We start from the raw sequence: 56,079 nt of genomic DNA, 5'->3' as shown, positions 1-56,079 counted from the left end.
CCAGGGCCAGGCAGACGATCAGGGCGACCATGCCCGCCAGACCGTTGTAGCCGTCGATGATGTTGAAGGCATGGGGCAAGCCAGCCACCGCCAGCACCACAATGGCGATCCCCAGCCAGGGGGCCGCTGCCAGCACGGCATCCAGCCAGGGCCAGCCCATGCGGGGCAGGGTCAGGTCCAGCAGCACAACGGCCAGGACACCCGATGCACCGGTAAGTATCAAGCGGTAGCGGACAGAGAGGCGCTGGGTCATGTCCTCCGCAATCCCGCCCACCGCAGCGGGCAGCAGCACCGCCAGCCATCCCCACACCCAGGCTCCCAGCCTCAACGAACCAGGATCGCCCCACTGCAGTGACTGCAGCACCCCCAGGCTCCACCCCAAAACGATACCCAGGAGCAACGCAGCCCCGCCCAGGCGAGGGACATCCCCAAAATGAAAGCGCTGCGGCATGCCGTTGCCGTACGCGGAAGCGTGGCTGCGCATCCATCGCACGATGTACCCTGCAGCCAACGCTGCGACGATGAATGCCACCACAGATAACCAGATCATGAGCGGCCGATCGTACCCGGACTCGGCGCAAATGCCTGTGAGAAACCGCTAGCCAAAGCTACGCACGACCACCGATTGACTCCTGTTGCGTGAAATAGTTGGGATTTTGGCGGTGGGAATAGCTCAGATCCAGTTGGACGCCTGACCCCCATGATGGTCTTCGAGCGGATCATGCCGCGTCTCGTCCGCACAATATCTGCGCCTTACCGGACCAGGGTACGGTAAATGCGCATGACCTTGGCGACATACTGCTGTGTTTCCGGATAGGGAGGTATCTGCCGTCCGTGCTTGATTACAGCGCCTTCGCCCGCGTTGTAGGCCGCCAAAGCCAGTTCCTTGTCGCCATCAAACATGCGCAGCAAATCCGCCAGGTAGCGGCTTCCGATCTGCGCATTCACCTTGGGCTCCATGGCGGCATGACCTCCCTCTGATGCAGGTCGCGCAGAGACGCCGTAACGCTCGGCAGTGGCAGGCATCACCTGCATCAGGCCTAGAGCCCCTTTGCGGGATACCGCCTTCTCGTTGAAGGCCGACTCCGCCGCAGCCACGGCAATCACTAAAGCCGGATCCAGAGACTGCGACAGGGCTGCGGCCTCCAGGTGCGGCTTGGCTGCATCAAAACCAGGAAACTGCAGAGCCGATGGCTCGCGCTCTTTGCCAACCCTATCCGTCTTGATCGATGGAATACGGCTGAGCCAAGTCACCCCCCGCGAGGCAGGCGGCGGGGAACCATTTCCCATATGCACCACGCCGTCACCGTCCACAAACTCCCAGACTGCGTCGGCCCAGGCTACGGATGGGAAAACAACCCATAACGAAGCAAGCAGCATGGCCGCGCGCGCCAAACCTACCGCCTCTCGCGACATGCCGCATGCCCTCTTTTTCCATTCCGTGTACTCATCTGTATCCGATTCACTCTGCTCAGCGCCAGATGCCCTTGACCATGGACCAAACGCGCCGAAGCCCTGTAACAGACGGCGCAGGCTGCGGCCAGGCATCACCACGCCGCGCACGGATCAGCCTCGCCGGCATACCCGCCGCCACCATCCCTGCGGGTACATCCTGCCGGACCAGCGCGCCGGCAGCCACCACGGCACCACGACCGATGGTCACACCTTCCAGAACAATGGCGCCCGCCCCTATCCAAGCCCCATCTTCGATCGTGATCTTGGCGCGGGTAATGCGGTTGCGAGCGATGATCACATCCCCTTCGTCGATGGCATGGCCCGCAGACAGGAGCTTGGCGTGGGGCCCGATCAGCACATCTTCACCAATCTCCAGTCCGCCCTCGCCAGATAGGTAGCCCCCTACATTCACGATAGTGCGCGCACCAATGCGGATTCCTACACAGGGGTCCGCCACCACATCGCCCAACACCAATCGCGTCTGCGCATACAGACTGACCCCGTCAGCCAGGCTCAACACATCGGCACGCTGACCAAAGCGCATCACAGACACGGACGGGTCAATCCTGCAGTTGGCACCAAGGACATCGATCCCCGCATGCGACACCGTGAAATCGGGAACCCCTAGCAGCATGTTGCCCTCACCATGGCCATCCCATCCATTCAGGCACCACCCATGAGCCGGCGCCAGCGTCGAGACCAGCCCCCCCCCGGAGGAGGGGGCGCTGCCAACTTGGCGGCCAGTTCAGTCTCAATCGCCGCCTTTTCGGCCCGCACCATATCCATCTCTGCGCGCAACTCCCTGACCTCGAACTGCAGCTTACCGATGATGTCCTTGGCCTCCGAAAAGGCCTTCTGGTGCTCCAGCAGCGACGCACGCTCGCGCTGGTGCACCACGGTAAGGGCCTGAAGATCATCACGCAGCTTGTCGGCGGCACCACGGGCCTCGATCAGCTCCCAGGCAGCGGCATCCACCGAAGGTGTCACCACCACCATCCACTGGTAGACATCAAAATCCTGCCACCCTGCCAACAGCGCCTGGCGCTGGTCGCCGGACAGCGCACTCCAATACCAGGCAAATTCGCTGCACTCGACTGGCACACGGTTGGCCTCCCAAACCCTGGGCGACCAGCCGCAGTCCAGCAACACCTTTTCAATACTGCGCTTGGTGAAAAACCGTACATGGGTTCGGTCAAGTTGGCCCTTGTCCGAGTAGTCGAAGATGCCATTGCGCATCGCTGCCACCACGCCGGCATAGGCGATGTTGGGCACGGAGATCACCAGTTGCCCCATGGGCGCGACAAACTCGCTCAGACGGAGCAGCACCTCTTCGGGCTTCCTGAGGTGCTCCAGCACGTCACATGCCAGCACCGCGTCAAAACGGCGGCCGGCGATCGCTTCCAGCCAATCGGTGCCGTCCAGGTTCCCCGAGATGACTTCGACCCCCAACGCCTTGAGCACCTCCAGGGCCTCGGGGTCATTTTCCACCACCGTCACCCGGTGGCCGCGCTCCAGCAGGACCCGGGTCATGGCACCAGGACCCGGCCCCAGTTCCAGCACCGAACCGCCCCCTGGCGGAACCCTGCGCAGCAACCGCGCTGCCCACTCATCACCATCCGGCTCGAATGCGTAGTCGTAGCGCTCAATCTTGGTCATGCTTGTCCCCCGGCTTTGGTTCTGGTTTTAATTCTGGCGCCTGTTGCTGCCACATCTGATCCCACAATCCCCACTGCCACCAGGCCCAGGGCCTGGTCCGGACATCTTGCTCCAAACGCTGGACAACGGTATCAATGGCCTGTTTGGGGTTGTCTGGCAGAGGCTCGACCTGCACCTCCAGACGGCCTGGGCTGCTTGCACGAGTCACAGCATGCAACAACGGGGCACCTGTCGACTGGGCCAGGCGCTCAATGCCCGTGGGCAGACTCAACACCCCTCCCAAGAACGGATGGCCCCGCAGGCGGCCAAATTCTGGCCGCCACGCATCAGCCAGGATCACCCAACCCTGGCCTGCTCTAAGACCTTCATGTACCGGACGCAAACCGTCGCTAGTGGTATGCCATGTACCGCCGGTCACGGCGGTATAGCCCTGGATCTTGCGCAGCAGAAAGCGGCGCTGCGCCGCCTGCAGTTCGGGGTTGTCGAGCACAGGCATCGTCAGCACGTTGGTGGCGATGCCCGCTCGCGCGAGCGCTACCGGTGCGCTCAGAAGCCGGTCATAGTGGTTAAGCACCAAAATGAAACCCTTGCCCTGCCGGGCCAAGCTCCTCGCATGTTCAACCCCTTGCAGGTCGATGGCGGGCCCGCCCCTGCAGCCCAGTCGGTGGAACGCCATGGCATCCACCATCTCCTGTGCCAGCATCGCCAAATGGGCCTTTGCCCATTGCGTGTGCTCGCCCTCCGCGGCCCCCGGGAACACTCGGGCAAACAGACCTTCCAACCAGCGCAGCAAAGGCTCGCGCTCGGCGGCAGATTCGCGACCTATCCGCCCGGCAAGCCGCCAAGGCAATGTCGTGGGCACGCGGGCCATGGAGGGGAAGAGCAGGTCCAGAGACCAGGCACGCGTCATTCCACCAGCACCCACTCGTGCTCCAGCCAGGCCACGCCAAACTCCCGGTGTTTCTGGTTCAGCACGGTAAAGGGCTGGATCAGCTCCGCCATGTCCAGAACCTGAATGCCTGAATCGTCCAGCACATACACACTCCACAGGTATTCGCCCGACAGCAACGGAAAGCGCGGAAAACGCATTCGGATGCGGTGGGTGCCAACGCCCTGCAGCGGCTTGCCTTCTGCACGGAACTGCGTGCTGGTGCCGAACACGTTGTCCTTGTCCGGCCGGACGATCGCAAACAGCACATGGAATGGCGCCTCAGCGTAGGACTCGATCACGAGCTCCACCGACAAATCCTGGAAGGAGTCAACCTGCGCAGGATTGATCCCATCCCCCGTTTCGATGGTCAGCCCCCCGATTTTTACGAGGGGGGCCCCCGAAGACGTGGCCGCAGCAGGGGCTGCATCTTTCTTTTCTGCTGCCTCGTTCGACTCGACACGCAGATGCGCATACCGGCGCCGCTCATGGGACTCGTAGGCCGTGACCACATCTTCGGTCGCCCCGATGGCCTGGATCCGCCCGCCATGGACCCACGCGGCCCGCTGGCACAGGCTGCGCACCTGGTAGAGATTGTGGGAGCAAAACAGCACCGTCGCACCCCGTTCGCGCAGCTCCAGGATGCGGTTCAGGCTCTTCTTCTGAAAATGCAGATCCCCCACGGAGAGCGCCTCATCGACAATCAGCACATCCGGGTCGATGGCGGTTGCGGCGGCAAACGCCAGCCGCATAAACATGCCGGAAGAGTAAGTCTTCACCGGCCGCTCCAGGGTCTCTGGCGTCAACTCCGAAAACGCCGTGGCCCGCACGATGAAGTCTTCCATCGCCACGCCCTCCAGGCCATGCAGGGCAGCCATGAAGCGGATGTTGTCGTATCCCGACTCCTCGGGGTGAAAACCCGCACCCAACTCCAGCAGCGCGGCCACGCGCCCCTCCTGAGTCACCTGCCCACGCGTCGGCCGGATGGTGCCTGCAGCGATCTTCAGCAAGGTGCTCTTGCCCGCGCCGTTCTCACCGATCAGGCCGAACGTTTCGCCCGCCTGGACTTCAAAATCCACACCCGTCAGTGCCACATGCACCCGGTGGCGCTGGCTGCGCGTTATCCATTCCCACAGGCGGTCCTGGGGACGGGCGTAGACCATGTAGGTCTTTTCGATGCCCTCAAAGCGAATGGTCATGATTTACAGTGCCTCGCCCAACGCAGACTTCATTGAGCGGAAGAACCACCACCCGCCACCGCCAAGCAGCACCACCCACACCGCCAGGGCCACAGGGGTTCCAGGCGGCACAGGCATATGCAGCACCGCGCCTTGCACCATGAGCACCAGACAGGCCAGCGGATTGAACAAGAACCAGCGGTGGAACTGTTCCGGCACCTGGGACAGCGGGTACACGATGGGTGTCAGATAAAACCACAGCTGCAAGCCAAAGGCCACCATGGAGCCCACATCGCGCCACAGAAAATGAGCCATGCTAAGCAACAGCGTAAGGCCATAGGTCAGTGCAATCTGAGCCACAACCAACACGGGCAACCAAGCCAGCGAGGCATAGGGCCCCACTCCCTGCCCCACCGACAGCACCAGAAGCAAGCCATAGCCAATACCGAGCACCAACAGACTACCGCCCACCGACACGGCAGGCAGAATTTCGGCGGGCATGGGCTGCTTGCGCAGAAAATCCTCATAGGCGGCCAGGCACCCAACCCCCCGCCCAATGGCATCGGTGAAAGGCAGCCACACCGCCAGACCGGCGAGCAAATGCAGCAGGTAGCCATTGTTCACATCCAGCCCGGGCACCCGCACGGCCAGCACCAGGCCAAACAGAACATAAAAGATCGCCAGGGAAGCTAGCGGCTGGACGAACGCCCAGGCAAAGCCCAGCACCGACCCGGCGTAGCGGGTCTTGAATTCGCGCACCATCCAGTAGCGCCACAAAACCCACAACTGGCGCGCATTCCTGGGGGCGGCCGAAGACACGGCTGTCACCGATGATTCCGGGCGCGTCATGGCACCGTCCGCAACCACTGCACTGACATGGCCACGCCTTCCTCAAAAGCCATCGCTGGCGTCCACAGTAGCTCCTCCTGGGCGCGCTGAATGTCCAGCACGTTGACCGGGGGGTCGAACGGACGTGCCGGAAAAACCCGCCGCTCCACAGCCTTGCCCAGCAAGCGCTCCAGTGTGTGAATGATGTCGTTGACACTGTGGCCTGTACCACCGCCAACGTTGAACGTCCTCGTCGGCCCTTCATGGCGCGCTGCGCTCACAAAAGCCCGCCCCACATCGGCAGCGTAGACGAAATCCCGCACCACAGAGCCGTCGCCCCATACGTCCACCGAATGGCCATGCAATGCGCGATGCGCAAACACCGCAATCACCCCCTGCACACCGTGGGGCTGCTGCCACTCGCCATACGGATTGCTCAATCGCAGAATGCGGCTAGGCAGGCCATGCTGAGCCTCTTCTATACGCAAATGATGTTCAATCGCCAGCTTGGTGGCTCCATAGGCGCCCATCGGCATGGTCGGATGCGTTTCGCTCAGCGGAACAAACTGTGGTCGCCCGTACACGGCTCCGCCCGACGAGGCAAACAACAGCCTGGGGCGAGCCCCCTTCTGGCGCAGCGCCTGCAACAGGCGCAAGGTGCCCACCAGGTTGGTCTGCGCGTCCTGCACCGGGTCTTCACTCGCCGTGGCGGGCACTGTGGACGAAGCCAGGTGAACAATCACATCCGCACCGCCCACCCTGTCCCACCACGAGGCCAAGTCAAAACAATCCGCTTGCACCTCACCCGCCAGCCAGGGGGCGCTCCCCGGTTGCGGCAGCATCCGGTCCACCGACCACACCGCCATGCCCTCGGCCGCCATGGAGCGTCCAATGTGGCGCCCCAGGAAGCCTGCCCCCCCAAGAATGGCACACCGCATCAGGACTCGCCTCGCGGCTTCTGTGCACGGGCGCGCTGCAAGCCCACCTCGAAATCACGGGCCACGGCATCCCAGGTCTGGCTTCGGGCAAACGCTTCTGCACGCTGGCTCATGGCGTGGCGCCGCGCATCGTCCTCCAGCAAGGCACACACAGCGTCTGCCAGTTTTTCGGGCGACGACTCCGCCAGCATCACCACATCATCGTTGAGCAGCCACTCCACGTTGGCCCCCCTGTTGGACACCACGGCACAGCCGCTGGACATCAGCTCCAGAGGAAGCAGCGATGCATTGGTGAGCGACAACACCAGCGCGGCATCGCACTGGCTATACAGGTCAGGCAGATCGTCCAGCGCCAACGTGCCGCAATTCAGGTGCGGAAACGGAATGTGGTAGCCCGCCGTGTCCCAGCCCGCCAGCACAAACTGCACATCGGGCAAACGCTCCCAGACGGCATTCAGCACCAGCAGGCCCAGTTCAAACGCACGCCGGGGCGTAGGAGGGCGGGCATAGAAGAACACCCGGCGAATTTCCGGCTCGCGCCGGGGCAGGCGGCGGTAGCGCTCCAGCTCCACGCCAAAACCCACCGGGTGGGTGGTCATGCCGTATTCCTGCGCCAGCTTGTGCGCCAGCCAGCCACCGGCCGTGATGCCGAAGAATCCGAAATGGTAGGTGTTCTCGGCCAGCACCGACTCCGACCCCACCGGGTAGAAATGGGGCTCGTAGTCCTGCACAAAATACAGTTTGTGCCGGGCGCCCGTGAACGCCCGCACCGCATAGGCCGTGTCCCAGCCCGTGGCCAGGGCAAACTCGCAGGGGGGCAACTGGTCTAGCCCCAGCAGCACCTGAGCCTGCAACGGAAAGAAATGCTCGCGGATTTCGTCGCGCGCCTCGTCTGCATTCTGGTGCATGACGGGCTTGCCGATCACGATGGTGGACGTGTAGCCCATCTGCTCCAGGTGCCAGATCGTTCGGAAGATATTGAGGTGCCCGCCCGAGCCCAGGTTGAAGTCAGGAATGAACCACAGAAGGGTTCCCGCCCTGGCCTCGCCCGGCAAGGCATGCAGCACATAGGGCAGCGCAAAGTCGTAATGCCGAAAGACATCGACATACCGGCCAGGCCCCTGGCGCAGGCGGCGCACCACGGCACGCAGGGCGGGGAGCACCCCCTCCTTGCGGACCATCTCTTTGACACGCCAGATTTTCTTCTTAAGGTTCAATGCCATGGTCAGGCCGCCCCTGCGCGCTGCAATTGCTCATCGCGGGAAACCGAGCGCAACAGCCAGGCGGGCAGGCGATCGTGGCGCGTCCCCAGGTATTGCCCCACCACACGCGCAAGCTCGATGCAGGCCATGTACCCAGCATTCTTGAACAGGCGCCAGCCCCGCAACCCACCCGTGCGCAGCCACGCCAGATCCCGCTTGGCCAGGTGCACGGCCGACTTCAGGGCCCGGGGCAGGCTGTCCTGAATGCGGTATCCAAAATAGAGATTGAACGAGCGTGCCTCGTCAAAATTGCGCTGCAAGGTTTCCCACACGCCGAAATCATGCGAGTGGTACACCACCGCATCGGGAACAAAGGCCTTGGCATGGCCCGCCTCAATGGCGCGCAAAGCCCATGTCTGATCTTCGGAAAAGGCCACTTCTGGCAAGGGCAGTTGCTCCCACACCGAACGGCGGATACATGAGTTGTTGCTGGAAAAGAAATGCAGCCACTGCCGATAACCGGGGTCGGCTGCAAAACGGGCGCGGTCTTCCAGGCGCACCACCGACAGCTTGTCGCCAAAACCGGCAAAGTGCTGGTTCAGCTCGCAGTGCGTGACATGCCGGGCATGGGGATGGGCCCGGTGCGGCCCAAAGGCCCCTGCTACCGCAGGATCAGAATCACAGCCCTGCACCATGTTGACCAGCCACTGCGGGCTGGCTGGTCGGGCATCTTGCGTGATGAACACCAGGAACTGCCCCGATGCCATCGACGCCAGCAGATTACGCGTGCGACCATGGCCAAACTCTGCAGCGGGAATGGTCTCGACACGCACACCATGGCGGCGTGCCAAGTCCACGGAGCCATCCGATGAACCGGAGTCCACCACAATCACTTCGAAGGGCCAAGGCGTCTGCTGGGCCAGCACCGCCTCCAACACATCGCCCAGCAGGGCCCCACCATTTTTGACTGGTATTAATACAGACGCTCGAATATCAGCCATGCGATGCAACAGCAAGTCCTTGAGAAGGCGAACCCATGAGTCTAACAAATCCACCTACAGGGACCCGCCCAACGCATCCAGGGGACTATTGCTGCGGCTTCGCGTCAGCCTTTTCGTCGGACTTGGCATCTGCCTTGTCAGCGGCGTTGCCTCCCGCCACGCTGTTGGCACGGGCCATGAATTCACGGATGGCTATGCGGTCAATCTCCACTCCATAGCGCTTGAACAAATCCGCGCGCATCTGGGTCTGCGCCTCCTGACGGCAGTGGCTCACGGCACGGTTGGCGGCAAACGACTTGGCCTCGTCCCACGACAGCTGGCGCGCCTCGCGCTTTTGCAGCACCGAGAACAGATAGACAAATTCGCCATCTTGCACCGGCCCCAGCAATTCGCCCGCCTTCACAGTCTTTAAGGCACGCATGAGAGTGTGGTCGCCATCCAATGTCAACCAGCCCAGGTCACCCTGCGCATCCAACGAATACTCCCCCTGTGCGCGCATGGCTACCAGGGCAAATTTCCGCTGCCCCTGGATCACGGCACGGGCCTGATCCTGCAGCCAGGCCATGGCTGAGCTATCCCCGATTTGCGTGGAGGCTGGCAGGATGATGCGTTCTACCCGCGCTTGAGTGGGCAATACAAAAGCCTGGGGATGAGCATCGTAGTATTGGCGCGACTCCTGCTCGTTGGCAGGCGCCTCGCAAGCAGGCGCTTGTTTTTTGTAGACCGCCAAACCATAGATGTCGTCAAAACGCAGGGGGGGGGTGCCCTCCTCCACCTTGCGGGGAAATTGCAGACGCTCCCCTTCCAGCACCAGCACGCGGGTCATGGCCATTTCCTGCACCGTGCCCTCCACCCCCCAGGCATTGCGCGCGATCTGCCGAAGGTCCATACGGCGATCCAAATAGTCCGACAGATCCTGCTCACTCACCACCTCGCCATTGGCCAAGCGGGCCAAAGGCTTGGCCGGCTGGGCCCAAGCCGAAGCCAGCGTCATACACAATACAGCAGCCGCTACATGCTTGATTTTCTTCAGCATCATCTCTTTTCGTCCTCTTTATGGCATTTGGGGTTGCGCCTGTTCCCACAGGGGCCCATAGATAATTTCAACGCCCATTTTTTTGGGCAAGGCGGCAGAGTTGTAAACCACCAAGTCTTGTACACCGTCGGCATCGGCATCCACCAGCTGCAACCCGGTGGCAAAACCATCCACCGGCAACCAGCGCGTCTCCAGCACAGTGCCATCGGCGCCGAGACGCTGCAGGTACAGGCGAGAATCTGCGGCCCAGATCACCAGATCGTCGGTCAACGGCAACACACTCACCGTACCCAACAGAGGCGCAGCGATCCATTGAAGTTCCCCGCTGTCCATGTTGAAGCGCAGGTTACGGCCGCCCGTTTCCAAAGCCACATACAACCAGCGGCCAGAAGGCGATGGCCGGGTTTGACGCGGAACGATTTGTGCATCCACAGGCACCGTCAACAGGGTGCGCGCAGCCCCCAGCAAGTTGTCCTCCGGCACAAAAACAACACGTTTTTCATCCAAGCAGGCCGCCACCACCCCCCCTCCGGGAACACCTGGGGCACGCTGCACACGCACCGGATGCCAAGGGGCCTCGCACCACTTGGCACGCTGTACGCGCGTGGCCTCGGGCTGGTCTGGCACATACTCTACCCAAGCCACCTCCTTGCCACTGTAAGGAGTGGCCAAAAGGCGAAAGCGCCCCTCGGATGCCTGCACTAGCACCACATCGCGCGGCGAAAGCCCCACAGGAATCTGGCGGATTAACTGCAAGCGCCCCTGCACCACACGAAACACGTCAAGGGAAAAACTGCCCTCCACCGCCGCCACCACCAAGTCATCAGTGAGCCAAATCGCACCGTCGGGGTGGTAGGCCACCGGCTGCCTGTCCAGCAGGCGCGCCTGCCGCCCCTGCACCTCGTAGAGCACCACTGTGCTCTTTTCATGCTCCACCGTCACCAACCGGCAACCCGCAGCGCCACAGCGCAGCTGCCCACCCCATGCCATGGGTACATCGATCCCAGTGCGCGCAACCTGCTTCTGCACGGAAGACCCACTATTGACAGAAACAGCACTAGGCCGCCCCTGGGGCGACACAGGCGGGGACTGACACGCAGCCAGCAGCACAACAGCGACGGCGACCACCGCCACCTGAAAAGGGCGCCCAAATGTCATTTCAGAATTCCTATTTTTGACACACCAAAACAAATAGCGCCCAAAGGCGCTATTTGTTTTAGGGGTGGCATTAAGCCACCCTTTATTATGCGTAAAGACGCGGACAAGCCGCATCTTCAGGCATTAACGGTGTGCGCCCAGCAGGGTTTGCACAGCGCCAAAGGCGGGAGCAACGATCGTGGAGTAAGCAACCACGTCACCACCGATGGTCGCCAGAGGGCCTTCAGCAGCTGGAGGAGCCACAGGGGCGCCAGCTGGCAGAACCGATGGGTTCCACTCAATGAAACCGTCCGTGAACGCAGCAGGGCGGCCAGCGATGGTTTCAGGATCGAACCACGACAGTTCGCTTTCAGCCAGGATGAAGTTCACGGATTGGCGGTTTTGCGCGTTGTCATAGATGTTGACAGTGTGCGTACCGATTTGGTTACCCGTGGACCACACCGTGATACGCGTGTCATTACCGCTGTTCAGCACGCCGTCGATGAAGTAACGCAGAGACATTTGGGTCGTGGCAGCACGGCCAAAGGGCTCAACCAGAACTGGAGCAGTACCAGCAACCGAAGCGGCGCCAGAAACGCGCTGCAGGCTCAGGTGACCCATCGTGGTCAGGTTGGTGCCAGCAGCCAGCGCCAGAGGGCCGTCGATCACGGGCGTGTAAGCAACGCTCTTGCCAGCGACGTCCACATAGAATGCGTTACCGGCGATTTGCGCGGTAGCAGCACCAGCAGCAGCCAGAGTTTGGGTTGCGCCCACGCAAACGTTTGCAGCAGTAGCGCCAGCAGCAGGAAGACCCACTGCGAACACCATATAGCCGCGCTTACCTTCCATGCCAACGCCGGAAGCTGCAGCCCAGTTGAAACCGGTGTACTGCTTAGCAGTCATACCGAAGCAACCATCCACGCCGTGGTTGGAGTTCTGGTCAAACCAAGTCCAGAACACTGGGATCGTACCGGTGGATTGGTTGATGATACCGACAGCGGTCGTGTTGGCAGCACCGTTGTGGATCACGTTAGGAACCACGAAACCGTTGGAGAACGAACCGACGGTATAAGCCTGAGCCACACCAGCCGTCAGCGCAGCTGCCGCAACGGCTGCCAGAGCAAATTTTTTCATCTTAAATGTCCTTAGAAAAAAGAAGGAAGCTTCCCACCCTTGCGGGCTGTGCAACCCATCCGTCAAACCGTTTGGGCTGCGAGTATCTTAGCCCGTGAACACAGGGTTTTCAATCCTTGCATCACTTTCATTTTTTTCACCCTTGTTTTGTTGCAGCAACACAACGAAGCGCATCAAGGCTTGCAGCCCTCACAGAATGCTCTTGCGGTCTGCGTGGTACCACAGCCCATCCAGCCGCACCCACTCATCCTTCAAGACCGCCTCTTGGTTCATCATGCGTAGCAGGGGCACCGAGTAATTGACCTTGACATTCACCACGGCGCGATCTCCCTCCAGAGAGAGGATATCCTGCACTTGCACGGCTTCATAAAGAATGCCCTCGCGCTTCAAGTAGGCCTGCAAGGTCCACCCCGGCTTTTTGGACAGCTCCTCATACTTCCAGGAAGTGACCGCATCGTTGTCTTGCACCGACTTCCAGAACTCCTGGGCACGTTGCAACAAGACCTCGCGGTCTTTGGCGGGCGAGGGGCTGCTAGCAGCACACCCGGTCAACCCAACGGCCAGTGCAGCCATAACAGGCAAAGCCAGGCGACCCAGCATACGACGACGTTGAAACATAGGCAATTTCATGCATATTCTCCTAGAAAATGGGGTGTGGCTGAGCATCCACTAACTAACAAGCTATATCTTTTGCTCAGCGCGGAAGCTGGGGTTGTTCGGATTGTGCGGCGGGCACTTCTGCTTCATTACGCGGCATCGACGGGGCCGACTGCAAAGACATGGCGCGCATGCGCTGGCGCAGTTCGGCGCTGGCGCTGCGCAGTGCGTCGTCGTCTTCCAGCGCGCGCGGGGTCAGCAACACCAACAACTCGGTGCGGTTGTTGTTGTTGGTGGTGTTACCAAACAAGGCGCCAACCACCGGGAGGCTGGAGAGAAGGGGCACACCGCTGCGGCCGGTGGTGTCGTTTTCACGGATCAAGCCCCCCAGCACAATGGGTTCGCCGGAGCGCACGGCCACCCGGGTCTGGATCTGGCGCGTGAGGAACGCACGCTGGCCTGTGGCAGAGTCTGCCTCCCCCACGTCTGTGACCTGTTGCGAGATGTCCATGGTGATCAACCCCCCCGCATTGACCGAGGGCGTCACGGAAAGCATCACGCCTGTGTCTTTATAGGTGATGGACTCGGTCACCAGGTTGCCCGTGGTGACCGAGGTGGAGCTTTTGATCGGCTGCTGCTGCCCCACCTGGATGGTGGCATTGTGGTTGTTCAGCACCAGCACCGAGGGGCTGGACAGCAGGCGCACCTGGGATTTTTCAGCCAGCGCATTGAGCGTGGCACGCACAACACCCGCCTTGTTGAGGATGGTGTACGAGAACCCTGGCTGCCGGGGGGCAATAACACCCGAGTCCCGCATGTTCAGCAGGGCCTGCCCTTCGCGGCCACCCGAGATGCTGTTTTGCACAAACCATTCCACGCCATATTGAAGGTTGCCCGTGAGGCTGACCTCCACGATGCTCGCTTCAATCAGCACCTGCGCGGGCGCCTTGTCCAGCTCGCGCAGCGCCTGCTCAATGCGGCGGTACTCGGTGCGCGGGGCGCGGATGAGCAGGGCGTTGCGCTTTTCGTCGGCCACCACACGCACGTTGCCGTCCAGTTGGCTGGTGGACGTGAGCGAGGTGTTGTTGGGCGAGGTCTTGTTGTTTCCCATGGCCTGAAAGCCGCCCCCCCCTGCAGAACCCGTGCCGGTGCCCGTACCTGCGCCCGTGCCGGTTCCACCCAAGGGGCTCGTACCACCCATGCTGCCGGAGTTGAGCCCAGCGCTACCAGTGCCTGCACCCTGGGTGAACTGCGTCGGCGCAGAGCCACCCGCCACCCCACCACCCGACTTTGCCTGCGCAGACTGCCCGCCAAACAGGCCATTGAGCATTTCCGCCAGCTGCAGTGCGGAGCCATTCTGGACGGGGTAGACAAACAGGCTGGCTTCCAGCGTGTCGGTCGGTCGGTCCAGGCGCCGGACCCAGGTTTCGACCTGGGTCAACAGGTGCGCACGGGGCGTGACCACAACCAAGGCGTTGAGCCGCTCCACCGGAAACACCCGGATGAGCCCGCCCAGGGGGCTGGCCACCTGCGCGGAGGCGCCTGCAGCACCGCCCCCTGGAGCCGCACCAGCGGCACCCGGGGCGGCACCGGCCGGCGCGGCAGGGCTGGCACCGCCATAGGGGTCTGCCGACTTGTCGGTACCCAGCATGGCCTGCAGAGCGTCGCGCACCACATTGACGTTGGCATTCTCTAGAACAAACACGCCCAGCGACATACCGGAGAGGAAGTCCACATCAAAGGCGTCCACCATCTCCAGCCATCCGCCCAACTGGGCCTTGCTGCCCTGCAGCACCAGCAGGTTGCGCATGCTGTCCACATAGACAATCGCCTCCCTGGGGGCGATAGGCGCCAGTATCTTGGCCATTTCGGCCGCTGCAATATGGTTCAACGGAACGATGACCGTGCCCGAGCCCGACAGATCCTTGAAGTTGGAGGCCCCCACCACCGGGCGCGCGCCCAGGGTGACCGTGCGTTTGGTAACGTGGTACACGCCCGCGTTGTCGCGAACGATGGCCAGATCGTGCGGCAAGAGCACTGCGTCCAGCACATCGAGCACCTGGCTGCGCAGCAGCGGCTGGCGCGTGTGCAGGCTCACCACGGTGTCGCCACCTGCGTCGATGGTGTAGTTGAGCTTGAGCAGATCTCCCAACAAAGCGGTAGCAAGGTTGCCCACCGTGACATTCTCGAAGTTAAGGGCAACCTTGTCGCCCTGGGCCAGCACGGGATCCACGCGCGGCGCGATACTGCGCTTGAAGAGGTTGTCGTCCCCGGGGAACATCCGGGAGCCTCCGGCAGGCCGTTTGATTTCAGGAGTCTTGGCTGCTTCCGAAGTGGAGGCAGGCAAGCTGCCGGCCACCGTCGGTGCAACAGACAGAGCGGGCGCTGGCGCCTGGACCTCCTCCTTAGTGGCAGGCGCTGCCGTGCTGCCGACGACAGAAGCAGGCACGGCGGCAGACACAGGCGGGGATACAGGACTTGCAGCGGGCCCACCCTGCGTGCTGGCACAGCCAGAGGCCAACAAAGCTAGCAAAAGAATGGAAGGCCGAATGTTCATAGGGGATAACTCCACAATATTGGGGTGCACTACGGTGGCTTAGCACCTGCTGTTACTGGTTTGCAGCAGGATTGCGCGCACGGTCGCCGATGGGGCCAGCGATAGGGCTGGTTTTTGCAGGCGCCGCAGCGGGACTTCCCGCCTCCAGCGGCCGCTCTACCTGCCCCTCGTCTGCTGAGGCAAAAACGGCCTTGCGGCCATCAAACGACACGATGCGCCAGGGCTGGGTTGCTGCTGTGATCTTGAGGGTGCTGCCATCGGCGCGCTGCAAAATAGCCACACGCTCCCCTCCCGACTCCAGCACGGCCGTTAGCCGCGACTGCGTCAGCTCACGCGCCACGCTACCTTTTTTGTCGTCCACATCCAGGGGTCGGCGGGAAACCCATAACACGGGGCGCTCCAACGCCTGCCTGGCGCGCATCGGCACGGACTGCGGCATGGGCTCCACCTTGGGCAGGTCGGGCCGACGCTCCTTGGGAGGGACCCAGCGGTCTTTTTCGGCCTGCCACCAATAGGCGCTTGCAGCCAGCGCTGCAGCGGCTAGCAAAGGGGCCAGATACCATGGCTTGATCATCATGGGGTGACCTTTTCTGGCGCCAGGGGCGCCTCCAGCTGCAAGGCCAGGCGCGCAGCCTGCGGGCCAGCGCCCGCGCTGGCGCCTTCGCGCGTGATGCTGGCCGTACGCACCCAGAACGGCGGGCGGTGCATTTGCAGGCTCTCCATGAAGCCCACCAGCTTGGACCAGTCGCCCGTGACTGTGGCCGTGAGGCGTATGCGCGCCAGCTTCCCTTCCGCCCCCGGCTCCAGGGCCGCCTGGGAAGACACCAGAGTGCTGCCAGAGGCTACGATCATCTGGCGCAGCTTCTGTTGAACCTCGTTCTGCGCAGCTTCGCCACCAGGATGCAGCCACGGAGCCACCGTACCGTTGGCAGTGCCCAGCAGGGTTTCGATGTCGGCGCCCGCATTCACCACACCCTCAAGCCGCTCGCTGCGGGGCTCCAGTTGTTGCAATGCGTTGTCATAGCGGGCCCAGAGGGCCTGGTACACCAGCGCAGCACATACCAGCCCTCCAAAGAACAGCAGCAGCACAACAACTACCGCGCGGCGCAACCAAGGATTCATCAGTTTCATGGCTTTGCTCCTTCGCCGCGCCAGCGCATTTCGAAGGTGAAGCGCTCCTTGTTCGACGCGCCTTCACGCACGCTGGCCCCCGTGGCCCGGACATCGGCCAGCGCGGGGTGGCGCCCCAGCTGCGCGATTAGTTCTGGAGCGTTGGAAGTCAATCCCGTGATGCGGATCTCTGAGCCGTTTATTTCGATGCGGTCCAGCCAGGTATCGCCTGGCAAGGCGGCCGACAGGCCGTCAACTACGCTGGCCAGAGGCAGATCGGTGCCAGCATTCTTGCGCAACTCCTCGGCCACGTCGGCCTGGCGGCGCAGCTCATCCATCTTCTGGCGCAGGGGCGCTGCCTTGGGCACCAGCATGTTGACATGCTCGACCGCCCTCACCACAGCCTGGCGCTGCAATACCAAAGGCATCAGCGCAGGCAGGGACAGCGCCACCAACGTCAGCAAGAGCAGCACCACGGCAGCACCATCCACCCACCGCTGGCGATTGCTCTGCTTCTGCCAGGCCTGGTTACGCACAGGAAAAGCTCGACCTTCCCGCAACAGAAAAACAGGCGCATCTGCGGGTAGCCCATGCTGGGTCAGCAGTTGGTCGCGCACGCTGCGCCGACACATTCCCCATTGGATGGACCAGCCTCCGCTGGCCTCCGGCTCGGCTTTCCAGGCTGAAATGATCTGATCCGGCGGCAGGGGGGACACGCGCCACAGCGCCTCTTCCACCGCACCGCCCAAAGCTTTGCGCGGCATGGAGGGGAGCTGCACCGCCCCCCACAGGCATTCCATTTCTGGCACCAACAGGCTCACGGCCTTGCGGCTGCCAACCCGCTTGCGCAAACGCCCCCCAGTCACAGACCAGCGCCCCCCATCGGAGGCCACGGCGACGCTGGCACTGGCGGGCCAGGCGCCATGCTCCACCAACACCCGCCTGAGGTCACCAATGCCCCATGCGAACCGGTCAAGCGCGGTTTGCACACGAAGAGATAGCTGCCCCCGACCTGTCATGGCTTGAATTCCTGTTCCGGCTTGTTGAAGCGGCGTGTAGGCTCTACCGAGCGGGTTGTCCATGGCGTCAATGCGTCTGGGCGCTCGCTGGGGTCGATCCAAACCTCGCGCTGCCACCAACGGTCGCCTTCTGCCTGGGTGAAAGCTCGCACACGTACAGTCTGCCCACCTGACGACCGAGCAGGCGTGAAGAACTCGGCGGCGGCTCCTGAAAGAAGCACACCCGCCCTCATTTCCGGTGGGGATTTATGAATGCGCGCCCCAAGACCCTGCTGACCCGTCAGGGCGTCGATCAGTGCGGGGGGAGCGGAGTCGATTTCGATGCGTTGCTGCCCGTTGATGCCCAAATGGGGCGCGATTATCTCATAGAGCCCTGCGGTCATTCCGAGCACCGATTTCAGGTCGGAAAGATCTTCCAGCGCCGAGTTCCGGGGCATGGAAGGCCAGCCAGCAGCACGGTACTGGGCAGCCTCAGCCCCTCCCACCCCACCGGGGGTATCGTCGGGATCAATGTAGTCCTTCACTCGAGAGGCGAGGATAGCTGCCTCGCCAGACGAGAGCCCTCCCGCCCTCTGGAAAAGAGCCTGGAGCAGCGCCTCGCTGGCGACGTTGACGTCCACCAGACCTCCTGATGGCGTGATTTCCACCCAAACATCGCTTTGCCCCAACGACAGCCGCTGGACCCGATACTGGCTGTCCTTGCCTCTGCCAAGCAGCAGACGCTGGGCAGTCAGCTGTATTGCGGCGTCCAGAACAGACTCCACACGCAGGCGCTCTATATCTAGTGCTGTCCGCTGGGTTTGTTGCCGCACCCCCTGCGCGCCCGCAAGCACCACCAGCGACAGTGCCGCCACCAGCCAGAGCACCATGATGAGCGCCGCGCCCCGAACATTGTGTACACGCGAGGCCATCACCGGGCCCTCGCCAGGGGGAATACCAGGGATGGCCATGCGCCACGTTCGTCGGCGATCTCGACACGAACCCTTGCAGGATAACCCGCTCTGGACGCGTCCCATTGCTGCGTCCATTCGCCGGAGCGTCCATCCTGGTAGTACCACTGCAAGGTCCGCACATCCCGCAGCAGGGTCTCACGCAAGGCCTTACTCCAGTCCAGCGCCATGAGCGCGCCATCGTAGGGAACAGCCTCAACAGAAAGGTCTATACGGCCGTTCTCATGGCGCAGAGGGTTCATGCGAAACACATAGAGTCCGCCCGCATCGCCGCGCTCGGGCAAAGGGGCGACCCAAATGACCCCCGCAGCGTTGCCACTGAAGAAATTGACAAACGTATTCCCGTCACGCCGACTGAGCAAGCGCAATGCATCGAATTTTCGCCCCAGCCACTGGCTGACCACCAGCATCCGCTCCGAGCGCTCCATCACGCGCTGATTGCGCTCTTCAGAGCGACCAATCACACCAAAGCCTGCAAACATCAGCGCAACCACCGCCGCCGTGACGGCCAGGGCAATCAGCAGTTCCAGCAAAGTAAAACCGCGCGATCGATTTTGGAGAAGGCGGTTCATGGCGTTGACCGGTATGGTTTCCAGGTGGTCCAAGTCATGACCGTAGGGCCCTCCTTGCCACGCGTGACGTAGACGGTGACCTTGGCCGCACGCAAGGGCTCTCCAGGCACAGGTCGCCCGTCTTGCTCCCGCAAGGGAATCTGCTCCGCATGCATCTCGACATGCCAGTGCCACTCCCCCGAAGCACCACTTAGCTGCCGCTCTGCATCTTCTGCAAACGTGCTACTGGCCAGCGCCGAGCGGGCTACCAGCGCCGCTTCGATCCGAGATTCAACATCCATCACGCCCTTAGAGCTTTGCCCCACCGTACGGTAGAGACTGGCAAGGGCAATGGCAGCAATGGACATGGCGACAAGCGCCTCCAACAAGCTGAAACCTTGCTGGCGTGGCCCCCGGAGGGCCTGCCTGTGCCCGCCGCCAGCACGGAGGCCAAGGCACTGCCACAGACGGCAAATCACCGTCATGACGGCGCCACGGCAGCAGCTTGCTCTACCGTGCCCAGCAGCCAGTTCACCCGAAAGGCCAAGCCTTGCCCCCCCCGCAACACCGCTAACCGCCCTCCCCGGGCACCGCCATCGGGATTGAATACAAAGAGCGGGATGCCTGACCCAGACGCTACCCCAGTACTGCCGCGTTCCAGGGCATCCCACTGGACCTGCAACGCAGAGGGGATATCCAGGTACAGACGATCATCCACAAGGAGCTTGCGGACTTCAGGCTGATAGGTGACAACCACGGATCGCCCCTCCCGCACGCTGAGTGCCCTTGCCTGCTGGAGTTGATTGGCAATATCACGCACGGTCTGGTGGTAGCGGGATCGCTCCATGAATGACTGCCCACCGACGCCGACCACCGACACCGCGATGGCAGCCACCACCAGCACCACCAGCAGTTCCAGCAAGGTGAACCCCCGGCTTGCCTGACTTGCGCAACGTGCGCGCAAACGCATCATCATGCAATGTGGATCACTGGGCGGGCATCCTGCACTACGGGCAATTCTTAGTTATAGACGTCGGCGTTCTCGCCGTCGCCACCGGGCTTGCCGTCAGCCCCCAGGGAAAACACGTCCGGGCCGCCGTGGCGGCCGGGGTTCTTGTACAGGTAGGCGGCACCCCATGGGTCGGTTGGCAGGCCCTTCTTGAGATAGGGCGCCGTCCAGCCCTGCGCGGTGGCGGGCTTCTCCACCAAAGCGCGCAGGCCTTCGGCGTCATTGGGGTAGCGGCCCACGTCCAGCTTGAAGAGGTCCAGGCTCTGTTCAATTTCGTTGATCTGAATCTTGGCAGTCTTGGACTTAGCACCGCTCAGTTGGTTAAGCACCTGGGGGCCGACCAGACCCGCAAGCAGCGTCAGGATCACCAGCACCACCAGCAACTCGATCAGGGTAAAACCCCGGGAATGGCGGGGCTGCGCAATTTTTTGCATATTGGAGATATTCACGATATTCATGAGTATTTGTAAAAATCAAAACAAAATCTAAATGGTGTCATTGATAGACAAAACACCACCCAGGATGGCAATAATAATAAATGCAACCAATGCACCGAGCACAATAATAATCAGTGGTTCCATGGCGGCCAGAACACGCCCCATGGTGCGTCGGCCCTCGTCCTCATAACGATCCGCCAAACCCAGCAAGGTTGCATCAAGCTGCCCGGTTTCTTCCGCCACCCGAATCAACTGTGGCGTGCTGGACTTGCCCAGATAGGGCGAGACAAAACCCGCGGAGAGCCGCTTGCCCGCCTTCACCAGACTCACCAGCGGTTCGATGTCCTTGCGCAGAGCGGTGTTGGTCAGCGTGTCCACCGCAATGCGCAAGGCGTCCACCATGGGCACACCGCGCTGCAGCAGGATGCCGAAAGTCCTGAAGTAGACCGCAAACTGCAGGTTGCGAAGCACCTTGCCAAAAAGCGGAACATCGAGCAGCAGGCTGTCGAGCCGCAAGCGGCCACCTGCGGTCGCGGCCCACCGCGATCCCAGAAACAACAGCGCGGTCACACCCAGCAGAATGGCCATCCAGTGCCCACGGATCGCGTCACTCATGTTCACCACAAGCCGCGTCGAATAGGGCAGCTTGTCGCCCATGGAGTCGAAAATCTCGCGGAACTGGGGCACAACAAACGCCAGCAGGAGCACCACCGACAGCACAGCAACCACCAGCAGGATGATGGGGTAGGTCATGGACGAGATGACATAGTTGCGCAGCTTGTCGTCCGCCTCCAGCTGCACGGTCAGCTCCTTCAGCACCACGTGCAGCGAGCCGGAGGTTTCCCCTGCACGGATCAGCACCAGATACTGGCGCCCCAGGTCTGCCTCGAACGGCAGCAGCGACTGGTAGAGGGATTTACCCCCGCGCACACTTTCTTCCACCTTGGCGATGAAGATTTTCAGGCGATCGGTTTCGGCCGTTTCCTTGAGCATGGCCAGAGCCTTGTCCAGCGGCATGTTCGCCTGCTTCAAGTGCGCCATCTCACGGCTGAACAACAGGATGTCTGCCCGCTTGAGCCGCGCACCACGGCCTTGTGGCGCGTCAGGAGAAAGCGCCCGGGCCGTGTCGTCAATGCGCACGGGCGTCACCCCCTGCCCGATCAGGCGCAGTCTCGCGGTTTCTTCATTGGGCGCGCGGATGGAGCCTTGGCAGGGCTTGCCATCAGGCATCACGCCCTCGTATTGGAAATCAATCATTTTGACGAGCGACGCGCAAAACTTCCTCTGCGGTCGTCAGACCCTTGAAGACCTTGGTGGCGCCATCCTGCAACAAGTTCCCACCGGCATAAGCGCCGTCGTCGCTGCCGAGCGACGAGCCCCGCTCCAGCACGACCTTCTTGACGTCTTCTGTCAGTACCAGCAGTTCATGGATAGCCACCCGTCCCCGGTAGCCCGTGCCACGGCAGGCTGGGCACCCGACCGCCCGGTACAGGGTCTGCCCCTCTGGCGCCTGCATGCCCAGGGACGCTGCCGCTGCATCAGCCTGCTCCTGCGGCAGAGGCACCTTGCATTGCTCGCACAGCTTGCGCACAAGGCGCTGGGCCAGCACGCCCACCACGGAAGCCGTGATGAGGTAGGGCTCGACACCCATGTTGATCAGCCGGACGATAGCACCGAGGGCGCTGTTGGTGTGCAGGGTCGAAAGGACCAGGTGGCCCGTCAGGGCGGCCTGCACGGCGATCTCGGCGGTTTCGCCATCACGCATTTCGCCGATCATGATGACGTCCGGGTCCTGGCGCAGGAAAGAGCGCAGGACTTTGGCGAAGGTCAGCCCGATCTGGGGTTGCACCTGCACCTGGTTGAGCCATTGCAGGCGGTATTCCACCGGGTCTTCCACGGTGAGTATCTTGAGGTTCTCGCCCTCCAGCTCCTGCATCGACGCGTACAGGGTGGTGGACTTGCCCGACCCCGTCGGCCCTGTCACCAGGAAAATGCCATGCGGAACGCTGAGCATCTGCCGCATGGTTTTGAGCGTGGGGGGCGTGAAGTTCAGGCTCTCCAGAGAGAGCAGGTCGAAATTCTTCTCCAGCAAGCGCATGACCACCGACTCGCCGAACATGGTGGGAATGGTGGACACCCGTGCATCCATCTCCTTGCCATGCACCCGCAGCTTGGTGCGGCCATCCTGCGGCATGCGCCGCTCGGCAATGTCCAGCTGCGACAGGATTTTGATGCGCGAAACAACCGCCGGTGCGTCCTTGTTGTCGATTTCGTCGATGGGGAAAATTTCCCCGTCCACCCGGATGCGCACCACGGACTTTTCTTCGTAGGTCTCGATGTGGATGTCCGAGGCCTGCGCGGCCACGGCCTGCGCCAGGATCTGGCTCACCCGCTGAATAATCGGCGCCTCGGAGGCCATGTCGCGCAGGTGCTCGATGAATTCCGATGCCTCGGGCTGGTCGCCACTGGCCTCGTCATCCTGGGACGCGTCCTGCAGGTACCACTCGCTCAATTGGCTGGAGATTTCAGACTCCAGCCCGAAGCAAATCCGGGGCACCTGTCCAAACACCAGCCGCAGAGCGTCACGAAGTTGCGCACTCCCGGGGTCCACCGATGCAAAGTCGGGCAGTGGCTTATCGGCATCCGCGTCGTCGGTATCGCCAAGCGGCAGCAGGTTGTTTGCCAAAAGGAAGCTGGTGTTCAGCCGCGCAGTTTGTGGTTTCTCTTTGGGGAACGCATCCTGGCGCACCAAAGGCAATCCAGCCTGGCGCGAGAGTGCGGCATACACATCCACTTCGGAAACCAGGCCCAGGCTGATCAGTAGCCGGCCCAGCCGCCCGCCCATGGAGCGCTGCACTTCCAGAGCCCTTTCGAGGTCATTGCGAGAGAGCTTCTGTTCGGCCAGCAGCATTTCCCCCAGCTTGGGCGTAGCGGCATCAACACTTTCCAACTCGATTACTTCAGCCGAAGATTTCATTACCTACGCCTTTGCACATTTCCGGACCAGACACTCGGGAATTATCAAAATTCACCCTGCAGGGGAATCATTGAAGCCACAGCAAACAGCGGCTCAGTCGATCCAGCTCGGGGCCGACATAATAGTGGCGGTAGCCAGCAAGCCGCAGCCACAAAGGCTGGCTTCTCCAAGACAGGTATTCTGACACGTAGGCCCCATCGGCCTTCTGCTCGCGCAGGCGTTGCTGCAGCGCCTGCGCCTGCAGATATGTGGCATGCCCCAATGCCTTCACCCTGCGGACCACACCAGGGGCATCGGTGCACATGCGCAGCAGCCGCGTTTTCAACCCCCGGTCCTTGGCCCCCACCTGGTTGGCACCGTGCTGCCGGTAAAGAATCAAAGGAGCATCGATGAATGATCTGCGCCCACTGCCACTGACCAGGGCACACCACCAGTCGTGCATGATGGTCTCTGGCGGGAGCGGCAAGGCCATGCGCAGCAGCGCCCGGTTGACCATCATGGTGCAGCCTGTCACCTGGTTCACGCTCAGGAGAGACAGCGGAGAGCAGTTCTCGGGGGGCATCTTCTGGTAGCGAGCGAAAGACCGAGAAAGCACCGACAGCCCTTCATCTACCACCACCAGGTCCGAATGGACCAAGCAAGGAATACCCCGCCCGTCTTCGCCCTCGATCCGCTGCATCTCCCCAAGGGTGGTGGCGATCTTCTCCGGAAGCCAGACGTCGTCCTGGTCCGAAAACACCGCCCATTGCGCCAGACCGTCGTTCAGGCTCGCCACCATGAGATTCTCAAAGTTGCGGACCACCCCTTTCCCGGCGGAGGGGTTCGGCACCAGGATCAACCGTTCGCCCAAACGGGCCCGGTACTGGTGCAGGATCTCCATGGTGGTGTCCGAAGAACCATCATCACTGACCAGGATGCGGAAATTCTGGTGCGTCTGGCTCAGGATGGACTCCAATTGCGCCACGAGGTACTTCGCCCCGTTGAAGGTGGCCAGCAATACATCCACCAATCCAGCGTTGACAGGGGTCTCTCCATCACACCGCTCCCCTGCAACCAGCCCACCTGCGTTGGGGGTGCTCACGGCTTGGCCGCTCCGACTGGATCGAGGGGCCTGCACTCGGCGCGCATCAGCACTTCATAGGCATCGGTGATGCCGTCCCAGGTGTAGTGCTCCGAAACGATGGCGCGCGCATGTTGCGCACGCCGGGCCTGCAGGCCAGCCCCTTGGCCTGCGACCCGGCCCAGGCAGCGCGCCAGTTGCTCAGGGGTGTTGAAATACTCCGCAGCATCGCGCGCGACCTCCCGGTTGTAGGGGTTGTCATGCGCGATGACCCAGTTTCCACAGGCCAAGGCTTCCAGCAATGAGGGGTTGGTCCCCCCCACCGAGTGGCCGTGCAGGTAGCAGGCTGCATGCACGCGCAGGCTCTGGAGCTGGGCGGCATCGTAGATGCCCCCCACAAACCGCACCCGCTCACTGGCCAGCGCCTTCAGTTGCTGTTGGTAGGGCGTGCCGCCTGACACATCACCCACCACCACCAGGGGCCACTCGCCCCCATGCAGCAGATGCCCTTGGACGATCTCCAGAATATGGTTCTCGGGCTCCGGTCGGGCTACCACCAGCATGTAGCGGTGCGCTTGCAGGCCCCAGTTGGCAAGCACCGAGGGGTCGGCCGCTTCGGCCGGAACCAGCTCAGCACCGTACGCAACAAAACTGGTCGGAGCGCCCGACGGGTAGTTCTGGCGGAACCTCTGGGCGATGGCCTCGGCGTCTGCAATCAGGCGCGTGGCCACCTTGGTGGACACCCACTCCATAAAGCGCAGGTAGGTGCGGGCGCCCCAGCCCCACTTGCTGCGTGCCCATTCCAGCCCATCGACGTTGATCCAGACCGGCACCCCGAACACCCGGGGCCACCAGCAGGCCCATGCGGCACCGTAGCCCAGCATGTAGACCAGGTCGTAGCCACGGCGCGCATCCCACAGGCAGGCACAGTCATAGGCCAGCACCGATGCCGCCCCCCAGCGGGGCCGACGCCGCGAGCGGACCCGCACCCCCTGGTAGACGGTATCGGCGACCGGCTGATCGCCGCACTCCGCATAGACCGTGACCTGGTGCCCGCGCGATGCCAGGCGGGTTGCCAGCTGCTCCGCAAACGTCTCAAACCCGCCATAGCTTGCGGGTATGCCCCGCGCGCCCAGAATGGCGATCCGAAGCGTGGCGGGAGCCCCATCGGCGCCGCATGCCTTCGTCGCCCGCACCGCAGAAGCGCTCAAAGGTCTGCCTCGGCCAGCCAGCGTCCCACCTGGTCCTTCGCCGACAGCTGGATGGCCGCCTCCACAGAGGGCCAGGCAATGGCCAGCTGCGGGTCGTCCCAGCGGATGCAGCGCTCGTGCTCGGGGCTGTAGTAATCCGTGGTCTTGTAGAGGAAATCAGCCGACTCGGAAAGCACCAGAAAGCCGTGGGCCAGGCCTGGCGGCACCCAGAGCTGGCGGTGGTTGTCTTCCGTCAGCAGCGCCCCCACCCATTGACCAAAGGTGGGTGAGCCCTTGCGGATGTCCACCGCCACATCGAACACCGCCCCACGCACCACGCGCACCAGCTTGCCCTGTGCCCGGGGTGGAAGCTGGTAATGCAGGCCACGCAAAACGCCCTGGCTGCTGCGGCTGTGGTTGTCCTGCACGAACGCATGGTTCGTGCCCGTGGCTTCATTGAAGGCTTGCTGGTTGAAGCTCTCGTAGAAAAAACCTCGGCTGTCCCCAAACACCTTGGGTTCGATCAGCACGACGTCGGGGATGGATTGCCGGATAGCTTGCATGGCGGATCAATAGACTTTGTCGTTCAGCAGGCGCTGCAGGTACTGGCCATAGCCGTTCTTGGACAGGGGTTGCGCCAGGCGTGCCAGCTGCTCGCTGTCGATCCAGCCGGACCGCCAGGAAATTTCCTCGGGGCAAGCGATCTTGAGCCCCTGGCGATGCTCCAGCGTGGCAATGAACTGGCCCGCTTCGAGCAGGCTTTCATGCGTGCCGGTGTCCAGCCAGGCATAGCCGCGCCCCATGATCTCGACATTCAGCTGCCCCTGCTCCAGGTACAGCCGGTTCAGATCGGTGATCTCCAGCTCTCCGCGTGGCGAAGGCTTGAGGTCCTTGGCCATCTGAACCACCTGGCCGTCGTAGAAATACAGGCCCGTGACCGCATAGCTGCTCTTGGGCTGTTTGGGTTTCTCTTCCAGCGACAGCACCTTGCCCTGGTCATCAAACTCGGCGACGCCATAGCGCTCAGGGTCTTGCACATGGTAGGCAAACACGCTGGCACCGTCCGTGCGTTGCCGGGCATTGCCCAGCAGCTCGTGAAAGTCGTGGCCATAGAAGATGTTATCGCCCAGCACCAGCGCGCTAGGCGCGCCTGCCAGAAAGTCCTCGCCGATCACAAACGCCTGCGCCAGGCCATCGGGGCTGGGTTGCACCGCGTATTGCAGGTTCAGCCCCCACTGGCTGCCATCGCCCAGCAGTTGCGCAAAACGTGGCGTGTCCTGCGGGGTGCTGATGATGAGGATGTCGCGGATGCCACCGAGCATCAACGTGCTCAGCGGGTAATAGATCATGGGCTTGTCGTACACCGGCAGCAGCTGCTTGCTGATGGCCAGGGTGGCCGGGTGCAGCCGGGTGCCGGAGCCTCCGGCCAGGATGATGCCTTTGCGTTGCGTCATGTGAGGGTGCCGTTCAGAGAATTTCAGCCAGCATGCGCGCCACACCGGCCTGCCAATGCGGCATCTGCAGGCCAAAGGTGGCCTGCAGCTTGGCCGTGTTCAGGCGCGAGTTGAGCGGGCGGGCTGCCGGGGTCGGGAAAGCACTGGTGGGCACAGGCGCCACCTCATTTGCTATTATTTTAATAGCTGAATTTTCAATACTGGCGCGCGACAGCACGTATTTTGCATACGCATTCCAGGTCGTTTCACCTGCGGCGACGCAGTGGTACAGGCCCGCGTGCTCGGGGTGCTGCTGCAGGTGCTGGATGGCGTGGGCCGTCACATCGGCCAGCAGGTCGGCACCGGTGGGTGCGCCCCACTGGTCGTCGATCACCGTCAGGCGCTCGCGCTCCTGCGCCAGGCGCAGCATGGTCTTGGCAAAGTTGCCGCCGCGTGCGGCGTACACCCAGCTGGTGCGCAGGATCAGGTGTTTGGCGCCAGACTGGGCGATCAGCTGCTCGCCTTCGAGCTTGGTGCGTCCATACACACTCAGCGGGGCGGGCGTGTCGGTCTCCACCCAGGGTCGGCTGCCGCTGCCATCAAAGACGTAGTCGGTGCTGTAGTGCACCAGCCAGGCGCCCAGCTTGGCTGCCTCCTGCGCGATGGCGCCGGGGGTGGTGGCGTTCAGCGTGCGGGCGAAGTCGGCCTCGCTCTCGGCCTTGTCCACGGCGGTGTGGGCTGCGGCATTGACGATGACGTCGGGGCGCAGGGCGCGCACCGTCTCGGCCACACCGGCGGGGTTGGCAAAGTCACCACAGTGCTCGGTGCTGTCGTGGTCCAGCGCGGTGACGGTGCCCAGCACCGACAGGCTGCGCTGCAGCTCCCAGCCGACCTGGCCACCCTTGCCGAAGAGCAGGATGTTCATGCGCTGGCGCCCGCGACGGCGGCGGGCTGCGGCTGTTCGTACTGGGTCTCCACCCAGTCGCGGTACGCACCGGTCTGCACGTTGGCCACCCAGTCGGCATGCTCCAGGTACCACTGCACGGTCTTGCGGATGCCGGTGTCGAAGGTCTCGGCGGGCTTCCAGCCCAGCTCGCGCTCGATCTTGCGGGCGTCGATCGCGTAGCGGCGGTCGTGGCCGGGGCGGTCCTTCACGTAGGTGATCTGGGTGCGGTAGCTCTGGCCGTCGGCGCGGGGGCGCAGCTCGTCGAGCAGGCTGCAGACCATGTTCACGATCTCGATGTTGGGCTTCTCGTTCCAGCCACCCACGTTGTAGGTCTCGCCAGGGGCACCTGCCTCCAGCACGCGGCGGATGGCGCTGCAGTGGTCCTTCACGTACAGCCAGTCGCGCACCTGCATGCCATCGCCATACACCGGCAGGTTCTTGCCCGCCAGGGCGTTCACGATCATCAGCGGGATCAGCTTTTCGGGGAAGTGATAGGGCCCGTAGTTGTTGCTGCAGTTGGTGGTGAGCACCGGCAGGCCGTAGGTGTGGTGCCAGGCGCGCACCAGGTGGTCGCTGGCGGCCTTGCTGGCGCTGTAGGGGCTGTTGGGCTCGAAGCCACGCGTCTCAGCGAAGGCCGGGTCGGTCGGTGCGAGCGAGCCGTACACCTCGTCGGTGGACACGTGCAGGAAGCGGAAGGCGGCACGGTCGCCCTCGGGCAGGGCGCCCCAGTAGGCACGCACGGCTTCCAGCAGGCGGAACGAGCCGACGATGTTGGTCTGGATGAAGTCCTCGGGCCCGTGGATGGAGCGGTCCACATGCGACTCGGCCGCAAAGTTGACCACGGCGCGGGGCTTGCACTCGGCCAGCAGGCGGGCCACCAGCGCGGTGTCACCGATATCACCCTGCACAAAGATGTGGCGCGCGTCACCCTGCACACTGTCCAGGTTGTGCAGGTTGCCCGCGTAGGTGAGCTTGTCGAGGTTGACCACGGGCTCGCTGGAGGCAGCGAGCCAGTCAAGAACGAAGTTGGCGCCAATGAAACCTGCGCCGCCGGTAACCAGAATCATAGGGAGGGCTGTGTGAAATGCCAGCTCGGCAGAACCCACGATTATCCCACCCTGCCCGGCCCCCCGGTAACAGAGTTCAACGCGGGGGTTTCTGCGCGGGCCGGATGGTCATCAAAAGTGAATACCACGCATCATCTGCTGCAGCGCCACCGCCTCGGCCGAGAGCTGCGGTTTGGCGTCCTTACCACCGCCCTTGGCGGCCGTGGAATCCGGGAACATGCGAAAGCTGGTGTTCATGGTGATCTGCGCCACGCGCGGCACCAGCGCATGCAGCAGCTGCCCGGTGATGCCCAGGCGCGTGGCAATGCGCACGGGCTTGAAGATGCAGGCCTGGGCGATCATGTCCGCCGCCTCCTCGGGGCTCAGGGTGGGCACGTTGTTGTAGATCTTAGTGGGCGCAATCATGGGCGTGCGCACCAGCGGCATGTTGATGGTGGTGAAGGTGATGCCCTGGTCGGCAAACTCGCTCGATGCGCAGCGCGTCCAGGCATCCAGCGCCGCCTTGCTGGCCACGTAGGCCGAAAAACGCGGCGCGTTGGTCAGCACGCCGATGGAGCTGATGTTCACCACATGGCCCTTGCGCTTTTCCACCATGCCGGGCAGGAAGCCCATGGTCACGCGCAGGCAGCCGAAGTAGTTCAGCTGCATGGTGCGCTCGTAGTCGTGGAAACGGTCGTAGCTCGACTCGATGGCGCGGCGGATGGAGCGGCCCGCGTTGTTGATGAGGAAGTCCACACCGCCATGGTTGTCGATGAGCAGCTGCACGAAGCGGTCGCAATCGGCCATGTCGGCGATGTCGGCCGAATAGGCGATGAACTGGTAACCCTTGGCCTTGGCTTCGGCACAGGCCTCATCGAGCTTGTCCTGGTCGCGGCCGCAGATGATGGTGGTGGCGCCCGCCTCGGCAAACTTGTGTGCGGCGGCCAGGCCAATGCCGGAGGAGCCGCCCGTGATCAGCACCACCTTGCCCGCCACCGTGCCCTTGAGGCTGCGGTCGATGAACAGCTCGGGGTCCAGATTGCGCTCCCAGTAGTCCCACAGGCGCCAGGCGTAGTCCTTGAGGTTGGGGCAGGCCACGCCCGAGCCCTTGAGCGCTGCCATCGTTTCGCGGCAGTCAAAGCGCGTGGGGTAGTTCACAAAGGTGAGCATGTCCTCGGGCAGGCCCAGGTCCTTCATGACCGCGTTGCGCACGCGGCGCACGGGGGCCATGGCCATCAGGCTTTTCTTGATGCCCTTGGGGATAAAACCCAGCAGCGCCGCGTTGATGAACAGGTTCATGCGCGGCGCGTGCGCAGCGCGGCTGAAGATGTCCAGCACGTCGCCCACGCGGTAGCCCACCGGGTCCACCAGGTGAAAACATTTTTTGGCGATGGACGCCTGGTGGCTGATGACGTTGAGCGCGTTGACCACGAAGTCCACCGGCACGATGTTCACGCGCCCGCCCTCCAGGCCCACCGTGGGCATCCAGGGCGGCAGCAGCTGGCGCAGGCGCTGGATGAGCTTGAAGAAGTAGTAGGGCCCGTCGATCTTGTCCATCTCGCCGGTGGTGCTGTCGCCCACCACCATCGCAGGGCGGTACACCGTCCAGGGCACCTTGCAGTCCTGGCGCACGATCTTCTCGCTCTCGTGCTTGGTCTGGAAGTACGGGTGGTCCAGGCCCTCGGCCTCTTCGAACATGTCTTCGCGGAACACGCCTTCGTACAGGCCTGCGGCTGCGATGGAAGAGACATGGTGGAAGTGCCCCGCATCGATGGCCTTGGCCAGGTCCACCGTGTTGCGCGTGCCCTCGATGTTCACGGCCACCTGGGTTTCTTCGTCGGCGCCCAGGTCGTACACGGCGGCCAGGTGGTAGAAGTGGTCGATCTGGCCCTTGAGCTTCTTGACGTCTTCCGCCGCCACGCCCAGCTTCTTGGCGGTGAGGTCGCCAAACACGGGAATCGCACGCGTGGGCCCCACGCCCCAGAAGCTGCGCAGGTCGGCGACCTTGTCGGCGCTCTCCTTGCGAATCAGGAAGTGGACGACAGCGCCCTTGCGCTCCAGCAGCTTCTTCACAAGCCGCTTGCCAATGAACCCCGTTGCCCCCGTCACAAAATACTGCATGGAAAACTCCTCTGAGATAGCTTCATTCTTGCGCAAGGCCTGCGCACCCCGATTCAGCAGAAACCCGCGCCGATACTAGGCGGCCAGCGCCTCCCCCGCTAGATGGCACGCTCTACATTTTTAGGAGCGCGCGCCTACACCTTGCGCACCGTGCGGCGTACAGTGCGGCCATGCGTCGAAGGCAAAATCGCCCCGGCAACCCCAACCAACCGCACCACGGAGGCCTTATGGTCAAGAAACTGCAGAAACTCAGCGCTGACAAAAAGAAGAGCAACGCCCAACTGTCCAGCACCGTCAAGGACTCCGCCCAGCAGATCTGGCTGGCGGGCCTGGGCGCCTTCTCCAAGGCACAGGAAGAAGGCGGCAAGGTGTTTGAAGCCCTGGTCAAGGAAGGCCTGACCATCCAGCGCAAGACCCAGGCCGTGGCCGAAGAAAAGATCACCGAAGCCACCAGCCGCGTGACCACCATGGCCAGCGACATCGGCTCCAAGGCCCAGGGCCAGTGGGACAAGCTTGAAAATATCTTCGAAGACCGCGTGGCCAAGGCCCTGGCCAAGCTGGGCGTGCCCTCGGCCCGCGACCTGGAAGCCCTGAGCGCCCGTGTGGACGCTCTGGCCAAGGGCAGCAAGGCCGCCCCCGCCAAGGCTGCAGCAAAGCCCGCCGCCAAGGCCCCTGCCAAGAAGGCTCCAGCGAAGAAGGCCGCTCCTGCCAAGGCAGCCGCCAAGCCTGCAGCCAAGGCCCCTGCCAAGAAGGCTGCGGCCAAGAAGCCCGCAGCCCGTGCCGCAGCCGACACCGGCGCCAGCGCCCCATCGGCCAGCTGATCGCTCACCACCCACTGGCGCAGGCGGGCAGCAGCCCGCCCGCTGAAAGCGGCCCGCGTGCAACAGCGCGCTGGCCGCTTTTCTTTTTTTGGAGAAACCCATGAAGTGCGTTACAAGCAACTGCAGCATGGGTTTGCCGCAAGGCGTCATGCCGCACTGCAGCATGACTGCGTGGGTTAGAGTAGCCATCAGAGACACCGAAACAACGAAGCACAACGACGCGAAGGGCCTGCACACATGGTGAAGAAAGCGCCACGCCGCACCGCAGAACGCATTCTGGAAGTCACGCTGGACCTGTTCAACCGGTTCGGCGAACCCAACGTCTCCACCACCCTGATTTCGGCCGAGCTGCGCATCAGCCCCGGCAACCTCTACTACCACTACCCCGCCAAGGACGAGCTGATCAACGCGCTGTTCGACCGCTACGAGCGCTCGCTCACCGAGTTGCTCGCCGCCGCCGATGGGGTGCGCAACGTGGAAGACGCTTGGTTCTTCATGCACACGCTGTTCGAGCTGATCTGGCAGTACCGTTTTCTGTACCGCGACCTCAACGACCTGCTGTCCAAGAACCGGCGCCTGGAGACCCACTTCCAGGCCATCCTCAAGAACAAGACCCGTGCCGTGCGCGCCATGCTCGATGGCATGGGCCGCGCAGAAGCCCTGCACATCGACTCGCGCGAGCTGGAGGCCACCGCCACCAGCATGGTGGTGGTGCTGACCTACTGGCTCAGCTTTGAATATGTGCGCGACCCGCGCCGTGCACTGGAGCCCGAAAGCGCCCAGGCCGCGTTGCTGCGCGGTGCCCACCATGTGCTGAACCTGCTCATGCCCTACCTCGAAAGTGGCCAGCGGGCCCACCTGCTGCAGCTGGTGGGCGCGTATGCAGCAGCGCCAGGCTGATATCGCCCACCTTCCACAGACATCCACCCACAAGAACTTCCGGAGACACACCATGGCCAAATGGACCCCTTTCCCCCACGCGGGCGACTACCGCTTTGATGCCGCAAGCGTCAAGAAGCACTGGGCCCGGCTGCATGGCGGCGACGCCGAACCCTGCCCCAAGGACAGCGCCGTGCTGGAAGCCTGGGCACTGTTCCACAACGGCGATTTTGAAAAGGCCGCCGCCGCAGGCCTGGCCGCCGGTGGCGCGGGCATCACCGTGGCCAACAAGGCCACGTCCATCTACGCCAACTACCTGGAACCCAAGGAAAAGACGCGCCTGGACCTGTTCACCCAGGTGGCCGAGCGTGCCGAGGCCCAGGCGGGCGAAGACCCCAGCAACGCCAACGCCTGGTACTGGCATGCGTACGCGCTGGGCCGCTACAGCCAGGGCATAAGCGTGGCCAAGGCGCTGGCGCAGGGCCTGGGCGGGAAGGTGAAGGAGTCGCTGGAGAAGTCCATTGCGCTGTCACCCAAACACGCCGACGCACGCATTGCGCTGGGCGCCTTCCATGCCGAGGTGATCGACAAGGTGGGCTCGCTGATTGGCGGCATGACCTATGGCGCCAAGAAGGACGCAGGCCTCAAGCTGTTCCAGGAAGCCCTCAAGCTCAACCCGGGCTCGGCCATCGCGATGATCGAGTACGCCAACGCGCTCGTGATGCTGGAAGGCGACAAGAAGATGAAGGAAGCCACCGCGCTCTACGAAAAGGCCGCCGCCGCGGAACCCATGGACGCCATGGAGCGGCTGGATGTGGAGATGGCAAGGACGGAACTGGAGGAGTAACCCCCTGAGGCGTTTCGCGCCTCGGTGCAGCCGCCGGAGGCGGCCGCTCTTCAGGTCCGCACCAGCCTGCGCGGGCAGGCTGGGAGCCGTAACCCTCAACCCCCAAACCGCCGCGCAGCAATCTCCAGCAGGCCGTCAAAAATCAGGTTGTCCACCAGCTCGAAGGGCCGCGTCATGCTGGGCGCCATCTTCCAGCCCGCGCCGCCGGTCATGATGCACGCGGGCTCCTGGCCGCAGTGTTGCAGCAGGTGCTGGTACATGCGCTCCACCGCTCCGGCAATGGCATAGGTGCCGCCGCTGGTCAGTGCGTCGCTGGTGTTGGTGGGGAACGGGCGCACTTCGCCCGTGGGCACATGCAGGCCGGCGGTACCGGTCTCCAGCGCGCGCAGCATGATGCCGTGGCCGGGCAGGATGAGGCCGCCCATGAAGCGGCCTTCGGCGTCGATGCATTCCACCGTGACGGCCGTGCCCACCATCACCACAATCAGCGGGCGCGCGGGGCCCCGAGCCAGCACATGGTGGCGTGCGCCAATCATGGCCACCCAGCGGTCCGAGCCCAGGCGCGAGGGGTGGTCGTAGCCGTTGGTGAGCCCTGCCTCCTGCACGGATGACACGACCCAGGATGGAGCCACATCCCACAGCTCCATTTGTTCCTGCACCCGGCGCTTGACGGCATCGCCCGCCACCACACAGCCCAGCATGCGCTCCGGGTGGGGCAGCGACGCCCAACTGCCTTCAGCCAGGCGGTCGATGTGGTCGAGGAACTCGGCGCCATGCGCCATCAGCGCAGCCCCAGGGCGGGAAGCGTCGTACAACGCCCATTTGAGACGGGTGTTACCGACGTCGATGGCCAGAAAAGTCATGCGGCGGATTATCCCGAGTTTTGCAATGTGCCCCTGCCCAAGGGCGACAGCCCCCAAGTGGCACCACCCCTGCCCGCCACCAAATTGTGAAAAATCGTGTCACGCCCATGTCCGACACGACGCAGCCGCCCATTGCCGCTAAAGTGGTCCTTCCTTTTTCTTTCTGCAACATCAGGAGGTACGACATGGGTCTTTTCAGTTTCATCAAGGAAGCCGGCGAAAAGCTGTTTGGCGGCAAAGAGGCGCAGGCTGCCAATGCCGCCGCCCCCACGCAGGATGAACTCAACGCCAAGGCGGGCAAGGCCATCGAGACCTACATCGCCGCCCAGAACCTGGGCGCCAGCAACGTGCAGGTGGCCTTCCAGGGCCCCGAAGGCAAGGTCACCGTGAAGGGCACCGCCCCCACCCAGGCCGCCAAGGAAAAAGTCACCCTGTGCTGCGGCAACGTGGCCAGCGTGACCAGCGTCGAAAACCTGATGGAGGTGACCAACCCCGAGCCCGAAGCCCAGTACCACGATGTGGTGCGCGGCGACACGCTCAGCGCCATCGCCAAAAAGTTCTATGGCGATGCCAACAAGTACCCCGTGATCTTCGAGGCCAACAAGCCCATGCTGAGCCACCCCGACAAGATCTACCCCGGCCAGAAGCTGCGCATCCCGCAGGCTAAGTAACCCCCCTGAGTCGCCTTCGGCGCCATCCCCCGGAGGGGGACGCACCCGGTGGCCCGGCAAAGCCGGTTCCACGGGTGCACTGGCGGGGGGCGGGGGTGAATTTGACGCCCTGAGTCCGCGCCATCGCCGGGCCTTCGCAAACCGTCGGCGGTGGCAAGTTCCACGCATCGCAGCTTCACGGTGCTCTACAGGCGTATTGCGCTTGCTGTCTGGCTCTTTGCGCTTCAGCGGCAAATCCGCACAGGGCGCGGCGCCCTCAAATTCAAACCAAAATAGCTGCTACCGCTTGATAGACAAGCGCAAGCAGCTATTTTTTTAGGAGCATCAACTCTGTTTCCACGGCAGGCCGTGGAAGCGCCAGCCGCCTCGCTGGCCGCGGTGGCCCTCTGCGTCGGCATCGCCCTCAAACCCTTCGAGAATGTTGTAGGCGGTGATGCCCAGCTCGGTGGCGCGGCGCGCGGCGGCAATGGAGCGCACGCCGCTGCGGCACAGCAGCACGGCCCGTCCGCCCTCGGGCACGGCGGCGCGCATCTGGGTATCGAAGTCGGCGTTCATCGCCATGCCCGGCCACTGCTTCCAGGCCACGGCGGCGGCGCCGGGCACCTGGCCCACCCACTCGCGCTCGGCATCGCTGCGCACATCCACCAGCACGGCCTGGCCGGCCTGTACCCACTGCCAGGCTTGCTGTGGGGTTACGTCTCCGGCATAGCCTTCAGCGGGGCGAATCGTTGGTTCGGTCATCGTCAGAGTCCTTCTTTCAATCCCACAAAGGGGCGGGGTCGTCGCGCAAGCGGCTGCGCAGCTGCGCGTAGTCGGGCACCACGGTGGCCACCGTGTCCCAGAAGCGCGGACTGTGGTCCATCACGCGCAGGTGGGCCAGCTCGTGCGCCACCACATAGTCGATGATGGCCGGGCGGTAGTGCAGCAGGCGCCAGTTCAGACGGATGGAGCCGTCGGCCTTGGCACTGCCCCAGCGGGTGTTGGCGCTCGACAGCCGCAGGCTGGCCCAGCGCACGCCCAAGAGCGGCGCAAAGTGGTCCAGCCGCGTGGTGAAGTGGCGGCGCGCGTCGCGCATGAGCCAGGCCTGCACGGCGTCGCGGATCTGCGTGGGGCTGGCGCTGTGGGGCAGGCCGATGTGCAGGCTGTTGCCCTGCCCTGCTGCTGCCGCCACCAGCGCCCCGCCCTTGCCTGCAAAGCCGTGGCTCGGGTCCAGCACCACCGTCAGTGGCTCGCCCAGGTAGGGCAGCACGGCACCGTTGGCCCAGACGATGCGGCCACCCTCCATGCGCTGCTGGCGCTCGCGCGCTTCAGCGAGCTTGCGCAGGATCCAGTCGGATTTTTCGCGCAGCGCAGAATCCACCGCGCCCAGCGTGACCCAGCTCGGCGCGCGCACCGACAGGCCATCGGCCCCCACGGTGAACCCGATGCTGCGCCGCCGTGCGCGCTGCAGCGCATAGGCCACCACGGCATCGCCCAACAGCAGCTCGCGGTTGGCCTGGGGGTGGCGGAACTCGGCGGGGGACAGCAGAGAAGGCAGCGGCGCTGCTGGCGCTGCGGGCGCTGCAGGGCGATTTACTATTGTTTTAGGAGCTACCAGCGCTTGCCCATCGGGCGCAGAGGGCATTTTTTGCTTGATATCCGGCMCCCCGACCGCCGGTGCCAAGGGTGCAGGCGCCGCAGCGGGCGGCGGGTCGAACAGGTCCAGCGCCAGCTGCACAAGCCGCTGCATCACGGTGGGCTTACTTCCCGCTCGGGGCGGTCGTGTTGGCCACAGGGGCTGCGGGGGTTGCCGGATAGGCCCCGGGGTCGAGGCGGCGCATTTCGGCTTCGATCCAGGCTTCGACCTCGCGCATCAGCTCATCGGGCTCACGCCCCACGCTGGAGATGGGTTGGCCAATCGACACCTCCACCACACCCGGCCGCTTGACGAAGGCCTTGCGCGGCCAGACCTTGGCGGACGTGACGGCAATCGGCACCACGGGTGCGCCCGTGTCGATGGCCAGGCGCGTGCCGCCGGTCTTGTAGTTGCCCTTCTGCCCGCGCGCGATGCGCGTGCCCTCGGGGAACATGATGATCCAGATGCCCTTGGCCAGCAGGTCCTTGCCCTGCTGCACCACCTTGTTGAAAGCCTGGGTGCGCTGGCTGCGGTCGATGTGGATCATGTCCAGCCGCCCGATGGCCCAGCCGAAGAAGGGCACATAGAGCAGCTCCTTCTTGAACACGTAGGCCAGGGGGTGCGGCATGATCGTGGGCATCAGAAACGTCTCGAACGTGGACTGGTGCTTGACCAGCAGCACCGCGCCCGCGTTCTCGCCCTGGGGCAGATGCTCCATGCCGGTGATCTCCACCCGGATGCCCAGGATGGTCCGCGCACCGCTGATGCACAGCGACAGCCAGGCCCGCGCGATGCGGTACAGCGGCAGGCCGCGCACACCGAGCAACGTGCCCAGCATGATGGCCAGGGCGTACGGCACCACGGTGATGCCCATCCAGAGAAGGTGAATGACGGAACGGAGAAAGGCCATTTTTAATGGTGTTTTAGGCCGCTACCGCCTGTCCATCAAGCGATTACAGCTATTAAATTGATAGTATCAGGAGGCCAGACCACCCATCACAGGCAAGGGCGTGGCCGCCAGCGGTGGCGCCGTGGCGGGCACTGCAGGCAACAGCTGGTCCACAAAATCGCCCAGGCTGGCATGCACGCGCAGGCCCGGTGGCAGCCCTACAGGCAGCGGCCCCATCGGGTGGACTTGCGCCGACTGCCCCGTGCACACCAGGTGCAGCTGCGCACCCAGCGCGGCACCGGCTTGCAGGTGCGCGGCGCAGCTGCCCACCACCTGCACATCGTGGCGCTCCACCCCGTAGCGGTCGCTGATCTGCTCCAGCAGGCCGGGGGCGGGTTTGCGGCAGGCACATTCCTCGTCGGCCGCATGGGGGCAGTAAAAAACAGCGTCGATGCGCCCACCCACCGCCGCCACCTGGCGGTGCATCTTGGCGTGGATGGCATTGAGCGCCACCACGTCAAAGAGCCCGCGCCCCAACCCGGGCTGGTTGGTGGCCACCACCACATGCCAGCCCGCATGGTTGAGCCGCGCAATGGCTTCCAGCGCGCCAGGCACGGCGGTCCACTCGTCGGCCGAGGTGATGAAGTCCTCCCCCAGCGGGTTGAGGGTGCCGTCGCGGTCCAGGATGACGAGTTTCATAGGAGGGGGTGCCTTGTGGAAACAGACCGCCAGCCTATCAGCCCCGGGGTCACACCGCCAGACGCGAGAGATCGGCCACGCGGTTCATCGCGTTGTGCAGCATCTTGAGCAGGCCCAGGCGGTTCATGCGCACGTCCAGCTGTTCGGCGTTGACCATCACATCGTCAAAGAACGCATCCACCGGGGCGCGCAGCACAGCCAGGGTCTGCAGGCTGGCGGTGTAGTCGCCCGCGTCGAACTGCGCATTGGCCTCGGGCACAAAACGCTGCAGGGCGGCGAACAGGTCCTGCTCGGCTTTTTCCTGCAGCAGTTCGGGGTTCACGTGGGCGTCCACGGGGCCTTCGACCTCGGCTTTTTTCAGGATATTGCCGACGCGTTTGTTGGCTGCGGCCAAGGCCGGGCTTTCGGGCAATGCGGCAAAGGCGCGCACAGCCGCCAGCTGCTTCTCGACCAGGGCCAGGCGCTGCGGGCGCAGGGCCAGCACGGCGTCCACCTCTTGCGCGCTGTAGCCTTGCTCGCGCAGGCTGCCAGCGAGGCGGTCGTAGATGAAGTCAGCCAGCGCTGCCGATGCATCGGTGATCTTGTCGCCAAAAGCAGGCAAGGCACCGGCCAGCAGCGCGTTCAGATCCAGCGGCAGGTCCTTCTCGACCAGCATGCGGATCACGCCCAGCGCATGGCGGCGCAGCGCGAACGGGTCGCGGTCTCCCGTGGGCAGGTTGCCGATGCCGAACATGCCGACCAGGGTTTCCAGCTTGTCGGCCAGCGCCACCACCACGCCCGCCGTGTTGCGCGGCAGCGCATCGCCCGCAAAGCGGGGCTTGTAGTGGTCTTCGATGGCGTGTGCCACGGTCTCGCCCAGGCCGTCGTTGAGGGCGTAATAGCCGCCCATGATGCCCTGCAGCTCGGGGAACTCGCCCACCATGTCGGTCACGAGATCGGTCTTGGCCAACTGCGCGGCCAGGTCGGCGTCCTGCACCAGTTGCGCATCACCCAGTTGGGTAGCAATCGCCTTGGCAATGGCGCGCACGCGCTCCACGCGCTCACCCTGCGTGCCCAGCTTGTTGTGATAGACCACCTTGCCCAGGCCCTCGACGCGCGAGGCCAGGGTCTTCTTGCGGTCCTGGTCAAAGAAGAATTTCGCATCGGCCAGGCGCGGGCGCACCACGCGCTCGTTGCCGCCGGTCACAAAGCTGGTGTCTTCGGGGCTGATGTTGCTGACCACCAGGAATTTATTGGTCAGCTTGCCAGCGGCGTCGAGCAGCGGGAAGTACTTCTGGTTGGCCTTCATCGTGAGGATGAGGCACTCCTGCGGCACGCCGAGGAACTGCTCTTCGAACTGGCAGATGACCACGTTGGGCCGCTCGACCAGTGCGGTCACTTCGTCCAGCAGGGCTTCGTCTTCGATGGGGCGGGCACCGTTGCCGACCTTGGCGGCAGCAGCAGCGAGCTGGCGGGCGATCTCGGCCTTGCGCTCGGCGAACGAGGCGATCACCGCGCCGTCCTTTTGCAGCGTGGCGGCATAGCTGTCGGCGTCGGCCAGCACCACGGGCGACACGGCGGCTTCAAAACGGTGGCCGGTGGTGCTGTTGCCCGCCGTGAGGCCCAGCGCCTTCACCGGCACCACGGTGCTGCCATGCAACGCCACCAGGCCGTGTGCGGGGCGCACAAAATTCACGCTGGTCCAGCCGGGCAGCTCGCAGTCGGTTTCGAGCTGGTAGCTCATCACCTTGGGGATGGGCAGCTTGGCCAGGGCTTCGAGCAAGGCCTTTTGCAGGCCTTCCTGCAGCGTGGCACCGGGCACCACGCTGTCGTAGAACAGGGCTTCGGCCTTGCCGTCCTGCGCGCGCTTCAGGGCGGCGACAGCCGCTGCCGGGTCCGACACATCGGCGCCCAAGGCCTGCAGCTTTTTGAGCAGCGCAGGGCTTGCGTTGCCGCTGGCGTCGAGCCCCACGGTCACGGGCATGAGCTTTTGCTGCACGGCCTTGTCGGCGGCCTTGTCGGCCACGGCCGTCACATGCGCGGCCAGGCGGCGGGGCGAAGCAAAGGGCGTGACCACCGAAACAGCAGAGGCCAGGCCCAGGGCCTTGAGCTGGTCGCCCAGCACGGTGGCAAAAGCATCGCCCAGCTTCTGCAGCGCCTTGGGGGGCAGCTCTTCGACAAACAGTTCAACGAGGAGGTTTTGGGTTGTCATCGTCATTTCTCTCACGCAGCCTTCTTCGTCATCTGTTCCACCCACTCGCGCGGCGCCATGGGGAAGCCCAGGCGCTCACGGCTCTCGTAGTAGCTCTGCGCCACGGCGCGGGCCAGGTTGCGGATGCGGCCGATGTAGGCGGCGCGTTCGGTCACGCTGATCGCGCCGCGTGCATCCAGCAGGTTGAAGCTGTGTGCGGCTTTGAGCACTTGCTCATAGGCGGGCAGTGCCAGCTGCTGCTCCATGAGGTACTTGGCCTGCTTTTCGTGCGCGTTGAAGGCGGTGAACAAGAAGTCCGCGTCGCTGTGCTCGAAGTTGTAGGTGGACTGCTCCACCTCGTTTTGCTTGTACACGTCGCCGTAGCTCAAGGTGTCGGTCCACTTCAGGTTGTAGACGTTGTCCACGCCCTGCAGGTACATGGCCAGGCGCTCCAGGCCATAGGTGATCTCGCCCGTGGCGGGCTTGCAGTCGATGCCGCCCACCTGCTGGAAGTAGGTGAACTGCGTGACTTCCATGCCGTTGAGCCACACCTCCCAGCCCAGGCCCCAGGCGCCGAGCGTGGGGTTCTCCCAGTCGTCTTCCACAAAGCGGATGTCGTTCTTTTTCAGGTCAAAGCCCAGGGCTTCGAGCGAACCCAGGTACAGCTCCAAAATGTTGGCCGGAGCGGGCTTGAGCACCACCTGGTACTGGTAGTAGTGCTGCAGGCGGTTGGGGKTCTCGCCATAGCGGCCGTCCTTGGGGCGGCGGCTGGGCTGCACATAGGCGGCCTTCCAGGGCTCGGGGCCAATGGCGCGCAGGAAGGTGGCGGTGTGCGAGGTGCCAGCGCCCACTTCCATGTCATAGGGTTGCAAAAGGGCGCAACCCTGCGCGTCCCAGTAGGACTGCAGCTTCAAAATGATTTGCTGGAATGTCAACATGGCGTCTGTGGCTGAGGCACTGGCAAGCCAGGGCCGGGCAAGTAAGGGGGAAAAGGAAAACGCGGTGCGTGAGCAAACCCAGGGCCCGCCGCCCCACAGGGCTACAAGGACGGGCATCGCGCGCGCAAACCGGTGATTTTACGGCGCGCCGCCGCGCGTGCTGCGGCAGCGCCAGCAACATCGGCCCGCGCCCATGAAAAAAGGCCGGAGCCCTTTTGGAGCCCCAGCCTTCCCAACCAGTCACGCGAGCTATAAGCCGGTGCGCACCGGTGACCACACGGGTGTGGCCGTCAACGCATGCATCGCGTCAAAGCATGGCGTTCAAACCTCGAAACCGGAGATCAATACTCCCAGAAAATGCGCTGCAGTTCCTTGCTGTCGTTGGTCTTGGTCAAAGCGACCATGGCCAGGATGCGGGCCTTTTGCGGGCGCAGGTCGTGGGCCACCACCCAGTCGTATTTGTCGTCAGGCTGCTCGGCATTGCGCAGCACAAAACCATCGGGCACACGGGCCGAGCGGATGATCTGCACGCCCGAGGCGCGCAGGGCCTTGAGCGATTCCACAGCCTGTGCGGCCACCGAGCCATTGCCCGTGCCTGCGTGGATCAGCGCCTTCACGCCCGCCTTGCCGTAGGCCTCGATGCCGGTGGTGTTCATGTTGCCGTAGCCGTACACGATGTCCACGGCGGGCAGGGCCTTGATGTCGTCGATGTTGAACTCGGACTGGGTGGTATGGCGCTTGACCGGGGCGCGGAACCAGTAGTTCTTGCCTTCCACCACCATGCCCAGCGGGCCCCACTGGCTCTTGAAGGCCTCGGTCTTGATGTTGATGGTCTTGCTCACATCGCGACCGCTCTGGATCTCGTCGTTCATCGTGACCAGCACGCCCTTGCCAGCGGCGTCCTTGCTGGCGGCCACAGTCACGGCGTCGTACAGGTTCAGCGCGCCGTCGGCCGACAGGGCCGTGCCGGGGCGCATGGAGCCGACCACCACGATGGGCTTGGTGGTGCGCACGGTGAGGTTCAGGAAGTACGCGGTTTCTTCCAGCGTGTCGGTGCCGTGGGTGATCACGATGCCGTCCACATCGGCCTGCTTGGACAGGGCGGAGACACGCTGGCCCAGGCGCAGCAGGTGCTCGTTGGTGAAGCTTTCGGACGCGATCTGGAACACCTGCTCGCCCGACACCTTGGCCACGTTGGCCAGCTCGGGCAGGCCCGCCAGCAGCTTATCGACCGGCACCTTGGCGGCGGCATAGGTGGCGCTGTTGGCCGCCGAGGCGCCCGCACCAGCGATGGTGCCGCCCGTGGCCAGCACGACCACATGGGGCTTGGCCGCCTGGGCCAGAGCGACCGTGGACAGGGCCGAGAGCACGACGCCCGCAAACCAGCGGCGCGTGATGGACGAGGAAGAGGAAGAAGAGAAAATTCGCATGGTTGTGTCTCCGGGTCATTCTTCGGGCGCTACGGGGTGGTGCGGCGCCCTGCTGCCGTCCGGCCCCAGTCATCGGGTGTCGGGCGGTGCGGCATCCTATGAGAAATCCACACACAACCAAGTGGAATAATTGGCGTCACCCTGTGAATTGAATTCACACCCCCTTCTCCCCGGAATTTTCATGAACCTGCGCCAGCTCGAAGTGTTCCAGGCCGTTTTGCAGACCGGCAGCATGAGCGCGGCGGGCCGCCTGCTGTGCATCACGCCATCGGCCGTGAGCAAGGCTGTGGCCCACACCGAGCTGCAACTGGGCTACCGGCTGTTCAACCGCACGCCAGCAGGCCTCACGCCCACGCCCGAGGCGCAGGTGCTGGCCGTGGAATCCGGCAGCATCCACCGCCAGCTGGACGCGCTGCAACGCACGGCGCGCAACCTGGCGACCACCGAGCTGGGCGATGTGCGGCTGGCGGCCATTCCCTCCATCACCCACGAATTTCTGCCCACGCTGCTGCACCGCCATGCACAAAAACACCCGCAGGTGGGGGTGGAGGTGCGCACCATCCACCAGGACCAGATGACGCAGGCACTGCTCACGCGCAGCGTGGACTTTGGGCTGGGGTTTTTCGAGCACCCGCACCCGCAGGTGCACAGCGAGCTGCTGGTGAGCGGCCGCCTGTCGCTGGCCGTGGCCCGCACCCTGTGGGACCGCGCTCCGCGCGCCGCCAGCACCGCTGCGCGCCTGGCGCAGGTGCCTGCCATCCGGCTGGTGGGCGACGACCCGATGCGCCAGTCCATCGACCACACGGCCGACCGCCTGGGCACGCCGGGCGGGCCGGGCATCCAGGTGCAGACCTCGCGCCTGGCGCTGGAGCTGGTGCGGCTGGGCATGGGCTGGACGGTGGTGGATTTCCTCACGGCCATCCGCCTCGACCCAGCGCACGTGGTGGCGGTGGAGCTGCCCGACCTGCCGCCCATGTCGCTGTACAGCTACCACGCAGGCAACCACCCGCCAGGCCTGCAGGCCACACGCATGCTGGCCATGCTGCCTGCGCTGCTGCACGAGGGTAAGCGTCCGGCAATCCCATCTTGAGATAGACCCAGTGTCGAGGCATCGTGTGCACGATGAACATCACGCACACTATGGCGAACGACACGATCGCCCAGCGCCCCAAGCGGCACTACTACTCCCCGGAACTTAAAGGCCAGATCGTGGCCGAATGCCAGGTCTCCGGCGCGTCAGTGGCCGGCGTAGCGCTTGCACACGGAATCAACGCCAACATCGTTCATCGCTGGATGCGCGAGCAAGCAGACTCCCTGTTGCCAGCGCCCCGGAATGAGTTCGTTGCGCTGAATCTGCCTCCACCAGTTGAACAGCTCCCAGCAACCGAGACCAGCTCGCCGCCCGTGTCGCGTGCGATTCGCGTTGATGTTCGGCGCAGCGCCAGCGTAGTCACCGTGAACTGGCCCCTGGAAGATGCAGCGTCATGTGCAGCGTGGCTGCGCGACTGGCTCCGATGATCCGCATTGATGCGCTGTGGCTCTCCACCGAGCCGCTGGACATGCGAGCAGGCACCGAGACGGCGCTCGCCCGGGTAGTGGCTGTCTTTGGCGCAGCGCGCCCACACCACGCCTATCTGTTCGCCAATCGACGAGCCAACCGCATGAAGGTGCTGGTGCACGACGGCATCGGTGTCTGGCTGGCGGCCCGGCGCCTGAATAGCGGCAAGTTCGTCTGGCCGCGCGATGCCGCCACCACCGCCACACTCAGCCGAACGCAGTTCGATGCGCTCGTGCTGGGCCTGCCCTGGAAGAACGTCGGCGAGGCTGGAGTCATCACTGTACTTTGAGTGCTCCGGTCGTTGGCCAGGCAATCAGCGCTTGCACCGATGCGCGAATGTGATGTTAGCCGCATCATCTTCTCCCGTGATCACCGCAGACCACCTTGACACCCTGGAGCCGCAGCAGATGCGAGCGGCCCTGCTGTCGTTGATGGGTGAGCTGGCCGAGCGAGACGGCGTGATCGCACGCCAGGGCCAAGAGGCGGTCTTCAAGCAGGCGCAGATCGACAAGCTCACGCACGAGAACGCACTGCTCAAGCGCATGAAGTTCGCCGCACAGTCGGAGCGCTTCAGCGCCGAGCAGAAGAGCCTGCTCGATGAATCGCTGGATGAGGACCTGCAGGCGGTGGCCGATGAGATCGAGCAGGCCACGCCGCCAGTGGCAGGCCGCCAAGACAAGCAAGTCCCCAAACGCGCACCCCTGCCGGCCAACCTGTCGCGGCGCGAGATCCGCCACGAGCCCGAGTCCACCACCTGCGCCTGCGGTTGCCAGATGAAGCGCATCGGCGAGGACGTGGCCGAGAAGCTGGACTACGCGCCCGGCGTGTTCACGGTGGAGCGCCACATCCGGGGCAAGTGGGCCTGTGCCCAGTGCGAGACGATTCACCAGGTGCCTGTCGATCCTCACATCATCGACAAAGGCATCCCTACCACTGGGCTACTGGCGCAAGTGCTGGTGGCCAAGTACGCCGACCACCTGCCGCTGTACCGCCAGGAAGCGATCTTCGGCCGCGCCGGCCTAGCCATCCCCCGCTCCACGCTGGCGCAATGGGTGGGCTCGTGTGGCGTGCAGTTGCAGCCACTGGTTGACGCCATGAGGACAGAGCTGCTGCAGCGCCGCGTGCTGCATGCCGACGAGACGCCGGTGTCCATGCTCAAGCCGGGCAACGGCAAGGCGCACCGGGCGTACCTATGGGCCTATGCCACGGGCGCCTTCGAGAACATCAAGGCGGTCGTCTACGACTTCTGCGAATCGCGCTCGGGCGAACACGCCCGGCGCTTCCTGGGCGACTGGAGAGGCAGCCTCACCTGTGACGACTTCAGCGGCTACAAGGCCTTGATCGCAAGTGGTGTGACCGAGGTCGGCTGCCTGGCGCACGCGCGGCGCAAGTTCTTCGATTTGCACGCGGCGAACCAAAGCCAGATCGCCGAGGTCGCGCTGCAGCAGTTCGCGCGGGTCTACGAGATCGAGCGTGAGGTCAAGGAGATTGCGACCGATCAGCGCCAAACCATCCGGCAACAACAAACGAAGCCGCTGCTTGATGCCTTGCACCAGTGGATGGTGCTGCAACGCCAGAAGGTGCCGGAAGGCTCGGCAAGCGCCAAAGCGCTGGACTACAGCTTGCGGCGCTGGGAGGCTTTGACCCGGTTCGTCGATGACGGACAGCTGCCCGTGGACAACAACTGGATCGAGAACCAGATTCGGCCGATTGCCATTGGCCGCAACAACTGGCTCTTTGCGGGCAGCCTACGAGCTGGTCAGAGGGCAGCAGCCGTCATGACGCTCATCCAGTCAGCACGACTCAATGGGCATGATCCCTATGCGTATCTCAAGGACGTTTTGGCTCGCTTGCCGACGCAACGGGTTAGCCTGGTTCACGAGTTGCTACCGCATCGTTGGTTCGCACCGAGCTGAATGTCGTTATTTGAGGCTCCGCTCAGCGAACGGTTGGCCAGCTTGCCCCAGTGGCGCTGCGCAGCGATTCAAGTGCACCGCAATCGCCAACGCATACCCCTCCCGCACAGGTACTGCGGATGGCACGCAGTTGCTTGCGCAGCGCCTGCAACTCGGCGATTCGCTGCTCTACCAAGCGCATTTGATCGTCTAGCAAGGCATTGACCTCGTCGCAGGACATGGCGGGGTCGTCCTGCAACTGCAGCAGAGCCCGGATATCGTCGTGCGACATGTCCAGCGAGCGGCACCGAACGATGAAGGCCAACCTGTCGACATGCTGTTGGCCATATTGCCGATAGTTGTTGGCGGCCCGCAGGGGCGCCTGCAGAAGGCCCTCTGCTTCATAAAAGCGCACCGCGGGAACGGAGCACCCTGCCAATGACGATAGTTCACCGATTTTCATATTTGCCTACCTACCGCTTGACTCTACAGCTACTTGAGGGTTTCTAATACGGGACATGAGTACATGTCAAAGCAGTAGCTGCTCGAGCAGTTGCAATTCGCAGACGGTCGACGAGGCCCCAAGCGCCATTGCTTCCGTGGAGAGCACATTTTCAGTTCCGGGAATGGACTGCCCCTCCGAGGAGAACCTCATTCGCATGGCGCTGGGTGGTCTGACCGGGGTTGGGCCGATGACCTTCGATCTGGCCCATCGGCAGCTCCGGGTGGTGCACTCGGGCGAGCCCGCCAGGATCGCCCAGAAGCTGACGCCCCTGAACTTGGGTGCGGTTCTGCTGACAAGCGAGAGGCGCACCGAAGGCGGGCAGTGGAAGACGCGTTTCTCCGTGCCGAAGATGGATTGCCCGTCGGAGGAGAATCTCATTCGGATGGCGCTGGCCGATGCGTCGGCTGTTGCGGCACTGGACTTCGATCTGAAGGACCGTGTACTCACCGTGCAGCATGGGGGAAGTACGCAAGAGCTGCTGGGCCGTCTCATCCCTCTCAACCTCGGCGCGCAAGTGTTGGACAGCGTGCAAAGCGACGAGTCTACGGCCCCAGACGCAGAGGGGAATGCCTCTGAGGCTCGGACCTTAAAGCTGCTGCTCGCTATCAACGGTGCGATGTTTGTCTTTGAGTTGATCGTTGGCCTGATCGCCCAGTCCACAGGTCTCATAGCGGACTCGCTTGACATGTTCGCCGATGCGGCGGTCTACGGACTGGCGCTCTATGCGGTGGGCCGCGCCGCCGCCTTGAAGATGAAGGCAGCGCACATCGCTGGTTGGTTGCAAGTCGTGCTTGCGCTTGGCGCGCTTTTGGAGGTCGTTCGGCGGGCAGTTGTGGGAAGTGAGCCGGCGTCCATGCTCATGATGAGTATCGGGCTGGTCGCATTGATCGCCAACGTCACCTGCCTGGTGCTGATCGCCAAGAAGCGGGATCGGGGCGCCCACATGACGGCAAGCTACATTTTTTCTGCGAATGATGTGATCGCAAACGCGGGGGTGATAGTCGCTGGTGTTTTGGTCGCTTGGACGGGCTCCTCGTACCCTGACCTCGTGATTGGCGCAGTCATTGCGCTGATAGTGCTCAGCGGTGCCCGGCGCATCCTGAACCTCCGATAGCCAATCTAGCGGCATCCCACACCGATGCCTAGCCAAGGTGGGATGGCCGGCCGCTTACGCACGAGGCGCTGTCGCCCCGGCCGCGCAAGTAACCCCCCTCAGGCACAAAAAAACCCGCCGCCGCAAACGCGGGGGCGGGTCGGGACGAAGCAGCTGTGCCTGCCGCGTCAGGCGCCCGTCCAGCGGCGCAGCACCAGGCTGGCGTTGGTGCCGCCAAAACCGAAGCTGTTGGACAGCACGGTGGTCAGCTGTGCATCGCGGGTTTGCGTGACCAGCGGCATGTCGCCCAGAGCCGGGTCGGGCGTTTCCACATTGGCTGATCCGGCGATGAAGCCCTGGTTCAGCATGATCATGCAGTAGATGGCCTCTTGCACGCCCGTGGCACCCAGCGAGTGGCCGGTGAGCGACTTGGTGGACGAGAACGGGGGCACCTTGTCGCCGAACAGGGCACGCATGGCGCGCACTTCCTGCATGTCGCCCACGGGGGTGGAGGTACCGTGGGTGTTGATGTAGTCGATGGGCGCGCCGAGCCCCTCCATGGCCTGCTGCATGCAGGCAATGGCGCCGTCGCCCGACGGGGCCACCATGTCTTCGCCATCGCTGGTGGCGCCAAAGCCCACCACCTCGGCCAGGATGTTGGCGCCGCGCGCCTGCGCATGCTCCAGGCTCTCCAGCACCACAGCGCCGCCGCCGCCTGCGATCACAAAACCATCGCGGTTGGCGTCGTAGGCGCGCGAGGCTTTCTCGGGCGTTTCGTTGTATTTGCTGGACATGGCGCCCATGCCGTCAAACAGCAGCGACATGCCCCAGGAGAGCTCTTCGCCACCACCCGCAAACATCACGTCCTGCACGCCCCAGGCGATCTGCTGGGCCGCCGCGCCGATGCAGTGCGCCGACGTGGAACAGGCCGAGGTGATGGAGTAGTTGATGCCCTTGACCTTGAAGTTGGTCGCCAGGCAAGCGGACACGGTGGAGCTCATGCAGCGCGTGACCTGGTACGGCCCCACGCGGCGGATGCCTTTTTCGCGCAGCGTGTCGGCCGCCTCGATCTGGTTGGCGGGTGAGCCACCGCCCGAGCCCATGATGAGGCCGGTGCGCGGGTGGCTGACCTGCTCAGGGGTGAGACCTGCCTGGGCGATGGCGTCTTCGAGCGCGATCTGCGCATACGCGGCCGCGTCGCCCATGAAGCGCAGCTGCTTGCGGTCGATGCGCGCTTCGATGTCGATCTCGGGCGCGCAGCCCACCTGGCTGCGCAGGCCCAGTTCCTTGAATTTTTCCACAGCCTTGATGCCGCTGGTGCCCGCACGCAGCGAGGCTTCCACAGTGGCCAGGTCGTTACCGATGCACGAGACGATGCCCGCGCCGGTGATGACTACACGCTTCTTGGTCATCGTCATGCTGCGTCCTTGTCGTCGCCCTCGCGCTTGAACAAACCCACGCGCAGGTCGTTGGCGACGTAAATTTCCTTGCCATCGGCCAGCAGGCGGGCATCGCCAATGGCCATCACCAGCTTGCGCTTGATCACGCGCTTGATGTCGATTTCGTAAGTGACCCGTTTCACGTCCGGGCCCACTTCGCCGGTGAACTTGACCTCACCCGCGCCCAGCGCGCGGCCCCGGCCTGGCAGTTGCAGCCAGGTGAGGTAGAAACCGATGAGCTGCCACATGGCATCGAGCCCCAGGCAGCCGGGCATGACCGGATCACCCTGGAAGTGGCAGGCAAAAAACCACAGGTCGGGCTTGACGTCGAGTTCGGCGACGATCTTTCCCAAACCATGCGCGCCGCCATCGCTGTCGATGTGCGTGATGCGGTCGAACATCAGCATGGGTGGCAGCGGCAGACGCCCGCTGTCAGCGCCGAACAGCCGGCCCTCGCCCGAGGCGATCAGTTGTTCGTAGGAAAAGGAATCTGCCATTTTCAGTCGTGCTCCAGAACGGCGGGTTCCCCCGCCTCAAATCATCGTTGTCCGCAAAACAAGCCCCCGCTTGCGGGGCTCTATTATCAAGGCATAGGGAGGCGCCTCTAAAGAAGGGATTGTCCAGCACCCCGTGGCCCGGCTGGCGGCTGACCTGGATCAACCGCCCCGCACCCTGCGCGCACCCCGGGCCAGCAAGGCCGCCGCCAGTGCCAGCCCCCCCAATGCCCACAGCGGCCACAGCCCCCAGCGGGCCACCCACCACGCATAGGGCGTGATCGCCCAGCCACTCTGCGCATCCAGGCCCCGGCCCTGCACCTGTCCCTGGAGCACGCCCCGGGTGTGGCGCTCCAGCTGGTGCGTGACGACACCCCGGTGGTCGATGATGGCCGTGGCGCCGGTGTTGGTGGCGCGCACCATGGGACGCTCGAACTCCAGCGCGCGCATGCGGCTGATGTGCAGGTGCTGGTCAATCGCCACCGAGTTGCCAAACCAGCCGATGTTGCTGAAGTTGACGAACACTGTGGGCGCCTCGGCCGGGTCGATGAAACGCGCGCCCAGCTCTTCGCCAAACAAGTCTTCGTAGCAGATGTTGGGCGCGATGCGCTGGCCCTTCCAGGCAAACGAAGGCTGCCCCACCGCCCCCCGGTTGAAGTCGCCCAGCGGGATGTCCATCATGGCCGTGAACCATTTGAAGAACGGCGGGATGAACTCGCCAAACGGCACCAGGTGATGCTTGTCGTAGCGATAGGGCTCAGCCTGCGTGGCGGGCCCCATGCCGAGCACCGAGTTGGTGTAGCCCAGCGTTTCATCCCCCAGCGGAATCCCCACCAGCGCGGCCTGCGGGCCTTCTGCATAGCGCTGCTGGATGCCTTCGAGGTACCCGGGAATGAGCTGCTGCGGCAGCAGCGGAATGGCGGTTTCGGGCGCCACCACCAGATCGGCCTTTGCATCGCGCAGCGCTGCGGCGTACCACTGAAGGGCCACTGGCACACCACTGCCCGGTTGAAATTTTTCGTCCTGCGGGATGTTGCCTTGCAGCAGCTCCAGGGTCAGCACCGGCGGCTGGGGCTGCGAGGGCGTATGGCACAGGTTGACGGCACAGAAGCGCTGCACGGTGGCCCCGGCCAACACAGCCGCCAGGGCCAGCCACAGCGCCCACAGGCGCCCCCGGCGCAGGTCGGCAGGGCGCAGCTGCACCACCCCCATCACCAGCGCAGCCGCCACCGCGCCCAGGCCATAGACCCCCACATACCGTGCCAGCGGCGCCAACGGCCCATCGACATGGGCATAGCCCCCCGCACCCCAGGGAAAGCCCGTCCACCAGATGCCCCGCGCCAGTTCGGCCAGCAGCCAGAGCGCTCCAAAAAAAAGAGCAGCTCCGCCTTTATGGACGGGCGCAAGGCGGCAAAAAATGCCCAAAACAGCGGCGTAGTAGCTGCCCAGAAACGCGGCCAGCGCCAGCACGGCGGCCACAGCCAGCGGCGCAGGCAGGCCGCCATAGGTGTGCATAGAAATGAACAGCCACCAGAAGGTGCCCGAAAGCCAGGCCGTGGCAAACACGCCGCCAATCAGCGCCCCCCGCTGCCAGGACACCACCGCCCCCGCACCCGGCCGCACCAGGCGCGCCAGCACGGCCAGAGATACCAGTTGCAGCCACCACAGCGGCTGGCCATTACCCGGCCAGGCCAGCGACGCTGCCTGCGCCAGCCCAGCGGCCAGCGCCAGCAGCGCTTGCAGGGGCCAGCGCATCGTCAAGGAAGCCCGCGCCATCAAGCGGCGGCGCTGCCGTCTTCGGCCTTGGACACCTTGAACCAGCGCACGGCGCCGCCCTTGGTGTGCAGCACCACAAACTGCAGGCCGCCCAGCAGCAGTTGCTCGCCGCGCTTGGGCACATGGCCCATCTCGTGGGCGATCAGGCCGCCAATGGTGTCAAAGCTCTCACCGGGATCGCTGCTCTGGATCAGCACATCAAAGGCTTCGCAGACACGCTCCACCGAGGTGTCGCCGCTCACGCGGTAGGTGCGGTCGGCCAGGCCGAAGATGTCGCCGTCGTCCTCGGGGATGTCGAATTCGTCCTCGATCTCGCCCACGATCTGCTCCAGCACATCCTCGATGGTGACCAGCCCGGCCATGCGGCCAAACTCGTCGATCACGATGGCCAGGTGGTTGCGGTTGCCCCGGAACTCGCGCAGCAGGTCGTTCAGGCCCTTGCTCTCGGGCACAAACACCGCCGGGCGCAGCAGGGCGCGGATGTTCAGCTCAGGCGCGCGCTGCAGCTTGAGCAGATCCTTGGCCATGAGGATGCCAATGATGTTGTCGCGTTCGCCCTGGTACACCGGGAACCGCGAATGCGCGGTGTTGATGACCAGGTGCAGCAACTCGTCAAAGGGGGCATCGATGTTGACCTGGTCCATGCGCGGTGTGGCCACCATCACGTCGCGGGCCGTCATGTCGGCCATGCGGATCACGCGCTCCAGCATCACGCGCGACTCGGCGCCAATGACCTGGTTGTCCTCGGCTTCGGCCAGGGTTTCGATCAACTCCTGGGTCGAGTCGGGGCCGGGGTGGATGAACTCAGCCACCTTCTGCAGGAAGGTGCGTTTGTCTTCCTTTTCGGGCGGGCGCCCGGGATGCGGATCAGACACTGTCGTGGAGTGCAGGACGTGCGGTAGTGGATCGGGCCCCTAGGATAGCGGATTGTGGTGACAGGGCCCGCACCGGCCCCGCCCCATGCCCAGCCAGGCCCTATTCGGCCGACTGGTGGCGCGCGTGCTGCACGCCGCTGCGCACTTCCTGCACGTTGGCCAGAAAGTCCCAGAACTGCTTGGCTTGCTTCTTGAGCTGGTAGTCCACCTCAGCAAACTGCTGCTCCACGATCTCGGCCATGCGCGTGTCGAGGCTGGCGGGCGGGATCTGCAGGTAGGCCTCGGACTCGGAGCCATCGCGGCGCACCGTGGCACCTGCGTTGCGCGCAATCTTGAGCATGGCCGTGTTCTCGGACAGCGCATGGATGAACACCATGTTCACGCCTTCGTTGCGGGCATGCATCACGGCACGCTCGAACAGGCGGGCGCCAAAGCCACGGCCCCGCGCCTGCTTGAGCACCGACACGCCAAACTCGGCACATGGCTTGTGCTCGGGGTTTTCCGAGAACGCCAGGTGCGCCATGGCGATGAGCTCAAGGCGGCGGTTGTAAATGCCAAAAATTTCGTCGCGCTCGAAGTTGAGCTGCTCGGCGTAGCGGCGGATCTGCTCGTCGTTGGCGGCGTAGCCAAACCGCAGGTAGCGGTCTGCAGGCTCCAGCTGCAGCAGGTGCTGGGTGATCCGCTCCCGGTAGGAGGGGCCCAGGGAGCGGATAGGAACCATCACGGGCGTCTCCTGCTGGTGGATGTGAATGTCAGAGGCAGAAGAGCCGCCCGTTACCGGGCGCAGCATGTCCCGGCCTGCGTACCAGGATGCCTTGAGCCAGTCTTTGGTTGCGAACATGCCACCAAATATAAGGGTTTTCCCTCATTTTTTCCAGTCCAAATTGCTGCGGCGCAGCAAAATAGTGAGTTGGCTCAAAACACCGGGGAAAATCGCCTTCTCGGCGCACCCAGTAATGTTTATCAGCTATCAAAAGTAAAGCAAACGCTTTGCAAACGCCTGCCCAAGCGTCTCCCAGGCGACCCCACCAAGGGTAGTCCGCAGACCGGTGCGGGGCAACCGTCAAAACCCGGCCCGGCGGGTTCCGGCCTGTCCATCAATCCGCTGCGGCTGGGCGGGCACCCAGGAGGACCAGGTCCAGCGGCTGTGCGCGCACTCCATGGGTGGGTGGCGCGCTCTCGTCGTTGCAGGCTGCACCCGCCCCGGTGCCGGGCAGCTTGCTGGCTGCACCTGCGCTGGGCTGCTGGCGCGGCAACAGGCCGAGGGCACCGGCACGGTCCAGCGACAAGGCCACACTGTCCCCCAGTTGCAGGTCCAGTTGCTGCAGGTGCTGGCTGTCCTTCAGCGCCACCGCGCCCTGGGCCGCCACAATCCGCACCGATTGCATGCGCTCTGCGCGGACTGCCAGCGTTGCGCCGCGCACCCATGCTGGGAGTCCGCCGCATTCACCCTCGCCCTGCCCCTCGGCCTCCGCGCGAGTCTCACCACAACGCTTGCAGTGGGTAGAGCGCAGATCCAGGTGCGCCACCGGTCCGTCCACCTCGATCTGGCGCCCAGACACCTGCAGCCGCTCCAGCGGGGTGCGGGCCTGCACCGCTGCGTGGGACAGGGCCAGCGCCTGGAACTGCGCGGGCAGCACCAGCTCATCCATCCACACATTCCCCTTGCCGTCTTCATCGCGTGCCCGATGCGCCTTCCGGGAGCGCGGCGCCACCCAGCGCAGCACCAGCGTGTCGCCCTCACGCGTGGCCACCAGGGGGGGCGCCGCTTGCGGCAGGTCGGCCTTCTCCCGGCCAGGGCCTTCGTGCAGGAAACGGAAGCTCAGCACCACCTCCGGCGCGCCCCCCAGCAGGACCCGGGTCACGGGCCAGTAATCCTGGTCAGCCCCCGAATCGCCTTCGATGCGCAGCCGGGTCACGCCCTCCAGCTGCGTGGCCTTCAGCACATAGCGGGGGCCATCTGGCTCCAGGGCCTCGAAGCGGTCGGCCCCGCTGAGAGCCAACACCCCCCAGAAGGCCAGCAAGACCCCGGCAAACAGCCAGGCCCCCCAGGTGCGCGGCGGCCGCGCGGGCAACGTGCGCAATGAAAGCGTCGGCATCACGTCAGCTCCTTCTCACGCAGATGCCGGTAGGTCTGCCCCCACAGCAGCAGGGGCAACAACACCCACAGCACAAAGTTCAAGCCGTGCACGGCGGTATCGACCGGAGCGCGCCGGGCCAGCCACCACGCAAAAATCACCTCGAAGCGCGCACCCGCTGCGGCGCACAGCAAGGCCGTGGCGATGCACAGCCCCACCCCCAGCACCAGGGTTTTGAGCATGGCAGCCTTGCGAAAGAACAGCGCCCCCGTAACGGCCAGGGCCTGCACGGCCCCGGCGCCGATGAAAAACGCAAGCTGCTGCGGAATGCTGAGCAACGATGCACTGTGGGGCGCACGCACCAAAGGAACAAACAGGGTAAACAGGGCGTAGTCCTCGGGATTCAGAGAAAAGGTCGGCGGCAGCATGGCGGCCCGCACCGCCAGCACCAGCCTCTGTACGGGCCAGGAGATCGCCAGGAACAGCAGGGTGAAACACAGCGGGTAGGCCACGGCCACCACCAGCACGCACAACAGCCACTTCTCCAGCACCGAGGCAGGGCGCATCAGAGACAACAAGGCGGATTCGCGCCGCGCCATGCCCTCGAAGTAGCGCCCGGCGAACACGAAGCCTGTCAGGTACAGCCCCCAGAAGTAGTAGCCCGACTGCGCGCCGGTCGTGAAGGCCGACGAGCGCGCGACCCCCAGCGCAAAAACCAGCAGCACCCCATACAGGATGCCCGTCACCAGCAGGTGGGCCAGGTATTGCCGCCCCTGCTCGGCCCATTGGGCCCGGGCCAGCAGCACAAAACGCCGCCAGGAAAAGGCTCCGGCGCTGTGGCCGTGGGCCGCCAAAGGAAACGATGTGGTCTCGGTGGTCATGCGAGCTCCACGGCTTCAGATGGGCGGTGCAGCGGGGCCAGCGCCGCAAGCACCTGGTCCCGGTTCAGGCTCAGCGCCTTGTACAGCAGCTCCAGCTGCACGGCGCCGCCGCCGCTGGCTAGAGGGTCTGCGCCCCCGTTTTCACGCAAGGCCACATAGGCCAGGTG

Annotated in this window: 58 protein-coding genes (2 of these 58 only partly in view); 9 read left to right on the top strand and 49 right to left on the bottom strand. The window is 64.0% G+C overall.

The genetic code is table 11. The features are described from left to right. From A1D30_RS06590 to A1D30_RS06435, 32 genes are all read right to left on the bottom strand, one after another. Positions 1 to 550 carry the 5' portion of a glycosyltransferase gene (locus A1D30_RS06590; RefSeq protein ID WP_063459988.1) on the bottom strand. It extends 554 nt beyond the left edge of the window, so only the first 550 of its 1,104 coding nucleotides appear in the window; the start codon lies at positions 548 to 550; its stop codon lies beyond the left edge, outside the window. A 203-nt stretch (positions 551 to 753) separates the two neighbouring features. Next, positions 754 to 1,380: a lytic transglycosylase domain-containing protein gene (locus A1D30_RS06585; RefSeq protein ID WP_063459987.1), complete on the bottom strand. Its 627-nt coding sequence runs from the start codon at positions 1,378 to 1,380 to the stop codon at positions 754 to 756. A 91-nt stretch (positions 1,381 to 1,471) separates the two neighbouring features. Continuing rightward, complete coding sequence (locus A1D30_RS06580; RefSeq protein WP_063459986.1) at positions 1,472 to 2,089, bottom strand: acyltransferase; 618 nt, start codon at positions 2,087 to 2,089, stop codon at positions 1,472 to 1,474. A gap of 29 nt (positions 2,090 to 2,118) precedes the next feature. Continuing rightward, positions 2,119 to 3,111, bottom strand: a complete 993-nt coding sequence (locus A1D30_RS06575) for a class I SAM-dependent methyltransferase (protein ID WP_082836349.1) — start codon at positions 3,109 to 3,111, stop codon at positions 2,119 to 2,121. Continuing rightward, on the bottom strand, positions 3,098 to 3,982 hold the full coding sequence (locus tag A1D30_RS06570; RefSeq protein ID WP_242421812.1) for a hypothetical protein: 885 nt from the start codon (positions 3,980 to 3,982) through the stop codon (positions 3,098 to 3,100). Before A1D30_RS06570 ends, A1D30_RS06575 begins: the two co-directional genes overlap by 14 nt. Before the next feature lie 35 nt (positions 3,983 to 4,017). Continuing rightward, entirely contained in the window at positions 4,018 to 5,238 is a 1,221-nt protein-coding gene (locus A1D30_RS06565) for an ABC transporter ATP-binding protein (RefSeq protein WP_063459984.1), read from the bottom strand. Between the two features lie 3 nt (positions 5,239 to 5,241). Further along, a complete protein-coding gene (locus tag A1D30_RS06560) occupies positions 5,242 to 6,066 on the bottom strand; it encodes an ABC transporter permease (protein WP_063460837.1) in 825 nt (274 codons plus the stop codon). Next, positions 6,063 to 6,983: an NAD-dependent epimerase/dehydratase family protein gene (locus A1D30_RS06555; protein ID WP_063459983.1), complete on the bottom strand. Its 921-nt coding sequence runs from the start codon at positions 6,981 to 6,983 to the stop codon at positions 6,063 to 6,065. The genes A1D30_RS06560 and A1D30_RS06555 overlap by 4 nt, the downstream gene beginning before the upstream one ends. Next, on the bottom strand, positions 6,983 to 8,206 hold the full coding sequence (locus tag A1D30_RS06550) for a glycosyltransferase family 4 protein (protein ID WP_082836348.1): 1,224 nt from the start codon (positions 8,204 to 8,206) through the stop codon (positions 6,983 to 6,985). Before A1D30_RS06550 ends, A1D30_RS06555 begins: the two co-directional genes overlap by 1 nt. 2 nt (positions 8,207 to 8,208) lie before the next feature. Beyond that, positions 8,209 to 9,186, bottom strand: a complete 978-nt coding sequence (locus A1D30_RS06545) for a glycosyltransferase family 2 protein (protein ID WP_063459982.1) — start codon at positions 9,184 to 9,186, stop codon at positions 8,209 to 8,211. 85 nt (positions 9,187 to 9,271) lie between these two features. Continuing rightward, a complete protein-coding gene (locus A1D30_RS06540; RefSeq protein ID WP_082836347.1) occupies positions 9,272 to 10,225 on the bottom strand; it encodes a peptidylprolyl isomerase in 954 nt (317 codons plus the stop codon). Between the two features lie 15 nt (positions 10,226 to 10,240). Beyond that, positions 10,241 to 11,212: a VCBS repeat-containing protein gene (locus tag A1D30_RS06535; protein WP_206779302.1), complete on the bottom strand. Its 972-nt coding sequence runs from the start codon at positions 11,210 to 11,212 to the stop codon at positions 10,241 to 10,243. A gap of 291 nt (positions 11,213 to 11,503) precedes the next feature. Beyond that, complete coding sequence (locus A1D30_RS06530; protein ID WP_063459979.1) at positions 11,504 to 12,493, bottom strand: hypothetical protein; 990 nt, start codon at positions 12,491 to 12,493, stop codon at positions 11,504 to 11,506. Positions 12,494 to 12,682: 189 nt separating this feature from the next. Then, positions 12,683 to 13,123: a hypothetical protein gene (locus tag A1D30_RS06525; protein ID WP_063459978.1), complete on the bottom strand. Its 441-nt coding sequence runs from the start codon at positions 13,121 to 13,123 to the stop codon at positions 12,683 to 12,685. Between the two features lie 64 nt (positions 13,124 to 13,187). Then, the gene (gene gspD / locus A1D30_RS06520; RefSeq protein WP_242421810.1) at positions 13,188 to 15,371 is read right to left on the bottom strand and encodes a type II secretion system secretin GspD; all 2,184 of its coding nucleotides are present in this window, start codon (positions 15,369 to 15,371) and stop codon (positions 13,188 to 13,190) included. A gap of 328 nt (positions 15,372 to 15,699) precedes the next feature. After that, the gene (locus A1D30_RS26365; protein WP_242421809.1) at positions 15,700 to 16,224 is read right to left on the bottom strand and encodes a hypothetical protein; all 525 of its coding nucleotides are present in this window, start codon (positions 16,222 to 16,224) and stop codon (positions 15,700 to 15,702) included. Next, positions 16,221 to 16,778: a type II secretion system protein GspM gene (gspM, locus tag A1D30_RS06510; RefSeq protein WP_199865933.1), complete on the bottom strand. Its 558-nt coding sequence runs from the start codon at positions 16,776 to 16,778 to the stop codon at positions 16,221 to 16,223. Before gspM ends, A1D30_RS26365 begins: the two co-directional genes overlap by 4 nt. Beyond that, the gene (locus A1D30_RS06505) at positions 16,775 to 17,839 is read right to left on the bottom strand and encodes a PilN domain-containing protein (protein ID WP_242421808.1); all 1,065 of its coding nucleotides are present in this window, start codon (positions 17,837 to 17,839) and stop codon (positions 16,775 to 16,777) included. Before A1D30_RS06505 ends, gspM begins: the two co-directional genes overlap by 4 nt. Then, positions 17,773 to 18,726: a type II secretion system protein GspK gene (locus tag A1D30_RS06500; RefSeq protein ID WP_242421807.1), complete on the bottom strand. Its 954-nt coding sequence runs from the start codon at positions 18,724 to 18,726 to the stop codon at positions 17,773 to 17,775. The genes A1D30_RS06505 and A1D30_RS06500 overlap by 67 nt, the downstream gene beginning before the upstream one ends. Beyond that, the gene (locus tag A1D30_RS06495; RefSeq protein ID WP_063459975.1) at positions 18,687 to 19,298 is read right to left on the bottom strand and encodes a prepilin-type N-terminal cleavage/methylation domain-containing protein; all 612 of its coding nucleotides are present in this window, start codon (positions 19,296 to 19,298) and stop codon (positions 18,687 to 18,689) included. Before A1D30_RS06495 ends, A1D30_RS06500 begins: the two co-directional genes overlap by 40 nt. Continuing rightward, positions 19,295 to 19,762 (bottom strand): prepilin-type N-terminal cleavage/methylation domain-containing protein, encoded by a 468-nt coding sequence (locus tag A1D30_RS06490; RefSeq protein ID WP_082836345.1) that lies wholly within the window; start codon positions 19,760 to 19,762, stop codon positions 19,295 to 19,297. Before A1D30_RS06490 ends, A1D30_RS06495 begins: the two co-directional genes overlap by 4 nt. After that, positions 19,759 to 20,247, bottom strand: coding sequence for a GspH/FimT family protein (locus A1D30_RS06485; protein ID WP_063460831.1), 489 nt, complete (start codon positions 20,245 to 20,247; stop codon positions 19,759 to 19,761). The genes A1D30_RS06490 and A1D30_RS06485 overlap by 4 nt, the downstream gene beginning before the upstream one ends. 50 nt (positions 20,248 to 20,297) lie before the next feature. Continuing rightward, the gene (gene gspG, locus A1D30_RS06480; protein ID WP_063459974.1) at positions 20,298 to 20,744 is read right to left on the bottom strand and encodes a type II secretion system major pseudopilin GspG; all 447 of its coding nucleotides are present in this window, start codon (positions 20,742 to 20,744) and stop codon (positions 20,298 to 20,300) included. 27 nt (positions 20,745 to 20,771) lie between these two features. After that, on the bottom strand, positions 20,772 to 21,863 hold the full coding sequence (locus A1D30_RS06475; protein WP_242421805.1) for a type II secretion system F family protein: 1,092 nt from the start codon (positions 21,861 to 21,863) through the stop codon (positions 20,772 to 20,774). Positions 21,864 to 21,972: 109 nt separating this feature from the next. After that, positions 21,973 to 23,700 carry an ATPase, T2SS/T4P/T4SS family gene (locus A1D30_RS06470; protein ID WP_063459972.1) on the bottom strand — a complete coding sequence of 576 codons (1,728 nt, stop codon included), beginning with the start codon at positions 23,698 to 23,700 and terminating at the stop codon, positions 21,973 to 21,975. 67 nt (positions 23,701 to 23,767) lie between these two features. Beyond that, positions 23,768 to 24,781: a glycosyltransferase family 2 protein gene (locus tag A1D30_RS06465; protein ID WP_242421804.1), complete on the bottom strand. Its 1,014-nt coding sequence runs from the start codon at positions 24,779 to 24,781 to the stop codon at positions 23,768 to 23,770. Then, the gene (locus A1D30_RS06460) at positions 24,778 to 25,971 is read right to left on the bottom strand and encodes a DUF1972 domain-containing protein (protein WP_242421803.1); all 1,194 of its coding nucleotides are present in this window, start codon (positions 25,969 to 25,971) and stop codon (positions 24,778 to 24,780) included. Before A1D30_RS06460 ends, A1D30_RS06465 begins: the two co-directional genes overlap by 4 nt. Then, a complete protein-coding gene (gene rfbC / locus A1D30_RS06455) occupies positions 25,968 to 26,513 on the bottom strand; it encodes a dTDP-4-dehydrorhamnose 3,5-epimerase (protein ID WP_063459969.1) in 546 nt (181 codons plus the stop codon). The genes A1D30_RS06460 and rfbC overlap by 4 nt, the downstream gene beginning before the upstream one ends. A gap of 6 nt (positions 26,514 to 26,519) precedes the next feature. Beyond that, a complete protein-coding gene (rfbA, locus tag A1D30_RS06450; protein ID WP_063459968.1) occupies positions 26,520 to 27,404 on the bottom strand; it encodes a glucose-1-phosphate thymidylyltransferase RfbA in 885 nt (294 codons plus the stop codon). 13 nt (positions 27,405 to 27,417) lie between these two features. Next, entirely contained in the window at positions 27,418 to 28,308 is an 891-nt protein-coding gene (gene rfbD / locus A1D30_RS06445) for a dTDP-4-dehydrorhamnose reductase (protein ID WP_063459967.1), read from the bottom strand. Then, positions 28,305 to 29,396, bottom strand: a complete 1,092-nt coding sequence (gene rfbB, locus A1D30_RS06440) for a dTDP-glucose 4,6-dehydratase (RefSeq protein WP_063459966.1) — start codon at positions 29,394 to 29,396, stop codon at positions 28,305 to 28,307. Before rfbB ends, rfbD begins: the two co-directional genes overlap by 4 nt. 111 nt (positions 29,397 to 29,507) lie before the next feature. Then, positions 29,508 to 31,496, bottom strand: a complete 1,989-nt coding sequence (locus A1D30_RS06435) for an SDR family oxidoreductase (protein ID WP_063459965.1) — start codon at positions 31,494 to 31,496, stop codon at positions 29,508 to 29,510. A 227-nt stretch (positions 31,497 to 31,723) separates the two neighbouring features. Here A1D30_RS06435 and A1D30_RS06430 point away from each other — a divergent pair, with 227 nt between their 5' ends. The 3 genes from A1D30_RS06430 (at position 31,724) to A1D30_RS06420 (ending at position 34,043) form a co-directional block, all read left to right on the top strand. After that, positions 31,724 to 32,317, top strand: a complete 594-nt coding sequence (locus A1D30_RS06430) for a phasin family protein (protein ID WP_063459964.1) — start codon at positions 31,724 to 31,726, stop codon at positions 32,315 to 32,317. Between the two features lie 237 nt (positions 32,318 to 32,554). Further along, positions 32,555 to 33,217 (top strand): TetR/AcrR family transcriptional regulator, encoded by a 663-nt coding sequence (locus A1D30_RS06425; protein ID WP_063459963.1) that lies wholly within the window; start codon positions 32,555 to 32,557, stop codon positions 33,215 to 33,217. 52 nt (positions 33,218 to 33,269) lie between these two features. Next, positions 33,270 to 34,043 (top strand): hypothetical protein, encoded by a 774-nt coding sequence (locus tag A1D30_RS06420; RefSeq protein WP_063459962.1) that lies wholly within the window; start codon positions 33,270 to 33,272, stop codon positions 34,041 to 34,043. Positions 34,044 to 34,138: 95 nt separating this feature from the next. On the opposite strand, the gene A1D30_RS06415 is transcribed toward A1D30_RS06420, so the two are convergent. Then, on the bottom strand, positions 34,139 to 34,906 hold the full coding sequence (locus tag A1D30_RS06415) for a type III pantothenate kinase (RefSeq protein WP_063459961.1): 768 nt from the start codon (positions 34,904 to 34,906) through the stop codon (positions 34,139 to 34,141). A gap of 185 nt (positions 34,907 to 35,091) precedes the next feature. Between A1D30_RS06415 and lysM the strand changes: the two genes are divergently transcribed. Further along, on the top strand, positions 35,092 to 35,577 hold the full coding sequence (gene lysM, locus A1D30_RS06410; protein ID WP_063459960.1) for a peptidoglycan-binding protein LysM: 486 nt from the start codon (positions 35,092 to 35,094) through the stop codon (positions 35,575 to 35,577). A 324-nt stretch (positions 35,578 to 35,901) separates the two neighbouring features. Here the strand turns inward: lysM and A1D30_RS06405 are convergent, their stop codons facing one another. The 7 genes from A1D30_RS06405 to A1D30_RS06375 form a co-directional block, all read right to left on the bottom strand. Further along, on the bottom strand, positions 35,902 to 36,318 hold the full coding sequence (locus A1D30_RS06405) for a rhodanese-like domain-containing protein (protein WP_063459959.1): 417 nt from the start codon (positions 36,316 to 36,318) through the stop codon (positions 35,902 to 35,904). 16 nt (positions 36,319 to 36,334) lie between these two features. Continuing rightward, complete coding sequence (locus A1D30_RS06400) at positions 36,335 to 37,306, bottom strand: SprT family zinc-dependent metalloprotease (RefSeq protein ID WP_063459958.1); 972 nt, start codon at positions 37,304 to 37,306, stop codon at positions 36,335 to 36,337. Positions 37,307 to 37,316: 10 nt separating this feature from the next. After that, entirely contained in the window at positions 37,317 to 38,102 is a 786-nt protein-coding gene (locus A1D30_RS06395) for a lysophospholipid acyltransferase family protein (protein ID WP_063459957.1), read from the bottom strand. A gap of 66 nt (positions 38,103 to 38,168) precedes the next feature. Further along, entirely contained in the window at positions 38,169 to 38,780 is a 612-nt protein-coding gene (gmhB, locus tag A1D30_RS06390; protein WP_063459956.1) for a D-glycero-beta-D-manno-heptose 1,7-bisphosphate 7-phosphatase, read from the bottom strand. Positions 38,781 to 38,829: 49 nt separating this feature from the next. Next, positions 38,830 to 40,971 carry a glycine--tRNA ligase subunit beta gene (gene glyS / locus A1D30_RS06385; protein ID WP_063459955.1) on the bottom strand — a complete coding sequence of 714 codons (2,142 nt, stop codon included), beginning with the start codon at positions 40,969 to 40,971 and terminating at the stop codon, positions 38,830 to 38,832. An 11-nt stretch (positions 40,972 to 40,982) separates the two neighbouring features. Continuing rightward, on the bottom strand, positions 40,983 to 41,888 hold the full coding sequence (gene glyQ / locus A1D30_RS06380; RefSeq protein ID WP_063459954.1) for a glycine--tRNA ligase subunit alpha: 906 nt from the start codon (positions 41,886 to 41,888) through the stop codon (positions 40,983 to 40,985). A 341-nt stretch (positions 41,889 to 42,229) separates the two neighbouring features. Next, on the bottom strand, positions 42,230 to 43,318 hold the full coding sequence (locus tag A1D30_RS06375; RefSeq protein ID WP_063459953.1) for a type II asparaginase: 1,089 nt from the start codon (positions 43,316 to 43,318) through the stop codon (positions 42,230 to 42,232). Positions 43,319 to 43,499: 181 nt separating this feature from the next. On the opposite strand from A1D30_RS06375, the gene A1D30_RS06370 reads away from it, so the two are divergent. From A1D30_RS06370 to A1D30_RS06360, 4 genes are all read left to right on the top strand, one after another. Beyond that, positions 43,500 to 44,408 (top strand): LysR family transcriptional regulator, encoded by a 909-nt coding sequence (locus tag A1D30_RS06370; RefSeq protein ID WP_063459952.1) that lies wholly within the window; start codon positions 43,500 to 43,502, stop codon positions 44,406 to 44,408. Between the two features lie 32 nt (positions 44,409 to 44,440). After that, entirely contained in the window at positions 44,441 to 44,836 is a 396-nt protein-coding gene (locus A1D30_RS24685) for a transposase (protein ID WP_006217728.1), read from the top strand. Beyond that, a complete protein-coding gene (gene tnpB, locus A1D30_RS06365) occupies positions 44,833 to 45,165 on the top strand; it encodes an IS66 family insertion sequence element accessory protein TnpB (RefSeq protein WP_003121550.1) in 333 nt (110 codons plus the stop codon). Before A1D30_RS24685 ends, tnpB begins: the two co-directional genes overlap by 4 nt. A gap of 76 nt (positions 45,166 to 45,241) precedes the next feature. Continuing rightward, the gene (locus A1D30_RS06360; protein ID WP_031757192.1) at positions 45,242 to 46,792 is read left to right on the top strand and encodes an IS66 family transposase; all 1,551 of its coding nucleotides are present in this window, start codon (positions 45,242 to 45,244) and stop codon (positions 46,790 to 46,792) included. A gap of 22 nt (positions 46,793 to 46,814) precedes the next feature. On the opposite strand, the gene cadR is transcribed toward A1D30_RS06360, so the two are convergent. Then, entirely contained in the window at positions 46,815 to 47,234 is a 420-nt protein-coding gene (gene cadR / locus A1D30_RS06355; protein WP_010791743.1) for a Cd(II)/Pb(II)-responsive transcriptional regulator, read from the bottom strand. 46 nt (positions 47,235 to 47,280) lie between these two features. On the opposite strand from cadR, the gene A1D30_RS06350 reads away from it, so the two are divergent. Beyond that, on the top strand, positions 47,281 to 48,390 hold the full coding sequence (locus A1D30_RS06350) for a cation transporter (protein WP_072632770.1): 1,110 nt from the start codon (positions 47,281 to 47,283) through the stop codon (positions 48,388 to 48,390). A 167-nt stretch (positions 48,391 to 48,557) separates the two neighbouring features. Here A1D30_RS06350 and fabB read toward each other — a convergent pair whose 3' ends face one another. The 8 genes from fabB to A1D30_RS06310 form a co-directional block, all read right to left on the bottom strand. Beyond that, the gene (fabB, locus tag A1D30_RS06345) at positions 48,558 to 49,781 is read right to left on the bottom strand and encodes a beta-ketoacyl-ACP synthase I (RefSeq protein WP_063460830.1); all 1,224 of its coding nucleotides are present in this window, start codon (positions 49,779 to 49,781) and stop codon (positions 48,558 to 48,560) included. 2 nt (positions 49,782 to 49,783) lie between these two features. Continuing rightward, entirely contained in the window at positions 49,784 to 50,305 is a 522-nt protein-coding gene (gene fabA / locus A1D30_RS06340) for a 3-hydroxyacyl-[acyl-carrier-protein] dehydratase FabA (protein ID WP_063459951.1), read from the bottom strand. 159 nt (positions 50,306 to 50,464) lie between these two features. Continuing rightward, a complete protein-coding gene (gene lnt, locus A1D30_RS06335; protein WP_063459950.1) occupies positions 50,465 to 52,078 on the bottom strand; it encodes an apolipoprotein N-acyltransferase in 1,614 nt (537 codons plus the stop codon). Then, a complete protein-coding gene (locus A1D30_RS06330) occupies positions 52,078 to 52,953 on the bottom strand; it encodes a CBS domain-containing protein (RefSeq protein WP_063459949.1) in 876 nt (291 codons plus the stop codon). The genes lnt and A1D30_RS06330 overlap by 1 nt, the downstream gene beginning before the upstream one ends. 100 nt (positions 52,954 to 53,053) lie before the next feature. After that, positions 53,054 to 53,794, bottom strand: coding sequence for a GNAT family N-acetyltransferase (locus tag A1D30_RS06325; RefSeq protein ID WP_063459948.1), 741 nt, complete (start codon positions 53,792 to 53,794; stop codon positions 53,054 to 53,056). 256 nt (positions 53,795 to 54,050) lie between these two features. After that, positions 54,051 to 55,052, bottom strand: a complete 1,002-nt coding sequence (locus tag A1D30_RS06320; RefSeq protein ID WP_131798420.1) for a hypothetical protein — start codon at positions 55,050 to 55,052, stop codon at positions 54,051 to 54,053. After that, positions 55,052 to 55,912: a hypothetical protein gene (locus A1D30_RS06315; protein WP_063459946.1), complete on the bottom strand. Its 861-nt coding sequence runs from the start codon at positions 55,910 to 55,912 to the stop codon at positions 55,052 to 55,054. Before A1D30_RS06315 ends, A1D30_RS06320 begins: the two co-directional genes overlap by 1 nt. Beyond that, positions 55,909 to 56,079 carry the 3' portion of an ABC transporter ATP-binding protein gene (locus A1D30_RS06310; protein WP_242421802.1) on the bottom strand. Its footprint extends 732 nt past the window's final position, so 171 of the gene's 903 nt are visible here — the last part of the coding sequence; its start codon lies off the right edge, out of view — the gene reads right to left on this strand; the stop codon is at positions 55,909 to 55,911. The genes A1D30_RS06315 and A1D30_RS06310 overlap by 4 nt, the downstream gene beginning before the upstream one ends.

Source organism: Acidovorax sp. GW101-3H11, from assembly GCF_001633105.1.
Lineage (GTDB): Bacteria > Pseudomonadota > Gammaproteobacteria > Burkholderiales > Burkholderiaceae_C > Acidovorax.
The sequence above is the reverse complement of the archived record's forward strand: the minus strand, read 5'-3'. Positions and strand labels throughout refer to the sequence as shown.

Coding starts and splice junctions, on each gene's coding strand:
- rfbA (WP_063459968.1), bottom strand. CDS start 27,404: ATGACGCAACGCAAAGGCATCATCCTGGCCGGAGGCTCCGGCACCCGG.
- gspD (WP_242421810.1), bottom strand. CDS start 15,371: ATGTTCCCCGGGGACGACAACCTCTTCAAGCGCAGTATCGCGCCGCGC.
- A1D30_RS24685 (WP_006217728.1), top strand. CDS start 44,441: ATGAACATCACGCACACTATGGCGAACGACACGATCGCCCAGCGCCCC.
- A1D30_RS06585 (WP_063459987.1), bottom strand. CDS start 1,380: ATGCTGCTTGCTTCGTTATGGGTTGTTTTCCCATCCGTAGCCTGGGCC.
- A1D30_RS06550 (WP_082836348.1), bottom strand. CDS start 8,206: ATGGCATTGAACCTTAAGAAGAAAATCTGGCGTGTCAAAGAGATGGTC.
- A1D30_RS06470 (WP_063459972.1), bottom strand. CDS start 23,700: ATGAAATCTTCGGCTGAAGTAATCGAGTTGGAAAGTGTTGATGCCGCT.
- A1D30_RS06565 (WP_063459984.1), bottom strand. CDS start 5,238: ATGACCATTCGCTTTGAGGGCATCGAAAAGACCTACATGGTCTACGCC.
- A1D30_RS06525 (WP_063459978.1), bottom strand. CDS start 13,123: ATGAAATTGCCTATGTTTCAACGTCGTCGTATGCTGGGTCGCCTGGCT.
- gmhB (WP_063459956.1), bottom strand. CDS start 38,780: ATGAAACTCGTCATCCTGGACCGCGACGGCACCCTCAACCCGCTGGGG.
- A1D30_RS06430 (WP_063459964.1), top strand. CDS start 31,724: ATGGTCAAGAAACTGCAGAAACTCAGCGCTGACAAAAAGAAGAGCAAC.
- fabB (WP_063460830.1), bottom strand. CDS start 49,781: ATGACCAAGAAGCGTGTAGTCATCACCGGCGCGGGCATCGTCTCGTGC.
- A1D30_RS06560 (WP_063460837.1), bottom strand. CDS start 6,066: ATGACGCGCCCGGAATCATCGGTGACAGCCGTGTCTTCGGCCGCCCCC.
- A1D30_RS06505 (WP_242421808.1), bottom strand. CDS start 17,839: ATGGACAACCCGCTCGGTAGAGCCTACACGCCGCTTCAACAAGCCGGA.
- A1D30_RS06540 (WP_082836347.1), bottom strand. CDS start 10,225: ATGATGCTGAAGAAAATCAAGCATGTAGCGGCTGCTGTATTGTGTATG.
- lnt (WP_063459950.1), bottom strand. CDS start 52,078: ATGGCGCGGGCTTCCTTGACGATGCGCTGGCCCCTGCAAGCGCTGCTG.
- A1D30_RS06395 (WP_063459957.1), bottom strand. CDS start 38,102: ATGGCCTTTCTCCGTTCCGTCATTCACCTTCTCTGGATGGGCATCACC.
- A1D30_RS06575 (WP_082836349.1), bottom strand. CDS start 3,111: ATGACCAAGATTGAGCGCTACGACTACGCATTCGAGCCGGATGGTGAT.
- rfbB (WP_063459966.1), bottom strand. CDS start 29,396: ATGATTCTGGTTACCGGCGGCGCAGGTTTCATTGGCGCCAACTTCGTT.
- A1D30_RS26365 (WP_242421809.1), bottom strand. CDS start 16,224: ATGATGATCAAGCCATGGTATCTGGCCCCTTTGCTAGCCGCTGCAGCG.
- A1D30_RS06490 (WP_082836345.1), bottom strand. CDS start 19,762: ATGACGGTGATTTGCCGTCTGTGGCAGTGCCTTGGCCTCCGTGCTGGC.
- glyS (WP_063459955.1), bottom strand. CDS start 40,971: ATGACAACCCAAAACCTCCTCGTTGAACTGTTTGTCGAAGAGCTGCCC.
- A1D30_RS06315 (WP_063459946.1), bottom strand. CDS start 55,912: ATGACCACCGAGACCACATCGTTTCCTTTGGCGGCCCACGGCCACAGC.
- fabA (WP_063459951.1), bottom strand. CDS start 50,305: ATGGCAGATTCCTTTTCCTACGAACAACTGATCGCCTCGGGCGAGGGC.
- A1D30_RS06435 (WP_063459965.1), bottom strand. CDS start 31,496: ATGCAGTATTTTGTGACGGGGGCAACGGGGTTCATTGGCAAGCGGCTT.
- A1D30_RS06485 (WP_063460831.1), bottom strand. CDS start 20,247: ATGCGTTTGCGCGCACGTTGCGCAAGTCAGGCAAGCCGGGGGTTCACC.
- A1D30_RS06495 (WP_063459975.1), bottom strand. CDS start 19,298: ATGAACCGCCTTCTCCAAAATCGATCGCGCGGTTTTACTTTGCTGGAA.
- A1D30_RS06570 (WP_242421812.1), bottom strand. CDS start 3,982: ATGGCCCGCGTGCCCACGACATTGCCTTGGCGGCTTGCCGGGCGGATA.
- A1D30_RS06530 (WP_063459979.1), bottom strand. CDS start 12,493: ATGAAAAAATTTGCTCTGGCAGCCGTTGCGGCAGCTGCGCTGACGGCT.
- rfbC (WP_063459969.1), bottom strand. CDS start 26,513: ATGCAAGCTATCCGGCAATCCATCCCCGACGTCGTGCTGATCGAACCC.
- A1D30_RS06415 (WP_063459961.1), bottom strand. CDS start 34,906: ATGACTTTTCTGGCCATCGACGTCGGTAACACCCGTCTCAAATGGGCG.
- A1D30_RS06325 (WP_063459948.1), bottom strand. CDS start 53,794: ATGTTCGCAACCAAAGACTGGCTCAAGGCATCCTGGTACGCAGGCCGG.
- A1D30_RS06500 (WP_242421807.1), bottom strand. CDS start 18,726: ATGGCCATCCCTGGTATTCCCCCTGGCGAGGGCCCGGTGATGGCCTCG.
- A1D30_RS06425 (WP_063459963.1), top strand. CDS start 32,555: ATGGTGAAGAAAGCGCCACGCCGCACCGCAGAACGCATTCTGGAAGTC.
- tnpB (WP_003121550.1), top strand. CDS start 44,833: ATGATCCGCATTGATGCGCTGTGGCTCTCCACCGAGCCGCTGGACATG.
- A1D30_RS06535 (WP_206779302.1), bottom strand. CDS start 11,212: ATGGCATGGGGTGGGCAGCTGCGCTGTGGCGCTGCGGGTTGCCGGTTG.
- rfbD (WP_063459967.1), bottom strand. CDS start 28,308: ATGAACATCCTGCTCTTCGGCAAGGGTGGCCAGGTCGGCTGGGAGCTG.
- A1D30_RS06420 (WP_063459962.1), top strand. CDS start 33,270: ATGGCCAAATGGACCCCTTTCCCCCACGCGGGCGACTACCGCTTTGAT.
- cadR (WP_010791743.1), bottom strand. CDS start 47,234: ATGAAAATCGGTGAACTATCGTCATTGGCAGGGTGCTCCGTTCCCGCG.
- lysM (WP_063459960.1), top strand. CDS start 35,092: ATGGGTCTTTTCAGTTTCATCAAGGAAGCCGGCGAAAAGCTGTTTGGC.
- A1D30_RS06375 (WP_063459953.1), bottom strand. CDS start 43,318: ATGCGAATTTTCTCTTCTTCCTCTTCCTCGTCCATCACGCGCCGCTGG.
- A1D30_RS06555 (WP_063459983.1), bottom strand. CDS start 6,983: ATGCGGTGTGCCATTCTTGGGGGGGCAGGCTTCCTGGGGCGCCACATT.
- A1D30_RS06545 (WP_063459982.1), bottom strand. CDS start 9,186: ATGGCTGATATTCGAGCGTCTGTATTAATACCAGTCAAAAATGGTGGG.
- gspG (WP_063459974.1), bottom strand. CDS start 20,744: ATGAATATCGTGAATATCTCCAATATGCAAAAAATTGCGCAGCCCCGC.
- A1D30_RS06580 (WP_063459986.1), bottom strand. CDS start 2,089: ATGCTGCTAGGGGTTCCCGATTTCACGGTGTCGCATGCGGGGATCGAT.
- A1D30_RS06405 (WP_063459959.1), bottom strand. CDS start 36,318: ATGACCGAACCAACGATTCGCCCCGCTGAAGGCTATGCCGGAGACGTA.
- A1D30_RS06370 (WP_063459952.1), top strand. CDS start 43,500: ATGAACCTGCGCCAGCTCGAAGTGTTCCAGGCCGTTTTGCAGACCGGC.
- A1D30_RS06320 (WP_131798420.1), bottom strand. CDS start 55,052: ATGCCGACGCTTTCATTGCGCACGTTGCCCGCGCGGCCGCCGCGCACC.
- gspM (WP_199865933.1), bottom strand. CDS start 16,778: ATGAAACTGATGAATCCTTGGTTGCGCCGCGCGGTAGTTGTTGTGCTG.